Here is a 51,023-nt window from a genome sequence, read left to right as displayed (position 1 = left end):
CACTGCTTGCGCAATGACGGCAACAGAATATTTTCGGCGCTATGGCGTCGGACTGCGAATGGATTTCTACTGCGTCGATGGCCGATTGAATATTTGCCCAGCCTCTTCCGCTTTGCCCACCCTACAGGTTTTCGGGTAGGCTGCTGCCAAACAAAACAAGGCTTGGGAGGAGACCGCCGATGAACCGCCGCGAATTGTTGAAGGCTGCCGCCGCACTGCCGCTGGTGCCTGCCGCGCTCTCCAATAGCGCGGTGGCACAAAGCGCGCCCTATCCCTCCCGCAACATCACCATGATCGTGCCGTTTCCGGCCGGCGGGCAGGCCGATCTCGCGGCGCGGCCGGTGGCGGCTGCGCTGGAGAAGACCCTCGGCAAATCCGTGATCGTCGACAACCGCGCGGGCGGTGGCGGCGGATCGGTCGGCAATGCCGCCGCCGCCCGTGCCGAGCCGGACGGCTATACGCTGTTGATGACGCTGTCTTCGCTCGCCGTGCTGCCGGAGGCCGACCGCCTGTTCAACCGGCCGGTGGCCTATGAGGTATCGCAGTTCGCACCGATCGCGCGCGTGCTCGCCGATCCGACGTTGCTCGCGGTGCCGGCGTCTGCGCCCTGGAAGACGCTGAAGGATTTCGTGGAAGACGCCAAGGCGCGGCCCGGGCTGATTCCCTACGGCTCCTCCGGTCCCTACGGTACGCTGCACATCGCGATGGAGATGTTTGCGGCGAGCGCCGGCATCAAGCTCCAGCACGTGCCGTTCCGCGGCGCTGCGCCTGCGCTGACCGCGCTGCTCGGCGGCACCGTGCAGGCGCTGGCCTCGGCCCCGGGCGTACTGAAGCAACAGGTCGACGACGGCAAGCTGCGCGTGCTCGCCAACTGGGGCGCCGAACGTATCGCGAGTTTTCCCAACCTGCCGACCTTCAGGGAGCTCGGCTACAAGGACGTCGAGTTCTACATCTGGGCCGGCCTGTTCGCGCAGAGCGCGCTGCCCGCGCCGATCATGGCGCAGCTGCGCAAGGCGATGGGGGAGGCGGTGAAGGCGCCGGAGGTGGTGAAGACCTTCGCGAACGCCGGCAGCCCGGTTGCGTATCTCGATGCGCCGGAGTTCGCGAAGTTCGTTGCCGACGACAGCGCGCGGCTGATTGCGGCGGTGAAGAAGATCGGCAAGGTCGAATGAGCACGATCCGGACCCGAAGGGCCGCGTTAGCGCAAAGTGGGTACCGGTTTTCCGACAAGATCATGCTCCGGCAAGAAGAGTTCCTTCACGTTTTGTTGTGAGCAAGAACCTTCGCGGGCCTCATTCATTGGACAGGCTTCACGCGGGCGTTGCGCATGAACACGCGTGCCGTCTCGAACCCGAAGCAACCCGAGAAGAAAGGGCTCCCGGCATGCGGATGCAACGGATCGTCCTTACCTGCGCCATTTCGATTCTCGCCACGAGCGCGGCGTGGTCGCAGGAATATCGCGGTACCTGGGAACAGCAGATGGCCTGCACGCCCGATGTGTGGCGGCTGTGCGGCGACCAGATACCCGACGTCAACCGCATCGTGTCGTGCCTGCGCGCCAACACGCCGCAGCTTTCCACCGGCTGCCGCGCGGTGTTCGAATCGAACGCCGCCGGCCCGCCGACCGACACCGCGCGCGTAGTCCCACAATCGCCGCCGCGTGCGCGTGCTGCGCCGCCGCCCGCGCGACCGCAAGCCGTGCCGCGGCAGCCGTCCAACCCCTGGTATGACGACTATGATTAGGCCTGCGCTTCCGCCGGCGCCTGGCAGACGTCCACCCACTCCGCGTCGGTGAGCTCCGCCATCCGCTGCGGCGTGATACGCACCGCCGAGTGAGTGGAGCCGGCCGCCGGCACGACGATGTCGTAGGCTTTCAGCGACACGTCGCAATAGACCGGCAGCGGCGCCTTCAGGCCGAACGGGCAGACGCCGCCGACCTCGTGGCCGGTGATATCGGCCACTTCCTCGAGCCCGAGCATTTTCGGCTTGCCGCCGAAGGCCGCCTTGACCTTCTTGTTGTCCATGCGGGCGGTGCCGCTGGCGACGATCAACACCACGCGATCGCCGACGCGCAGCGACAGCGTCTTCGCGATCCGCCCGGGCTCGACGCCGTAGGCTTCGGCAGCGAGCGTGACCGTCGCCGAGCTGGTCGCCGACTCGATCACAGTGATCTCCGGCGCCTTCTCCGCAAAGAAGGCGCGGACGGATTCGATGCTCATGGGGGATTACCTTCCGGAAACCAGTCTCGGCAATTCCGACAACGTGCGGATGCGATGGTCGGGCTCGAAACCGAGCTCATCCATCTGGGTGCGGATCGCCTTGAACATGGTGAGCGGCGGCAGCGTCTCGCTTTCCAGGCACGCCAGCGCCATCGCCTCCGGCGTCACCCGCTCGATCCAGGCGACGTTGAGCCCGAACGATTTGGCGGCGCAGGCATCCCAGGGATTGGAGGAGACGAACAGGACTTCGGCCGGGGGAATCTTCAGGGTGGATTCGATCAGCGCATAGACCTCCGGGCTCGGCTTGAAGATACGGATTGCATCGACACTGATCACGGCATCCAGAATGGGACGCAGGCCGCTGTTGCGCACCAGCGCGTTCAGCATGTCCGGGCTGCCGTTGGAGAGGATCGCGAGCTTCTTCTCGGCCATCGCCTCCAGCGCCAGCAGGGCGTCCGGATAGAGATCGAGATGCAGGTACTTTTCCATGATGCGCGCGAACGACGCATCGTCGTATTCGAGGCCGAGACATCTCAGCGTGTAGACGAGGGCGTCGCGGGTGACGACGGAAAAATCCCGGTACTGCCGCATCAGGGAGCGCAGCCAGGTGTATTCGAGCTGCTTGATGCGCCAGACCTGGGTGATGATCTCGCCGTAGCCGGGGAATGTCTCCTCGGTGATATCGGCGACCGACTGCACGTCATACAGCGTGCCATAGGCATCGAACACGACGGCTTTGATGGTCACGGCATCACCCCGGCTCAGAAGAAGGCTGCTAGATGTTTAGCAGCTTTCTCGCGTTGGCCTTCATCACTTTCGGGCGGATTTCCTCGCGGATCTCGAGCTTGGCGAAGTCGGACAGCCAGCGGTCCGGCGTGATCACCGGCCAGTCCGAGCCGAACAGCATCTTGTCCTGCAGGATCGAGTTGATGTAGCGCACCAGAATCGGCGGGAAGTATTTCGGCGACCAGCCGGAGAGGTCGATATAGACGTTCGGCTTGTGGGTCGCGACCGACAGCGCCTCCTCCTGCCAGGGGAAGGAGGGATGGGCGAGGATGATCTTCAGGTCGGGGAAATCGGCCGCGACGTCGTCCATGTACATCGGGTTGGAATATTTCAGCCGCATCCCCATGCCGCCGGGCATGCCCGAGCCGACGCCGGTCTGCCCGGTGTGGAACAGCGCGATCGCGCCGCCGTCGTTGATCGCTTCATAGAGCGGGTAGGCCATGCGGTCGTTGGCGTAGAAGCCCTGCATGGTCGGATGGAATTTGAAGCCGCGGACGCCGTATTCCTCGATCAGCCTCTTCGCCTCGCGCACCCCGAGCTTGCCCTTGTGCGGATCGATGCTGACGAAGGGGATGAGAACGTCGAGATGCTCGGAAGCGGCTTCCAGCATCTCGTAATTGTTGTAGCGGCGGAAACCGGTCTCGCGCTCGGCATCGACCGGGAAGATCACCGCCGCGATGTTTTTCGCGCGATAGTATGCCGCCGTTTCCGGCACCGTGGGCGGATGCTTGTTCGGCGAGCCGAAATATTCCGCCATCCGCGCCTGGAAATCGTCATAGCCGTCGTCGGCATGACAGCCGCAGGGTTCTTCCGCGTGGGTATGGATGTCGATGGCGACGACTTTCTCGATGTCGGGCAATTTCAGTTTGGGCATGGTTTCCTCTAGGCGCGCGCGGACGGCTTGATTTTGGGTTCCGGAAAATTGATTATACTATATAACAAATTTCGCAAGACGGCATTGGAGCGTTTTCAAGCGAGGCATCCTACTTTGCATGGGGTTGTTTTCGCGATTTTGGATGCAGAACCAGACCGCAAAAACGGGAGGACGGCATGGCGCAATCGCAGGCCTTCGAGACCGATTTCTGGAAGGACGCCAATTTGCGCAAGGTCTGGGACGAGATCGTCCCGGGCGTGCCGCGCAAGACCATTCCCTACACGCTGACCAGGGAGGCGATCGAGCTCTACTGCCGTGCGGTCGGCGAGACCCATCCGCTCTATTTCGACGAGGCTTACGCCAGGACCACCCGCTATGGCGGGCTGATCGCGCCGCCCTCGATCCACATCCTCCTGATGTTCTCCTGCACGCCGGCCGACGACTGGATGCGCTCGCCCGGCACCGTCAATGCCGGGCAATCCTGGAGCTACAACATCCCGGCGCGGCCGGGCGATGTCATCACCCTTCAGGCCCGCGCACTCGACAAGTTCATCAAGCGCGAAAGGTTGTTCGTCGTTCACGACAACGTCTTCTTCAACCAGAAGGGCGACGTAATCTGTTCCGGCCGCGGCTGGACGATTCGGCCCAATTGAACCGCGAAGTGTGAGGAGGGGAGCGCGATGACGACCACGTTCGACAGCCTTTCCGCCGGCGATATGATCGACGGGCCGAAATTCGCGGTGACGCGGGAATCCATCCGCCTGTTCTGCGACGCCTCGCTCGACTACAACCCGCTGCATCTCGACGACGAGTACATGAAGAGCAGTTTCGGCAAGACCAATTTCGGCGGGATCATCATGCACGGCATGAACAATTTCGGGCTGATCTCGCGCATGATCACCGACTGGGCCTATCCCGCCGGCGCCGTCCACCGCAGGCTCGAGACGCGATGGGTCAAGCCGGTGAAGCCGGGCGACCTGATCCAGCCTTCCGGGGTCATCAAGGCAAAGCAATCGACCGCAAAGTCCCGCTGGGTGCTGATCGATGTCGTGGTGAAGAACCAGCACGGCGAAAAGGTCGCCACCGGTGAGGCCATGGTCGAATTCCCGATGGACTTGTTCTGCCAGTGATTGGGTCCGTCATTCCGGGGCGGTCCGTAGGACCGAACCCGGAATCTCGAGGTTCCGGGTTCGATGCTTGCGCATCGCCCCGGAACGACGGCTAAGAGGCGGGATTCTCAAGCCAAAACCACTCCCAAAACGGCCCGTTTCGGTTGACATTTGGCTTGGATGGCTTAGAAACCGCCCCGTTCCCGGGCGGTTCGCCCGCCGGGCAAAATCCCAATTCGCCAGCTTGGCAGCTAATCAGGTTCGGGCGCGAGCCACGGCCTTTCAACTTTACTATCAGGATTGTCCCATGAAGGTCCGTAACTCGCTGAAATCGCTGCGCGGCCGCCATCGCGCCAACCGTCTGGTCCGCCGCAAGGGCCGGGTCTATGTGATCAACAAGGTCCAGCGCCGCTTCAAGGCCCGTCAGGGCTAAGCTCGGCCCTCTCAATTCACTCGGGTTTGAGGATCGCGCTGCTTTGCAGCGCGATTTTTCGCGTCTAGACTTGGTTCATGGGTTTTAGATTCCCACGGGTTCGACGTACCGGCGTGGCTATCCTCGCTGCCGCGATGCTGGCTGCCCTGCCGGGGTCGTCGTTTGCGCAGGTGGTTCCCCCAGATGCCAGGAAAAGGCCGCCGGAAGCCCCCAGCAAGCTGCCGAAGGTTGGCGCGGACCGCACCAAGGGGCTCGATTTCCTGTTCGGCGCGCTGAAGGCTGCGCCCGATGCGGCCAGCGCCCGCCATGTCGAGGCGAGGATCTGGGCGATGTGGATGCAGACGCCGAGCGATACCGCCGCGCTGCTCATGACCCGCGCCAAGACGGCGATGGAAGCTCAGAAGATGGACGTGGCGCTGAAGCTGCTCGATTCCCTGGTCAGGCTGCGCCCGGATTACACCGAAGCCTGGAACCGGCGCGCGACGCTCTATTACCTGAAGGATGACTATGTCCGCTCCATGCAGGATATCCAGCAGGTCCTGGCCCGTGAGCCCCGCCATTTCGGCGCGCTGGCGGGCCTTGGCATGATCATGCAGGAGGTCGGCGACGACAAGCGCGCGCTGGACGCCTTCCGCAAGGCGCTGGCCGTCAATCCGCACCTGGAGAAGGTGCCCGACCTCGTGAAGTCGCTGACCGAAAAGGTCGAAGGCCGCGAGATTTAGTCGGCCTGAATTAACCACTGCGTGCGATGGATGTTGCTCCGGACTGGAAGGTTCGCCCTTCCCGCGCGACCTATGTCGCAAGGCCCATTGCAATGGAGCAGACCATGAAATCCCTGCTGCTTGCCGGCATCATGTCGGCCGCATTCGCGACAGCGAGCTACGCTCAATACTGGGTGGCTGGCGACCGCAGCACCGGCAAGTGCAACATCGAAACCAGCCAGCCGGTGATCTTCGGGCTTCCCGCCTATGCCGGCGGCGGAAGCGAGTACAAGACCTCGTTCGCGTCGGGCCCGTACAAGTCACTCGACGACGCGAAGCTCGCGCGTTCCGGTATCAGTGCTTGCCCACCGGAACCGGAGCCGGCCGCGGGAGAGAAGAAGGACTGACTTCCCTCGATCAGTGCAGGGCAGGGTTGTTGCGCAGGGCAAGACCGCCCGGCGAGACGACGGCGTAAAGCTGCGCCAGCTCCGCTTCGAGTTGCTCGTTGACCAGCAAGAGTGCCCGTAGCGCCCCCCGCAGGTCGCCGTCACAGGCTGCCACGATCTTGTCGATGGCCGCTTCGTTCAGGGTACGCATTGAAATCCCTCCACTTATTCGCCTTCTACGCTTTGCCGTCGGTCCCGTTCCTGTGCATTGCGGGGACAGACCGGGCAGACGACATGTGTCTTTGGTGCAACCCACACGTGGCAAAAATGGCGCTTGCGAATAAGAGCACCGGGCAATTACGGGGATGTGAACCCGCTATCCACAGGATCGGGTAGTTGTGGACAACTCGGCCCTGCCGCAGCGAAACCGGGGTGTGTCATGCCCGTAGTTTTTCCGTGCCCCATCCCGTCCGGATCCTCTTCATGTTCTTGCTGATCGCGCTGGCCGCGCTTGCCACCCTGGCGCTGGTCACGTGGACCGGCGCCGTGCTTGCGGAACGCGCACATCCGGCGCAGGGGCGGATGGTCGAGGTCGAAGGCGCCAGGCTGCACGTCGTGGAGTTCGGGCCGCGCGGCGCGACGCCGATCGTGATGCTGCATGGCGCCAGCTCCAATCTCGAAGTGATGCGCCCGCTGGCCGATCGGCTGGCGCAAAGCCATCGCGTGATCCTGGTGGATCGGCCCGGCCATGGCTGGAGCTCGCGCGCGAGTGTTGCCGATTCCACGCCCGAGCCGCAGGCCCGCATGATCGCAGAGGCGCTGAAGAAGCTCGGCGTGCCGCCTTCGATCGTGGTCGCGCATTCCTGGAGCGGCGCGCTGGCCCTGCGCCTTGCGCTCGATCATCCCGAGCGCGTCGCCGGCTTGATGATGCTTGCGCCGGTCGCCTATCCCTGGCCCGGCGGCGTCAGCCAGTACAATTACGCCGTCACCGCCCCGGTAATCGGCCCGCTGCTGGCGCACACCATCACGCTGCCGCTTGGCCTGCTGCTCGCCGAGTCCGGTTCGCGCAGTGTGTTCGCGCCGCAGGCGATGCCGGAGGGATTTGTGAAGGACAGCGCCACGCGCCTGTTGCTGCGACCGCGCGAATTCGTCGCCAACGCCTGGGATCTCGTGACATTGCGCGCGGCCATGGCCGAGCAGGCGCCGCGCTATGCAAATATCACCGTGCCGATCACCATCATTGCCGGCGACGTCGACAAGACCGTCTCGACCCATATCCACTCGCAGCCGCTGGCGAAGACGGCAAAGAATACCAAGCTGATCGTGCTCAACGGCGTCGGCCACATGATCCAGTACGCCGCGCCCGAACTCGTGGTCGCCGAGATCGAGGCGATGGCGGGCCGTCTCGTCCAGGGCACGGAAACCGCGGCGGCGAAATAGAGCGTTTTCAAGCGAAGTGGACACCGGTTCGCGTGAAGAAAACGCGTTAAAGCAAGAATCCAGCGCCGTTCACCGCTCGACGAAGGCGCGCTGCAACTGGTCGGTGATCGGCTTGAACAGATAGCTCAGCATGGTGCGGCTGCCGGTCTGCATGAAGACTTCCGCCGGCATGCCGGACACCAGATGCAGGCCGGCGAGGCGCCGCCGCTCTTCCTCGGGCAACGTCACGCGCACGGTGAAATAGCCGCCATTGCCGCTCTGCTCGCGGCTGATATCGGCCGAGATGAAGCTGACGACACCCGCGACCTCGGGGGTCGTGCGCTGGTTGAAGGCCGGAAAGCGCGTGAACGCCTTCTGTCCGATCCGCACCTGATCGATGTCGGCCGGCTGCAAGCGCGCCTCGATCTGCAGATCGTCGGCGTCGGGCACCACCTCCATGACGGTGTCGCCGCCGCGGATCACGCCGCCGATGGTATGCACGTTGAGCTGATGGACGAGGCCGGAAGCGGGCGCGCGCATTTCGATGCGGTCGAGCAGGTCGCGCGCAGCGACGCCGCGTTCCACCAGCTCGGCTTCCTTGCCTCTGACCTCGCCGAGCTCCCTGACGATGTCGGTGCGGAACTCCTGGTCGATGCGCACGCTCTGCAGCTGGGCCTCGCTGATCTTGGCCTTGGTCTCGGCGATGGCCGAGATCAGCTGTCCGCGTTCGCCCTCGATGCGCGCGCTCTCGCGCTGCAGCGCCGTCAGCCGCGGCAGCGGCACGAGGCGCTTGTCGTAGAGGTCCTGCACGCCGGTCAATTCGCCCGCGATCAACTCGAGCTGCTTGGCTTTCGAGCCGACCTGGGCCTCCAGCCCCGCGATTTCCTCGTTGAGCTGCGCGATGCGGTTGCGCAACAGTCCCTTCTGGCTCTCGCGTGCGGTGGCGCGGGCCTGGAACAGGGTCGATTCCGCGGCGAGCAGGTTCTTCACCGCGCTCTCGCCGATCCGCGGCGCGAGCTCCTCGTGCAGATCGGGCCGGGCGAGGCCGTCGCGCTCGGCGGCCAGCCGCGCGTCGCGGGCGCGGAATTCGTCGAGCTGCCTGCTGATCACCTGCAGGCTCGCCTGTGCCTGTGTCGCATCGAGCCGCAGCAGGAGATCGCCGGCCTTGACGCGCATGCCGTTGCGCACGGGGATTTCCGCAACCACCCCGCCGGTCGGGTGCTGGATCGCCTTGACGTTGGACTGCACCACGAGATTGCCGGGCACCACGACGGCGCCGGCGAGCGGCACCAGCGCGGCCCAGCCGCCGGCGACTACGGTTGTTGCGACCAGCACCCGCAGCCCGACCTTCAGTTCGCGCGCATAGGTGCGCCCCGTCGCGGACGCCAGATTGTCGCCCTCCTTTGCCGGTTCTTCCGGCGAGAGCAGGTCGGCGACGCCGCTGCGGCATTGCACGACGAGCTGCCCGAGGCGGGTGTCCGCCTTGCGCGGGGTCGCGAGGTGCGGTGGCGCCGCCGCGGCAGCCTCGGTGCGCACCGGCGGGATCGCGGCGGAAATTTCCGGCACCGGTCTTGCCAGGTCCATCTTTGCCAAGTCCATCGCGACGGGGGCGACCGGCGTGACCGGCTTCTTCTGGCGCGGCTTGGGCGCGGCTTGCGGCGGCAAGGGTGGAGGCGGGGACGGCGGAGCGGACGAACGTGTCGGTGGTTGCGTGCGCCGGGCAGGCGGTGCGCTCGCGCCCAGCCCCAGCTGCTCGAGGCACATCTCGATCACGCGGACCATCCCGCGCTTGCGCGGCTTCCTTGGCGCGCGGCGTTGACCGGCGGCGGGCCGCGATTCCCTTGGCGGCGGGCGGCGCGGCGCCGCCTGCGTCTCGTTCCATTGGTCGCGCTCGAAGGCCCGGCGCAGCCGCTGCAATTCCAGGATCAGGGCCTCGCCTTGCGGCCCGACGTCGCGCGGCACCTCGCGGCGCGGATGCTCCAGTACGTCGTCACCGAAATTACGATGACCGCTCACGATGCGGCTCCTTCGAGCGAAGCCGCGCGGCGCGCAACCTTGGGCGCGGCAGCGGAGCGTTGGGCCACAACCTGTTGCCCTGCGGCGCTGACGCGCGCAAATACCTCGTCGCGACGGCCGAAGGCGATCGCCTTGCCGTCATAGAGCACCAGTGCCATGTCGAGCGCGGCCAGCGCGCTCGGTCGATGCGAGATCACGATGACGATGCTGCCGGCGGCGCGCATCGCCTGGATCGCACGGGTCAACGCCTGCTCGCCTTCCGTGTCGAGATTGGCGTTGGGCTCGTCGAGCACGATCAGAAAGGGGTCGCCGAACACGGCCCGCGCGAGCCCGATGCGCTGGCGCTGGCCCGCCGAGAGCGACATGCCGCCGGCGCCGACCCTTGTGGCATAGCCGTCCGGCAGGCGCAGGATGATGTCGTGCACGCCGGCGATCCGCGCCGCCTTCAGGATCGCCTCCGACGCGGCGCTCTCGTCGAAGCGGCAGATATTCTCCGCCACCGTGCCGTCGAACAGCGCGACGTCCTGCGGCAGGTAGCCGACATAGCGGCCGAGATCGCCGCTCCGCCATTGGTCGAGCGCGCCGCCGTCGAGCCGCACCACGCCCGACAGCGCCGGCCATATGCCGACCAGCGCCTTGGAGAGCGAGGTCTTGCCGGAGGCGCTGGCCCCGAGCAGCGCGAGCCCCATGCCGGCGGACAGCGCGAACGACACGTTGGTGACGATCGGCCGGTCCATGCCGGGAGCGGTGACCGAGAGATTCTGCACCGACAATTCGCGGCTCGGTCGCGGCAGCTCGACCGGAGGCGCCGCGGGCAGTGCGGTCGCCTTGCAGATATCGCGCAGCCGCCTGACGCCCTGCTGCGCGGCGATGAGCTGCTTCCATGTGCTCAGCGCCACCTCGACCGGCGCCAGCGCGCGGCCCATCATGATGGAAGAGGCGATCATGACGCCGCCGGAAGCCTTGTCGACCACGACGAGCCAGGCCCCGAGCCCGAGCATGCCGGATTGCAGCACATAGCGCAGCACCCTCGCGCCCGATCCGAGATTGGCCGAGACGTCGCTGGCGCGGATGTTCTCCTGCAGATAACGCTCATTGGCGCGCGACCAGCGCGCCGTGAAGCGGTCGAGCATGCCGAGCGCGCGGATCACCTCGGCATTGCGCTGCGTCGCATCGGCCAGCACCTGGCGCTGCGCGCTCAAGTCCATCGCCGCCTTGGCCGCGCCGCGCGACAGCCGTTCGGACAGCAGCGTCATGGCGACGATCGCGATGGTGCCGGCAAGCGCGGTGAAGCCGATCAGCGGGTGAAACAGGAACAGCGCGATCAGGAAGATCGGAATCCAGGGCATGTCGAGGAAGGCGGTCGGGCCCATGCCGGACATGAAGACGCGGATCTGGTCGAGATCGCGCAGCGGCTGCTGCATCAGCACCGGCTTGGCGCCGCGCAGCGGCAGCGTGGCGAGCGCGTTGTGGATATGCTCCTGCAGGCCGGCGTCGAACAGCGTCGCCACCCGGCACAGCATGCGCGAGCGCAGCGCATCGAAATAGCCCTGCATCAGATAGGCCGACAGCACCATCAGCGACAGTCCGATCAGGGTTGCGACGCTGCGGCTCGGGATCACGCGGTCGTAGACCTGCAGCATGTAAAGCGAGCCCGACAGCATCAGGAGGTTGACGACGCCGCTGAACACGGCGATCCCCACCATGCGCCGCGCGCTTTCATGCAGCCGCGCGGCGACGGGATCGTCGGACGGAGGCTGCGAAAGCAGGCCCGACAGCCCGGCGGCTGTCGCCAGCCGGGCGTGGTTGTACGCGGTACTCATACCCATGCGCCTTCTGCGCTTCCCCTGGAGTCGACGATAGCTTGCTAGAAATCGAAGCCGACCATTTTCCGGCGGCAATGCGACGCCGGCCACCTCGATGCTTGGAGAAACGGCGGCGTAGTGATGGCGCGGCGCGCCCGTCACCGATTGGTCGGGCTATTACCTTGCTTGGGCACGCAATGACCTGCGTGTCGTCCGAAAGGTGCCACGATGCGAAACAACCCTCGGGTTCAAGCGCTGCCCGCACGTTTCGGGGGAAGACCGGCGCTGTCGGCGGCTCGATGCGGATTTGAGTCCCGCTGCATCGAGCCGCCGGCGTCGGCGCGCTTCGTCCGACGAGCATCGCATTTTCCGCTCCCGCGGGAGCGCGACGTGAAATGGGGGTGAGCCAATTGCGGTGCGAACGTCGCGGTCGCCTGCCGGAGGTGACGCGGTCCGGGAATGGAGTGCGTCCATGAAGGATCGCAGGACCGACTTTGGAACGGTGATGCTGCACTGGCTGTTTGCCGCCGGGCTCGGCGTTGCCTTCGTCACGGGCTTGCGGATGGCGACGGAAGCGCCGAACCGGCAATGGCTCAATTTCCTCGACGCCGTGCTGCCGCGTGCAAATGTCTGGGTGCCGCACATGCAGGCGGCGCTGCTGCTGGCCGCGTTGTCGCTGGCTTACGCGGTCTATCTCGTCCGCTCCGGACTCACCGTGCGGGTGCGGCTCGATCGGGTGCGCTTGCGCGGGCTGTTCGGCAACGCGCAGGTGAGGCTGCGCGCGCTCAACACCGTGCTCACCTGGGCGCTCTTCGCCACCGTCCTTGCGCTGCTGACGAGTGGCGGCATGCTCTATTTCGGCCTTTTCGCCGGCCATCCCGTGGCGATGCTGCACTGGTACGCGACCTGGTCGCTGACGGCGCTCGTTGCCCTGCATGTGCTGGCGCATGCAAGACTTGGCGGACTGGCGCAACTGCTCCGCATCTTCCGTCCCTCGCGTCTGTCGCCACCGCCGCCGCCGCTCGATGCGGCCACTCTGCTGGCCATGCTCGCCGAGCGGTCGGCGCCGCCGCAGGCGGAAGCCGCGCGCGAGGAAACGCACGCGCCGGAGGCGCGTCTGCAGCCGGATCATCCGTCCGAAGCGCCGTGGCCCGTCCATCCGCTCAGGCGAGGACAACGCCGCGCCACGCTCGAGGCCAACCCGCTGGTCGTGGCCGCGGCGGTCGCGATGACGGGCGCCTCGCTGCTCGTCGCCAGCGACCGTCTCGGCGTCGATCGCCTGCGGGTGCACCGCATCGCGAGCTCCGATACGCCGTTGCTCGACGGCGACACGTCCGATCGGGTCTGGCGCAATATCCGCCCCGTCACGCTGACCACCCATCATGGCGACAATTTCGATGGCAAGGGTGAAGCGCGTATCGACATCCGCGCCGCGCACGACGGCACCTGGGCCTACTTCCTGTTCACCTGGGACGACCCGACGCGCTCGCTGAAGCACCTGCCGCTGCTCAAGGAGGCCGACGGCTGGCATCTGCTGCACAACGGCTTGGAGAACGGCGACGAGCGCGACTTCAACGAGGACAAGTTCTCCGTGCTGTTCACCCGCGCCGACGTGACCATCGGCGGCGACCGCACCTTTCACGCCAGCCCCCGGCCGCTGGCCGACAGGCCCGCCACCATGACCGGCCGCGGGTTGCACTACACGGCAGACGGCATCGGCGCGGTCGACGTCTGGCTGTGGAAGGCGACCAGCGGCGGTGCGGCCGGCTGGATCGACGACGGCCATTTCGGCCCGCCATTGCCGCCGACGCCACAGCAGGAGAGGGGCCTTGCGCCCTACAAGGGCGGCTATGCGCCCGATCCGGGCAGCGCCAGCCATTCGGACAATTTCGTCGCCGGCGCCGCTGCCGACCGCACCCTCGTGCCGCGCCGCCTGCCGCGCGATCCCGCAGCGATGAAGGAGGCAATGGGCGACATCCATCTCGATCCGGATCATGGCGAGAGCGCCGGCTCGCGCTGGTACATGAGCGAAGTGGAGTCGCTGCCTTTCGCGCCCGAGCTCGATGCGCGCGTGCCGGTCGGGTCGGTCATTCCCGGCGTAATTGTCTCCGGCGAGTATTCCGGCGACCGCGCCGACGTCAGATGCGCAAGCCGCTGGGCCGCCGGCCGCTGGTCGCTGGAGGTGGCGCGCCGGGTCGACACCGCAAGCTCCTACGACGTTGCCATCGGAAGCGGCGTCTTCATGCGCGTTGCCGCCTTCGACCATAGCCAGATCCGCCATACCCGCCACGTCCGCCCGATCCGGCTGGAGGTGGAATGATGCGGCGGATCTGCGAGGTCAGGTTCAACGGCGAGCGCTATCTCGCCAATGCTGGCGATCTCCTGCTGGACTGGGCGCTGATGAACGGCGTCGAGCTGCCGCACGATTGCCGCGCCGGGATGTGCGGCGCCTGCCGCGTGCGCCTGGTGGAAGGAAGGGTGTTCGGCGGCCATGAGCCGGGCGACGACATGATCCATGCCTGCCAGGCGCGCATCGTCTCCGACATCAGGATTTTCACCGAGGACGTGCCCGATCCGCTGACGATTTCAGGGCAGGTTGCCGACATCGTGCGGCTGGCACCCGAGATCGCCGGCGTCACCATCGAGGTGGATAAGCCGCTCGGCTTCCTGCCCGGCCAGTTCTGCAAGCTTTCCTTCCGCGGCTTTCCGGCGCGCTCCTATAGCCCGACCTATCCGCTGGAAGTCCGCGCCGATGAGTACGTCATGCACTTCCACATCCGCAGGCTTGCGGAAGGCAAGGTGTCCGCTGCGCTCGGCCGCGACATCCGCCCCGGCCACCGCGTCAAATTGACCGGGCCGTTCGGCAGCGCCTTCCTGCGCCGCAATCATCGCGGGCCCATTGTGCTGGTGGCGGGCGGCACCGGATTTGCGCCGCTGTGGTCGATCGCGGTGGCCGCGATCACGGAGCGGCCGGAGCGTGAGCTGACGTTCATCGTCGCGGCGCGCGAGCTGCGCTCGCTCTACAGCCATGCCGCGCTGTGTCGCCTCGCGCGGTTTCCCAATGTCACGATCATCCCGGTCGTCGCCGAGCCGCAGCGCGATTTCCCGGCGATCCGCGCCGGCCGGCCGACCGACCATCTGCCGCCGCTGTCGCCGGACACCGTGGTCTACACCTCGGGTGCGCCGGCGATGACCGAGAGCGTCGGCCGCATCGCGCGCGCCGCCGGCGCGCGTTGCTATGCCGATCCCTTCGTGCCGACCACCACGCCGGAAGAGCAGGCGCGGGCGCGCTGGGCGAGGCGGTGAGGCGCGGCTACTTCGTCTTGCCGTCCTTGTCGAACTTCGCCAGGTAGGCCCAGAGGTTGTTCGCCTCGTCCTCCTTCTTGATGCCGGCGAACACCATCTTGGTGCCGGGGATCTTCGCCTTGGGGTCCTTGATGTATTCGAGGAAGGTGTCCTTGCTCCAGGTGATGCCGGAGTTCTTGTTCGCCTCGGAATAGGAATAGCCCTCGACCGTGCCGGACTTGCGGCCCTCGAGGCCGTTCAGCACCGGGCCGACCTTGTTCTTGGCGCCCTCGCCGACGGCGTGGCAGGCCAGGCACTTGTTGAACGAGGTCTTGCCGGCGTCGGCATCCTGCGCCAGCGCGCTGGAGGCGGCAGTGGACGCCGCAATGAAAATCAGCGTGCTCAGGGTCAGTTTCTTCATGGGGTGCTCTTCATCTCTTGCGGGTTGGTGACCGCCGGTCTTGCCATGGCCGGCGCGCCGTTAACAAGTCTGCCGCGGGCGGCCGGTTTCATGACGGCGGGAGGGTTTTTCCAGCAATTTTCCCGCATGTCCATCCGTCCTTCGGCCGCCTACCCAAACCCCGCCAGACGTGCTTGATATGTCATCACAAATCGGCGAGCGGAGGAGCGACATGGCGATCATGATGCCGGCAGCGGACGAGGCGGTGCTCGCCCGGCGCGACGCCATCGTGGCGGCCCTTCGCGCCATCGTGCCGGGCGAGGGCGTGATCGACAGCGCCGCCGAGATGATTCCTTATGAGTCCGACGGGCTCACCGCCTACCGCCAGCCGCCGATGGTCGTCGTGCTGCCCGATACCACCGAGCAGGTCTCCAGGGTTCTGAAATACTGCCAGGAGCAGGGCATCAAGGTGGTGCCGCGCGGCTCCGGCACCTCGCTGTCCGGCGGCGCGCTGCCGCTCAAGGACGCCGTGCTGCTGGGGCTGGGCAAATTCAAGCGCATCCGCGAGATCGATTTCGACAACCGCGTGGTCGTCACCGAGCCCGGCGTTACCAACCTCGCCATCAGCCAGGCGGTGGCGCATGCCGGCTTCTACTACGCGCCCGATCCGTCGTCGCAGATCGCCTGCTCGATCGGCGGCAACGTCGCGGAGAATTCCGGCGGCGTGCATTGCCTGAAATACGGCATGACCACCAACAACGTGCTTGGCTGCGAGATCGTGCTGATCTCGGGCGAAATCCTCCGGATCGGCGGCAAGTCGGCGGAGAATTCCGGCTACGACCTGATGGGCATCATCACCGGCTCCGAAGGCTTGCTCGGCGTCATCACCGAGATCACCGTGCGCATCCTGCAGAAGCCGGAGACGGCGCGCGCGCTGATGGTCGGCTTCGCACAAGTGGAGGCGGCCGGCGAATGCGTCGCGCGCATCATCGGCGCCGGCATCATCCCCGGCGGCATGGAGATGATGGACAAGCCCGCGATCCACGCCGCGGAAGCATTCGTCCATGCCGGCTACCCGCTCGACGTCGAGGCGCTGCTGATCATCGAGCTCGACGGTCCCGGCGTCGAGGTCGACGAGCTGATCGGGCGTGTCGAGGCGATTGCGAAAGCCTGCGGCTCCGTCACATTGCAGATCTCCACCAACGAGGCCGAGCGCAACCTGTTCTGGGCCGGCCGCAAGGCGGCCTTCCCCGCGGTCGGGCGCATCTCGCCGGACTATCTCTGCATGGACGGCACCATCCCGCGCGGCGCGCTGCCGAAGGCGCTGACCCGTATCCGCGAGCTTTCGGAAAAATACGGCCTCGGCGTCGCCAACGTGTTCCATGCCGGCGACGGCAATCTGCATCCGCTGATTCTCTACGATGCCAACAAGCCCGGCGAGATGGAGCGGGCCGAGGCCTTCGGCGCCGACATCCTGCGCTGCTGCGTCGAGCTCGGCGGCGTGCTCACCGGCGAGCACGGCGTCGGCATCGAGAAGCGCGACCTGATGCCGGAGATGTTCAGCGAGATCGACCTCAACCAGCAGCAGCGCCTGAAATGCGCCTTCGACGCGGATGGCCTGCTCAATCCGGGAAAGGTGTTTCCGACCCTGCACCGCTGCGCCGAGCTCGGCCGCATGCATGTGCACGGCGGGAAACTGGCGTTTCCGGATATCCCGCGGTTTTAACGATGAGCTTTCCCGTTTTTCAGGTCGTCATACCCCGCGAAGGCGGGGTATCCAGTACGCCGCGCCGAAGAGGCTCTCTCGCAGTGCCGGTGATTACTGGATCGTCCGCCTTCGCGGACGATGACAAGCAGAACAAGTGGATTCCGTGGATACGCTGAAAGTACGTGACGCCCAGGACGTCGAGCAGGTGGTGCGCGCAGCGATTGCCAATGTGCAGCCGCTGGAAATCGTCGGCCATGGCTCCAAACGCCAGATCGGCCAGCCGATGGCGACCAATGCGGTGCTCGATCTTTCCGCGCTCAACGCCGTCTCTTCCTATGAGCCGAGCGAGTTGATCATCACGGTTCAGGCCGGCGCGCCGCTGGCCGACGTCAAATCGCTGATCGACGCCAAGAATCAGCAATTCGCCTTCGACCCGATGGACACGGCCGCGCTGCTCGGCACCGCGGGGGTCGGCACCATCGGCGGCATGATCGGCGCCGGCCTCGCCGGCCCCCGCCGCGTCAAGGCCGGTGGGGCGCGGGATCATCTGCTCGGCGCCCATGCGGTGAGCGGGTTCGGCGACAGCTTCAAGACCGGCGGCAAGGTGGTGAAGAACGTCACCGGCTACGATCTCTGCAAATTGCTCACCGGCTCCTGGGGCACGCTCGCGGTCATGACCGAGGTGACGCTGAAGGTGATGCCGCGCCCCGAGGCCGAGCGCACGCTTATGCTGCGCGGGCTCGACGATATCGCCGCGGGCCGCGCCATGACGGCTGCGCTCGGCTCGCCCTTCGATGTGTCGAGTGCCGCCCACCTGCCAGGCTCGGTATTCCGCCCCGCCAATGGGACGCTGGCCGCGCTGGCATCGCAGGGGCAGGCGGTGACGCTGCTGCGGCTGGAGGGAATCGAGGCCTCGGCTGCCAGTCGCGCCGCGTCGCTGACGAGACTTGTGGCGGAGTTTGGCGCTGCCGAGCTCATCGAGGACAACGCCTCGACCGAGGTCTGGAACGCCATCCGCGACGTGCTGCCCTTTGCCGCCGATGGCGCGCTCGGCGCCTGGCCGGTGTGGCGGATCGTGTGCCCGCCGGCGTCCGGCGGCGCGCTCGGCCAGCGGCTTGCCCGGGAGAGCGGCGGAGATGTGATCTACGATTGGGGCGGCGGGCTGATTTGGGCGGCCGTGCCGCCGAAGCCGGACGCGCAGGCCGGAATTGTGCGCAGCCGCGTCGAGGCTGCCGGCGGCCATGCCACGCTGATCCGAGCGTCCGAAGAAGTGCGCCGCCAGCTCGACGTATTCCAGCCGCAGGCCGCCGGGCTTGCCGCGCTCGGTGAGCGGGTGCGGCAGAGTTTCGATCCGAGGAACATTCTCAACCGCGGCCGGATGGCGCGGGGAACCCAAGCATGAAGACCGAATTTTCGCTGGCCCAGCTCGCCGATCCCGACATCAAGGAAGCCGACCGGATCCTGCGCGCCTGCGTGCATTGCGGCTTCTGTACCGCGACCTGTCCGACCTATGTGCTGCTCGGCGACGAGCTCGACAGCCCCCGAGGCCGCATCTACCTGATCAAGCAGATGCTCGAGAAGGACGAGAAGCCGACCGCCGAGGTGGTCAAGCATATCGACCGCTGCCTCTCCTGCCTCGCCTGCATGACCACCTGTCCGTCCGGCGTGCACTACATGCATCTGGTCGATCAGGCGCGGGTGCGGATCGCGCGCGACTATAAGCGGCCGCTCGTCGAGCGGGGACTGCGCAAGGTGCTCGCCTGGGTGCTGCCGCGGCCCGATCTGTTCCGCTACAGCATGTGGCTGGCGCGGCTCGGCCGGCCCTTTGCGGCGCTGCTGCCGGCTTCAAAGCCGGGGTCGGTCACCCCGACTTTGTTCAGCCGAATCAAGGCGATGCTGGCGCTGGCGCCGGGACGCCTGCCGCCACCGGGGCCGGTTCCGGGCAGCGTATTTCCTGCACAAGGCGAGCTGCGCGGACGCGTCGCGCTGCTGCAGGGCTGTGCCCAGCAAGTGCTGGCGCCGCGCATCAACCAGGCCGCGATCAACCTGCTGACCCGTCACGGCATCGAGGTGGTGCTGGCGAAAGACGAGCAATGCTGCGGCGCGCTCACGCATCACATGGGCGACGATCATGATGCCCTTTCCCGCGCGCGCGCCAACGTCACGGCCTGGCGGCGGGAAGCGGAACAGGGCGGGCTCGACGCCATCCTGGTGACGACGTCGGGCTGCGGCACGGTCGTCAAGGACTACGGCTACATGCTGCGCGAGGATCGCGACTACGCTGCGCCCGCCGCGCAGATCTCGGCGATGACGAAGGACATCAGCGAGTATCTCGCCGGCATCGAACTGAAGCCGTCGAACCAGAACGGCGAGGTGAAGGTCGCCTATCACGCCGCCTGTTCGCTGCAGCACGGGCAGAAAATAACGGCCGCGCCGAAAGAATTGCTTTCCAAGAATGGATTCGTGGTGAAAGATGTGCCCGAGAGCCATTTGTGTTGCGGTTCGGCGGGGACATACAACATTCTCCAGCCCGAGCTTGCGGGCAGGTTGCGCGATCGCAAGGTCGCCAACATCGCAAGTGTCGAGCCGGATGTGATCGCTGCGGGCAATATCGGCTGCATGGTGCAGATTGCCGGTGGTACGTCAGTTCCTGTGGTGCATACGATTGAGCTTCTCGATTGGGCGACGGGAGGTCCACGGCCAGCGCTGAACTGACGGCGAAGCAAAGAAGCGGCGATCCGGCTCGTCCGATAGTCATTGATCGGCGGCAACAGGAGGATGATCAAAATGGCGAAGAAGGCGAAGAAAGCTAAGAAGGCCAAGAAGGCGAAGAAAGCCAAGAAGGCCGTAGCGGCGAAAAAGAAGAAGGGCGCAAAGAAGTCAGCCAAGAAGGCTGCGAAGAAGTCAGCGAAGAAATCGGCAAAGAAGGCCGCGAAGAAGTCCGCCAAGAAAGCCGCGCCGAAGAAAGCCGCGCCGAAGAAGGCCGCCAGGAAGAAGAGCGCGCCGAAGAGGAAGGCTGCGCCCAAGCCCGCTCCGGCACCGGCCCCCGCCGCGCAAGCCGAGCCTGCACCCGCGCCGAGCTGGGCGAGCCCCAGTCCCGCTCCCGGCTGGAGCTCCGGCGGTTCGGACAGCGGCGGCGACAGCCACTAGCCCCGCCCGCGTCAGGGCATGGATGGTTGCAAGCCGCAGCGGAAACGCTGCGGCTTTTGCATTTCCGCGTCGTTCTACGGGCGCCTTGATTCGGCGCGGCGGTCGTCTCGGGCGGGCCAAGCGTGGCCGCCGTGCATCGCTGCGCCGGGCCCGAACCGGTCAAAATTGTGGTGGGAATGCAACACCTGCCAACAACATTCTGCGAAAAGCCGCAAACGCCTAAAAAGGCGGCAGTTGCTTGCATTTTTTTCTTCACGGCATGTGTGCCCCGGACCAGATTGGCCACGAGATTTGGTCGCAGCCGGTCTTCGATCTCAAGGGGCAACGAGGCCCGGCTGTTCAAGAAGAGATGGGGATCGTCATGAAGAAACTTGTTCTGGCCGCCGCCGTGCTGGCGGTAACTGCGAGCACCGCGCTGGCCGCCGATATGCCGGTGAAGGCCAAGGTGCCGCCGCCGGCTCCGTTCGATCCCTGGGATTTCGCCTTCGGCGCCGCCATCACCAACGACTACGTCTTCCGCGGCATCACCCAGTCCAACCACAAGCCCTCGGTCAGCGTCTATTTCGAGCCGCGCTACAACGTCACCAAGGACTTCCAGCTCTATGTCGGCCTCGGCGGGGCCAGCATCTCCTTCCCGAACCGGGCAGCAGCCGAAATCGACGCTTACGGCGGCGCCCGCCTGACGGTCGGGCAATTCGCCTTCGACGTCGGCGCCTGGGGCTACCTGTATCCGGGCGGCACCTGCCACTACGGCTTCGGCGCGACCACCGATTTCGCCGGCGTCCCACTCAGCACCGAGTGCCAAATCAACGCTCTGACCAACGCCAACGTCATCAAGAAGGACCTCAGCTTCTTCGAGGTCTACGGCAAGGCGAACTACACCTTCAACGACAATTTCTCGATGGGCGGCAACGTCTATTACACGCCGAGCTTCCTGAACAGCGGCGCGGCGGGCACCTACGCCTCGGTCGTCGGCAAGGCGATCGCGCCGAGCAGCTGGTTCGGCGCCACCGGCATCGGCATGTATGTGTCGGGTGAATTCGGTCGCCAGTGGCTGGGCACCTCGGACTCCTTCTACGGGGTCGCTGCGTTCCCGAACGGCATCGACTATGCCGACTACAACACCTGGAACATCGGCGTCGGCTTCACCTACAAGGTGTTCACGCTCGACTTCCGCTACTCCGACACCAACCTGTCGAAGGGCGACTGCAACGCCTTCACCAGCGACTTCGCGGCTCGCGGCGATATCAACGGAACCACGCTTGGTACCTTCGTCACCCCGATCAATCCGTCGGGTGTCGGTTCGAACTGGTGCGGCGCGGCCGGCATCGTCAGGTTCTCGGCCGACCTGACCGCGATGACCAACCTGAAGTAAGCGGACCGAGCTTCAACGGACCGAAGGGGCGGCAGAGCGATCTGCCGCCCCTTTGCTTTGCAGGACACGTTGGTGCAGGCGGATAGGCCACCCGGCGGCTACGCCACCGGCACCTTCTCGCGCAGCGCAAAGTGCTCGCCATCGCGGACCAGCGCGAGCCGGCGCGTATGGAAGGCCTCGAGGGTCGAGCGGTGGCCGATCGAGACCACGGTGGTGGCCGGCAGCCTTTCGCCGAGCAGGCGGTAGAGCGCGGCTTCCGACGGCTCATCCAGCGAGGCGGTCGCCTCGTCGAGGAACAGGAATGTCGGCTTGTGCAGCAGTGCACGCGCGACGCCGAGCCGCTGCTGCTCGCCGAGCGACAGCATCCGGTTCCAGTGCGCCTCCTCATGCAGCCGGGCTGCGAGTTGGGGAAGCCCGACATCCGTCAGCACCTGCTTGACCTTCTCGACGTCGAACGCGCCGGCCTCGGCCGGATAGACCACCGCCGCATGCAGCGAGCCGATCGGGAAGTAGGGCCGCTGCGGCAGCATCATCAGCGTGGCGCCTGCCGGAATCGTTACCCGCCCGTCGCCGAACGGCCAGATGCCGGCAATGGCACGGAACAGCGTCGACTTGCCCGAGCCCGATGGTCCCGTGATCAGCGCGCGTTCGCCGTTCTTCAGGCTGAGCGCGTCTGCCGCCACCACCGGCGCGCCGTGCGGCAGCCGCACCAGCAATTGCTTGAGCTCGATCGCCTCGCCAGCGCCGGCCGCATGGCGCACCGAGGACGGGCTTGCCGCCAAGTGCCGCGAGCTTTCGATCGACATCTCGAAACCGTCGAGGCGGGCCACCACCGCGCGCCATTCGGCGAGGCTGCGGTAGATCGAGACGAAGAACGACAGCGACCTGTAGACGCTGTCGAAGGCGGACGCCGTCTGCATCATGCCGCCGAGCTGGACCTTCCCGGCGAAATAGGCCGGCGCCACCAGCGCGTAGGGGAATACGACGGCCGCCTGTGCGTAACTCTGGGTGAAGAAAGTGAGCCGCTTGGTGCGGCTCATGATGGCGTACCAGTTGGCGATGACACGGCCGAAGCGGTGCATCAGCCGCTCACGCTCGGCGCCTTCGCCTTGCATCAGCGCGATCTGCTCGGAATTTTCGCGCACGCGCACCAGGTTGAAGCGGAAATCCGCTTCGCGCCGCTGCTGTTCGAAGTCGAGATTGACCAAAGGCGAACCGATCCATTGCGTCAGCGCCGTGCCGAAGATGGCGTAGATCAGCGCGCCCCAGACCAGATAGCCGGGAATCGAAAACTCGGTGCCGAACAGATGCAGCGGTGCCGCCGCCGACAGGCCCCACAGGATCACCACGAAGGAAGCCAGCGAAACGACCGCGCTGAGGAGCCCGATGCCGATATCCATGGTGCGCTCGACGAACAGCTTGACGTCGTCGGTCATGCGCTGGTCGGGGTTGTCGGCCGCATCGCCCTGCAGCTGCATGCGATAGTGATTGGGCCCGGCCAGCCATTCGCCGAGGTAGTGGCGGGTCAGCCAGCTGCGCCAGCGGATCTGCAGCCATTGATTGAGATAGAGCTTGTAGACCGACAGCACCACGGCGAGGCTGGCGAGCACGCAGAACACCCCGAACTCCCGGACGAAGGTGTCCCAGTTCTTGTCCTGCAGCGCGTTGTAGAAGCGGTTGTTCCACTGGTTGATCAGCACGTCGATCGCGACCAGCGACAGCTCGATGGCGATCACCGCCGCGAGCAGGCCGCGGCCGGCCCATTTGTCCTCGGAGCGGAAATAGGGGGACGCGATCCGCCATACGGTCGCGAGCGTCGCGCGGATGTTCTTCACCGATGGTATCTCCGGAAAATCGGGCGAAAGGCCCTGAGAAGGCGGGCGAAAAGCTACGGAAACTAGGGCTGCCGGCCGGTAGTCGGAAGAGCGTTGGCGCTTCGCAGGCGGCAAGTCAACCCGGCGGGGCCGTGCTTGCGCGGTCGTTGCCTGTGCCCCGCCATCACTTTTCCGCGCCGGCCGGACTGGCCAAGGTCGCATTCGTTCCATACAAGGGCGCGACCGCCGCACCCCATTTCGAGAGGATGCATGGACTTCGTCACGCCTCGTTTGAAGTTCGCCGCCGCCGTTTCACTGGCCGCGCTCGTGGCCGGTCTCCTGGCCGGTAACGCGCCGGTCAATGCCCAGGAATTCCCGTTCGGCCTCGAGATGACGCTGGAGGCGGCGCGCATGCCGGGCTCCAAGCGCATTCCCTCGCTCGAGATCGGCGACCATGGCGAGGTCGTGATCGAGCTCTGGTGCAAGGGCGGCAAGGGTCAGTTCTCGGTCGCCGGCAACACCATCGTCTTCGTCCCCGGCGCGATGGAGAACCGCAGCTGTCCGCCGGAGCGCGCGCAGGCCGACGACGAGCTGCTCGCCGCTTTGAGCGATGCCGCGACCTGGCGGCGGCAGGGCGATTTCGTCACGCTGGTCGGCCCGAAGCAGCTGCGTTTCCGGATCAATACGAACTGAGTGCGCGCCTCTTCGCCGCTCACCGCGCTTGTCGCGCCGAAGCCTTGGCGAAGGCGGATGCGGGGATAGCGAGTAGCTACTTCCATACCGACTTGTCGGCGTCCCAGCGCTGACCCTTCAGGACCTTGGTGAGCGCCTCGATCGAGCCGCCATCGTCCTCCGGCTCGGCGCCTTCGTCGTCGATGCCTGAATCTTCCGACAGATTGAGCTTTGGACCTGCGCCTTCATCCGCCGTCGTGGTGACCGGGCTCGACACCCACAGCATCAGTCTGTCCGACGTGCCGGGCTTGTCCGACGAGACCTGGGCCGACACCTCCACCGTCTCGGTCAGGCCGAGCGCGGGAACTATCTGGCTCGGCCGCTTGAACGTCAGCGTCAGCTTGCCGGTATTGGCGTTCCAGGCCGATCCGGCCGGCGTTGCGACGAGCGTCTTGCTCAGCACGCCCGATATCGCCTGCGCGAGCTTGTCGCGATTGATCTTGTCGGCCTCGCGCCAGTCGGCCGCCGCAAAGCGGATGGCGCGATCCATTTCGACGATGCCGCTGGTCCAGCCCGCGAACGTCACGCCGGGCGTTGCCTTCGCCTTGGCAAGGAGGGCGCCCGCGCGCTCGGGATCGACGGTCATGATGATGGTCTGTTCGCCGCCGCGCAGTTCGTCGCAGGAGACCGACAGGCTGCCGACCGATACTTCGAGCGCCTCGCCCTTCAGGCTCTTGAGGAAGTCGAGGACCTGCTCCAGCTTCACCCGCACCCCGACCGATTCCGGCGACACGTCGGTGAAGTCCTTTGGCGCCGGCGTGATGCCGTCGTCGCGGGTCTGGCTCTCCAGAAATTCCTTTTCGCTGAGGTCGGAATTGTCCGGCGACATCACCTCGTTGACCTTCTGGCCGATCGCGACCTGGCCGCGGAACTCGAAGGTGTCGCCGGTCAGCTTGCGCGTCAGCTTCACCGTCACGGGCTGCTTGTCGCCGATGCTTTGCGTGGTGCCGGTCAGGCTGGTGCCGGCCACCGCGAGATTGGCGACGAAACGGTCCTTGCGCTCGGCGCCCTTCTCGACGGGATAGCAGACATCGAGCGTCGCCGCGGTGACGGTCTTGCCGATCCGCGTCTCCTTCAGGATCACGTCGGCCGCGCCGTCCATCAGCCCGTCGATCGCGGTGAAGTAGCGGATCTCGGCACCGCTCGCTGCGGCCTTGGCCGCCGGCTGCTTGGCCTGCGCCAAAGCGGGGTCGGGCGAGAGGACCGCAAGTGCGAACAGGCCGAGCAGAAGCGGGCGCATCTGAAAAATTCCTTTGGCGCAGAATCGGGAGCGGGAACCTACCAGACCCCGTCCTCATCGGCCAAAAAGAAGGCCGCCCGGAGGCGGCCTTCGATCGGTCCATTCGGAAAGCGCCAGGGCCTAGAAGCCCATGCCGCCCATTCCGCCCATGCCGCCGCCGCCCGGCATCGCGGGGGCAGCCGCTTCCTTCGGCACCTCCGCGACCATGGCTTCGGTGGTCACCAGCAGGCCCGCAACCGAGGAGGCGTCCTGCAGCGCGGTGCGCACCACCTTGGCGGGGTCGATGATGCCCTTCTCGACCATGTCGACATATTCCTCGGTCTGGGCGTCGAAGCCGAAGGTCTCCGACTTGCTTTCGAGGATCTTGCCGACCACGATCGAGCCTTCCAGCCCGGCATTCTCCGAGATCTGCCGCAGCGGGGCTTCCAGCGCCTTCAGCACGATGTTGATGCCGGCCTGGACGTCGGCATTGTCGTTGGACAGGCGCCCGACCGCTTTCTTGGCGCGCAGCAGCGCCACGCCGCCGCCGGGCACGATGCCTTCCTGCACCGCGGCGCGGGTCGCGTTCAGCGCGTCCTCGACACGGTCCTTCTTCTCCTTGACCTCGATCTCGGTGGCGCCGCCGACCTTGATCACGGCAACGCCGCCGGCGAGCTTGGCCAGCCGCTCCTGGAGTTTTTCGCGATCATAGTCGGACGTGGTCTCCTCGATCTGCGCCTTGATCTGGCCGACGCGTGCCTCGATGTCCTTCTTCTTGCCCGCGCCCTTGACGATGGTGGTGTTCTCCTTGTCGATCACCACCTTGCCGGCGCGGCCGAGCATGTTGATCGTAACGCTCTCCAGCTTCATGCCGAGCTCGTCCGAGATCAGCTGGCCGCCGGTGAGGATCGCGATGTCCTCCAGCATGGCCTTGCGGCGGTCGCCGAAGCCCGGCGCCTTGACGGCGGCGACCTTGAGGCCGCCGCGGAGACGATTCACCACCAGCGTCGCCAGCGCCTCGCCCTCGACGTCCTCGGCGATGATCAGCAGCGGACGGCCCGACTGCACCACGGCTTCCAGCACCGGCAGCATCGCCTGCAGGCCGGACAGCTTCTTCTCGTGCAGCAGCACGAAGACGTCGTCGAGCTCGGCGGTCATCTTCTCGGCATTGGTGATGAAGTAGGGCGACAGATAGCCGCGATCGAACTTCATGCCCTCGACGATGTCGACCTCGGTCTCCAGCGACTTGTTCTCCTCGACCGTGATGACGCCCTCGTTGCCGACCTTCTGCATGGCCTGCGAGATCATCTTGCCGATCGCGGTGTCGCCGTTGGCCGAGATGGTGCCGACCTGCGCTACTTCCGAGGAAGCCGCCACCGGCTTGGCGCGCTTTTCGAGGTCCTTGACCACGGCGTTCACCGCAAGGTCGATGCCGCGCTTGAGGTCCATCGGGTTCATGCCGGCGGCCACCGACTTGGCGCCCTCGCGCACGATCGCCTGCGCCAGCACGGTCGCGGTGGTGGTGCCGTCGCCCGCGGTGTCGTTGGTCTTGGAGGCAACCTCGCGCAGCATCTGCGCGCCCATGTTCTCGAACTTGTCCTCGAGCTCGATCTCCTTGGCGACGGTGACGCCGTCCTTGGTGATGCGGGGCGCGCCGAACGACTTGTCGATGACGACGTTGCGGCCCTTGGGGCCGAGGGTCACCTTCACCGCATTGGCGAGAACATCGACGCCGCGCAGCATCCGCTCGCGCGCTTCGCCGTGAAATTTTACGTCCTTGGCAGCCATTGGAACTTACTCCTGGAAATGATTGATTTTCATTTCGTCATCGCCGGGCTTGACCCGGCGATCCATCGCCTGTGCAAGACTCTTCCGAAGAAGATGGATGCCCGGGTCAAGCCCGGGCATGACGAGTTGGGGTCGTCTTACGCCAGCACGCCCATGATGTCTGACTCCTTCATGATCAGGAGTTCCTCATTTTCGAGCTTGACCTCGGTGCCCGACCATTTGCCGAACAGCACGCGGTCGCCGACCTTGAGGTCGATCGGGATCAGCTTGCCGGCCTCGTCGCGGCCGCCGGGCCCGACGGCGACCACCTCGCCCTGCGAGGGCTTTTCCTTGGCGGTGTCCGGAATGATGATGCCGCCCTTGGTCTTCTCTTCGGCGTCGATGCGCTTCACCACGACGCGGTCGTGCAGCGGGCGGAATTTGGATTTGGCCATGGCGTTCCCTTGCGGCTTTGGGGTTTCAGGTCCGGTTCATGGAAACCGGCGTGTAATGCAGACCGTAGGACACACCCGGGAGGCGGAACGGCCGGCACTTAGCAATCACAGCGTTTGAGTGCTAATGTGGGCGGGGAGATATGGCTTGGTGAAGGCCGTGTCAAGCAAAGTGGTTAAGGCCTTGGTGAGACCATTATAGGATGGTGGTTCGGAAACCGGGTCGGGGTCCCGGGCGTAGATTGTCCGAGATCATTGCCCCGGTTGGTGTTTTGCGCTTGGCTGCGGGACGGGAGCGGCCGTGAGAATTAGTTCGGGGGATGCCCATGATAAGGTCTGGTAATGCGCGTACCGTGGCGAGCCTTGCCGTGGTTTCGGCGCTGGCGGTCGTTTTGGCCGGCTGCGAGACCACCAACCTCGGCGGCATGTTCGGCTCGTCGACGCCGGCCGCGGCGCCCGAGCCCGGGGTGGCGCCGGAAATGCCGGCGACCATCCGCTCCGACGAGATCGTCGGCCGCTGGGGGCTCGCCTCCTACCAGGACCCGAAGGACCGCGCCCGCACCGAGGCGATGGCCCGTTCGCAGTGCAAGCAGCCCTACACGATCACCGCCGGCTCTTCCGGCGGCGTCATCATGCATCTGGCCGACCAGGCCACCCCGCAGGAATTGCGGTTGAAGGGCTCGCCGAGCGGCAAGAACTATATCGGCCCCGCCGGTCCCACCCCCGGCGACCAGGACCGCGAGATCGTCTCCTTCGACGGCCGCGTCATGGTCACGCGCTTCGTCGAGAAGGACGCCGGCACCCGCTACGGCAACATGGTCTACGTCCGCTGCGCGCCAAGGGCGTGAGCCCTCGCCGTCATTGCGAGGAGCGCAAGCGACGAAGCAATCCATGGCGCCACAGGCGGAGAGGTGGATTGCGTCGCTTCGCTCGCAATGACGAAGAAAAAACGCCGGCCCCGGGGCCGGCGTTCTGCTATCGGTATGTGCCCGCGCTCAGTTGAACATCGCGTCGATGTCGTCCTGCGAGGCGTGGCCGGCGTCGCCGTCGAGCTTGGGGCCGTTGAGCAGCTTGGCGTCGCCCTCGCGGGTGTCGACGATCGGCGGCGCATGCGCCTTGATGGCGTCGACGCCGCCCCAGATGTTCATCATCTCGTTGATGTGCTGCTCGATGAACTTCATCGTCGTCATCACCTTGGAGATGCGCTGGCCGGTGAGGTCCTGGAAGTTGCAGGCCTCGAAAATCGAGACGACGCGCTCCTGGATTTCCTCCGACAGCAGCTTCTGCTGTTCGGGCGAGATGTTCTTCGACAGCGCGGTGGCGGCCTGGTCGATCGCCTCGGTCGCTTCCAGGATCTGCTGCGTGGCCTGCTCGGTGCCGCCGACAACGGCGCCGAGCTCGCCATTGACCTTGGCCATTTCATCGCCCTGGAAGCTCTTGCCGTGCAGCACCGCGATCTCGCGCTTGGTGCGGTTGATGGCGTCGTGGATCAGGTCGAGCTCGATCTTGAGCTTCTCGCACTGTTCGATCTGGGCGCGATAGGTGTCGAGCAGCACCTGGGTCTCCGCCATCTCGCGGCTTGCGGCTTCCTCGACCGTCTCGGTGGAGCGGCGGGCGGGCGCCGCCATCTGGGCGCGGATCGCGCGCAGCTCGTTCATGATCTCGCGGTGCATCGGGCCGACATCGACCTCGGGACCTGCGGGCATCACCATCGGCGTATCGCCGAGAATGGCCTGTTCGACACGAAAGCGTTTGCGATTGACCGACATGGTTGTTCTTCCCACCCCTTTACTCCGCACCCTTTGTAGAAGATGCGATTTAACGCGAGGTTCACGCGCGGAACTGCGGTCACGGCGTAAACTACGCAGCTGCAAGCAGGCGATTAACCATAGGCCTGGTGCGTTCACCGAAAAATAAGGTTAACCGCCAAATCCGCGAGGCTCCGGCGCGATGGTGAATCGAAACGCCGATTCCGTTTACCAAACCGATCAGGTTTTCATTTGTAGTGAATCGCGTGTGAACGGCGCGCGTCCCGTGCGCCCGGTGACGAATAGTACAGAGTACGTCGATGTTCAGAAAATTCGCAGCCGCGCTCCTTGCGAGCGCCTCCATCCTTTGCGCCACCATCGATCCCGCCGCCGCGCAGTCCGCTCCGCCGGTGCGCATGGCCTCCAACATGGGCGGCGGCTTCATCGAATTCCTGTTCGGCGAGGCGCCGCAGGGCGGCCGCTACCAGCAGCCGATGTACCAGCAGCAGCCGGACGTCGGCTTCGACGGCCGCCGCCTGCCGCCGATGGGGCCGCAAGGCATGTATGGCCACGAGGCGGTCGAGCCGGCGCAGCGCAGCGTCGATCCCAGATACAACAAGCAAGTGGTCGAATATCACGGCAAGGAAGGCGCCGGCACCATCGTGATCGATACGCCGAACAAATTCCTCTATCTGGTGCAGGGCGACGGCAAGGCGCTGCGCTATGGCGTCGGCGTCGGCCGTCCCGGCTTCACCTGGGCCGGTGTGAAGACGATCTCGGCCAAGAAGGAATGGCCGGCCTGGACGCCGCCGCCGGAAATGCTGGCGCGCCGTCCCGACCTGCCGCGCCACATGGAAGGCGGCCCGGACAATCCGTTAGGGGCGCGCGCGATGTATCTCGGCACCTCGCTGTACCGCATCCACGGCTCCAACGAGCCATGGACCATCGGCACCAACGTCTCCTCCGGCTGCATCCGCATGCGCAACGAGGACGTCATCGACCTCTACGGCCGCGTCGGCGTCGGGACGAAGGTGGTGGTGATCTGAGCCTTCGCGAGTTGTCGAACAGAACGGCCGCCCCATCGGGCGGCCGTTTTGCTTTTGCGCTACGACCAGTTGCCGAAATACGAGATTGATCTCGCCCTTGTTCACCTCCGTGCGATACGTCAATCACGCGGACATAACCGGGCTGCCCTGATCACCCGGACAAGATCGGACGCTGACTACCTGTCGCGCGGTCGTCAGCTCGCTCTCCTAGGTCTGTCCGCGCAAACGCGCTCGCGGCTGGTTCCAATTGACAGGGAGCGAGGTCGGGGCGCACCCTCGTCTCGGGGAAGTCCCGGGGTCATCGGTCAAAACAAAACACAATTCCGATACGAAGGGAGGACACCATGCGCAAGCTACTCGTCGCTGCGACTGCTACGGTTGCGCTTCATGCCGGCCCGGCACTCGCGGCCAATGCCGCCAAGCTCGGCAAAGTCCATCTCGAGACATCGTGCAAGCCCGCCGCGCAGAAGCTGCTCGATCAGGGCATGCTCTATCAGCATTCTTTCTGGTATCGCGCCTCGAAGCAGAAGTTCGAGGAGGTTCTCAAGGCAGACCCGAACTGCGCGATGGCGTATTGGGGCATTGCATTGAGTCTGCTTTATAACCCCCATGCACCACCGCCTCCGGCAAATCTTCCGCTCGGTCTCGAGGCCGTACAGAAAGCAAAGGCTCTCAATGCCAAAACGCAGAGAGAGCGGGACTACATCGACGCGCTTGCCCAGATGTATGTCGATTACGACAAGATCGATCATCGCAGCCGCGTTCAGAGCTACCTCAAGGCGCAGGAGCAGGTAGCGCTACGTTATCCCAAGGATGTCGAAGCCCAGATCGGATACGCCATCACGCTGAACGTGGCCGCATCTCCGACCGACAAAACCTACGCCAATCAGCTCAAGGGCGCGGCGCTGCTCGAACCGATCTTCAAGAGACTGCCGGACCATCCCGGCGTCGCGCACTATTTGATACATCTTTATGACTATCCGGCGATCGCCGGAAAGGGCCTCACTGCGGCGCGGCGCTACGCCAAGATAGCGCCGGCTGCACCGCATGCGCAGCACATGCCTTCGCATATCTTCACGCGGGTCGGATACTGGAAGGACTCCATCGCCGCAAATGCGGAGTCGGCGCGGGTCGCCAAGCTCGATGGCGAGCAACACGACCAGGCACACGGCATGGATTACCTCGTCTATGCGCATCTCCAGCTGGCGCAGGACAAGAAAGCGAAAGCCGTTATCGATGAAATGAATGCGATCGAGTTCAAGATCGACCGGTTCGTGGGACCTTACGGCATCGCGGCCAGCAACGCACGCTATGTCGTCGAACGCGGTGACTGGAAGGCCGCAGCCGAGCTTCAGCCTCGACAAACCAAGTACCCTTACGCGGACGCCGTGACGTATTTTGCGCGCGTCCTCGGCAAGGCACGATCCGGCGATCCCGCAGGAGCGAAGCCTGACGTCGAGAAGCTGAGCGAGCTGACCGCAAGGCTGAAGGAGGCGAAGGATGCCTATTGGTCCGAAATCGTCGGCATCCAGCAACAGGTCGCGAGCGCCTGGGTGCTCTATGCCGAGGGCAAGCACGACGAAGCGCTCAAGGCGCTGAGTGCGGCGTCCGATGCCGAGGACAGGACGGAGAAGCATCCGGTAACCCCCGGCCCACTTGCGCCCGCGCGCGAGCTCTATGCTGCGATGCTGCTCGATCGCGGCATGGCCACGGAGGCGCTGGCCGCGTATGAAGCCGTGCTCGTCAAGGAGCCCAATCGGCTCGCGGCCTATGTGGGAGCCGCGAAGGCCGCCGGCAAAGCCGGTATTGGCGACAAGGCAAAGCAATACAGCGCCAAGGTGATGGCGCTCACGAAGGACGCCGACTCGCAACGGCCGGAGGTCATGGAGCTACACGGCAAATCCGCCGCCATGGCGCCCGCGCGATAGGTTCTCGGTCGAGCCAGGGGAATGGCCGGAATCATCCAGCCATTCCCTACTTCACCCAGAGCCGCAAGGGCACATCGCGGCGATCTCGGCAACTCATCATGCGCTCGTGCTGACCCTGAAAGCGGACGTCGATGCCGCCGCATCGGATGTCGGCTCTGGGCTAGCAGGCCGGCCGGTGCGCCAGATCGCGTGCCGATAAGAACCGGTTTGGCTCGCGATTTCGTGACATGATCGGCGGATTGCTGCGCTACGCCGATGCTTGCCGAGCTTTGCGCCATTGCAGACAATGCGGGCCGCGCGTGCGGGCAGAGGTGGACGACTGCTTCGTGGCTCGGCAGCATTTCATGTGCGCCGGTTCACATCGGTCGGCCGTCCTGAAGGTGAGGCGAAGCAAGATGGCGTCTTCTCTGGTCACCCGGCGCTCGGTCCTCGGCGGTGTCACGGCCCTCGCTGCAACGCTGGGGCTGGACGGAAAGGCGCTGGGGCGCGCCACGAAAACGCTGACGCTGGTGGCGGCGCCGGGGCGCAGTCTGGTGGCCGGTGCGCCCCATCCCGACACGGCGGTGTGGTGTTTCGGCGGACAAGTGCCCGGCCCGGAAATTCGCGTCCGGCAGGGCGAGCGCATCCATGTTCGCGTGGAAAACCGGCTGCCGGAAGAAACCACGGTTCACTGGCATGGTATCCGCGTTCCCAACGCAATGGACGGCGTGCCGCATCTGACGCAGCAGCCGATCGCGCCGGGCGAGACGTTCGACTACGAGTTCACTTGCCCGGACGCCGGCACCTTCTGGTACCACCCGCACCAGCGCAGCCATGAGCAGGTCGAGCGTGGACTTTCCGGCGCTTTCATCGTCGAGGAAGCGGTGCCCATGGACGTGGACCGCGACCTCACCTGGTTGCTCGACGACTGGCGGCTGATGCACGACGCGTCGATCAGCAGCGATTTCGGCAACATGCACGATGTCAGCCACAGCGGCCGCCTCGGAAACACCGTGACCATCAACGGGCAGGTCCGCGATACGCTTCCGGTGCGCGCCGGTGAGCGCATCCGCCTGCGGCTCATCAATGCCGCGAACGCCCGCATCTTCGGGCTCGAGTTCAAGGATCATGCGCCGTGGATCGTCGCGCGCGACGGCCAGCCCGTCGAGCCCCATGCGCCAGAGGACGGGCGGATCGTGCTCGGACCGGCGATGCGCGCGGACATCGTGCTCGATATGGACGGGCGCCCGGGCGAGCGGTTTCAGGTGCTCGACACGTTCTACCAGGGTTTCGAATACCGCTTGGTGGACCTCGCCTACGGTGATGAGCCGCCAACGCGGCCGTCAAAGATCTCCCGGTCCGTGCCGCGTCTTCCCGCAAACCCGCTGTCCGAGCCCGACATTGCCCATGCAAGGCGCCATGAGATCGTGCTGGGGGGCGGCATGATGGGGATGATGCGCTCGGCCATCATGGACGGCCGGACGGTCGACATGCGGACCCTCATGCACAACGGGCTTGTCTGGGCCATCAATGGCGTGGCCGCCAAGGGACACGTGCACGAGCCGTTGCTCACGCTTGAGCGTAACCGTTCGTACGTGCTGGAACTCATCAACGATACGGCATGGCCGCATCCGATGCATCTGCACGGACATTCGTTCCGCGTTGTTTCGCACAACGGTTCGCCAACCCGGCATCGCGAATGGGTCGACACCGTGCTGCTGCATCGCCGCGAACGGGCGGAGATCGCTTTCGTCGCCGACAACCCCGGCGACTGGATGTTCCACTGCCACATCCTGGAACACCAGGCGGCCGGGATGATGGGAACAATCCGCGTCACTTAGAGCAGGGTGATTGGATCGTACGACGAGCGCGACGTAGTCCCCGAACAAACTGCAACGGCCGCCCGATCGGGCGGTCGTTTTGCATTTCTATCACGGTCGAGCGAGACTCGCGGCCGGCGGCCTGTTCCTTGTGCCGAAGGGGATTACTGGCAGGGACGCATCCGGCCGTCCGAACCCTTGAACATGGTGCCGGGTGTGCAGGCAAGGTTGTTGTGCGCGGCGTAGGTCTTCCAGTCGCGGCCGCCGTAGCCGTAGCCATAGTAGTTGTAGCTGTTGTCGAAAGCTCGGAAGGGCGCAGTTGCGATCGCCCCCGCGGTCGCGACCGTGCCGCCCACGACATTGCCCGCCACCTCGGCCGGGCCGGCAGGCCTGCGAGACGCTTTCCTGCCCGGCAAGGCGGCGTTGGCGTCACGGATCCGCTGGCTGCGGTAGGTTGCCTGACGCTGAACGCGCTGGCCTTCGATCATTTTGGATTGCTTGGTCTGGGGCTGAGTGTACTTTGCACCCTTGGCCATTTTGCCTTCCGCCATCGCAGGGCTCGCGAGCACGGAGATGGCTATGGCCGCAGTGCCGAGGATGGCAAGACGTGAAATCTTCAGTCCCGTCATTGGACGCTCCCTATTTTGTGATTTGAGACCGGTGCAAGCGCGAAGTGCCGATGGACGTTCCGCGCGCGGGTCTCACACCCGTGTGATCCGGCATCGAGGTTCCGGGAACCGGGAATAGTCCGCAGGGGCGGACGGAAAGCCGACAAGCCCGTCGCGGGATGGCGCTCAATGGCGATCGGCGCGCGCGACGGATTTGGTGGTGCGCCCATGCTCCCGTCGATACAATCGAGCAGCAAGCGGAGCGAACAACCTGATGCCGATCGATCCTATCGAACTCTCGCGCGAACTCATTGCATTCAACACGATCAACCCGCCCGGGAATGAGCTGGGTTGCATCCGGCACCTGGAAAAACTTCTCGCCGGCGCCGGGCTCGAGACGTCGCTGCAGGAATTCGCTCCGGATCGTGCCAATTTGATTGCAAGAATAGGAGGTCGCGGCCGCAAGCCTCCTCTATGCTTCACCGGCCACGTCGATACGGTCCCGCTTGTAAACGCGCCCTGGAGCGTCGATCCGTTTGCGGGAGAGATCGTCGACGGCAAGATGTATGGCCGCGGCTCGACCGACATGAAATGCGGCGTCGCGGCTTTCGTCGCGGCCATTGCCAACATGGCCGGGCAGCTGGAAGGAACAAGCGGAGCGGTTCTCGCCATTACTGCAGGTGAAGAGATTGGCTGCGAGGGAGCGTTTCATCTCGCGCGCTCCGGCATTCTCGGACGCGCCGGCGCGATCGTCGTGGCGGAGCCTACTTCGAATGTGGCTCTGGTCGGCCACAAGGGCGCCCTCTGGCTCCGTCTGACGCTCAAAGGCGTCACCGCGCATGGATCGATGCCTCATCTCGGGGTCAACGCCGCCTTCAAGGCCGCCCGGGCAATAACGGCGCTGGAGAGTTTCCAGTTCAACGTGGCGCCGCACCCTTATTTGGGATCTCCGACGCTCAACGTCGGCACCGTGCGCGCCGGCCTCAACGTAAACTCCGTGCCCGATCTCGCCGAGATCGGCATCGATATCCGCAGCATCCCGGGGCTGGATCACTCACGCATTCAAGAGCATCTGAAGGCAGAGTTGGGTGACGAGGTTTCGATGGAGCCGATTGTCGATGTCGGCGCTGTCTGGACCGATCCCTCCGCTCCGTGGATCAAGGACGTGTATGGCGTCGTCGGCGAAGTCACCGGGCAAGACGCCGGCGCCGAACCCCAGACAGCACCCTATTTCACCGATGCATCCGCCTTGACCCCCGCGCTAGGCGGCCCTCCAACAATTATCCTGGGCCCGGGCGAAGCTGCGAAGGCCCATCAGACGGATGAGTATTGCTCTGTTCAGCGCATCCGCGAAGCCACGGAAATCTACACGAGGATCGCTGAAAGATGGGTGGGGCAGGGCTGAATAGCACCATGGTGAATTTCCGAGGCGCGGCGCGCCAAAACGGCCGCCCGATCGGGCGGCCGTTCTGTTTACGCCACGCTACCTTCGCAGCACGCCACGCTTACGCGTAATCGCTGTCGCCGTCGAAGCCGTCGGAATCGTGGTCCATGTCGTCGTCGCCGTCGTCGTCATGGCCTTCGTTCGAGGCCTGCTCGTCGTACATGCCCTGGCGCGAGGCGTAGTCGCCGCCGCCGCGGCCGGACGAGCCGATGTCGTTGATGCCGGCATCCTTGGCGAGGTTGCCGCCGCCCTGGTCGCCCCACGGCCTGCGGTCCTCGATGCCACCATGGCCGGCGGTGTCGCCAAAGCTCTGGTGGCTGCCGCCGCCCATCATGCCGCGGATGCTGGAGAGCAGCAGCGAGCCGCCGACCACGCCGGCCGCGGCTGCGGCTGCCGTGCCGAGGAACGATCCGCCTCCGCCGCCGGCGGGCACCGGCGGGGGCTGCGGCGCGCCATAGGGCTGGCCGTAGCCGGGAGCCTGTCCATAGCCTGACGGCAGCGCCTGTCCGGTGTTCCAGGCCGGGCGGTTGCCGACCTCGGGTGCGCGAACATTCGGCACCGAGCCGCGCTGGCCCTGTCCGAAAATGGTCTCGCGCATGGAATCGAGGAAGCCGCCGGATTGCTGCTGCTCGGGCCCTTGGCCTTCCAGCTCCTGGATGCGGGCATTGGCGCGCTTCAGCGCCTCGTCCTGCACCAGCACCGTCTGCACCATCGCATATGTCGCGTTCGGCGCGCGCCGCAGGCCGTCCCTGATCGCAGCTTCGGCGTCGGCATCACGCGGCGATCCCTCCAGCCTCGAAAGCCGGTCGAACAGTTCGTCAATCAGTTGGCGTTCCTGCGGTGTCATGGCGAGTTCTCCTCCGCTTCGGGAGCCGAAGCGCACGAAATGTAGGGGGCCTTTTCGCCGCCAGAAGGGGGAACCGGTGAATTAATTTTCGGTAAGCGACAAGATGACCGGTGGCATTCCGGAACTATGTCACCCGAGCGTCACCTTGTTCGCTGCGAGCAGCGGCGGGAAGCGTTCGCCGGCGAGGAAATCGTATTCGTGCTCGCGCTGGGTGGTCAGCGGATCGAGGCTCTCGAGCGTCTCGTCGACGAAGCCGGGATGGCACATCACGAGCCCGTCGTCCGGCAGCCCCTGCAGGAACTGTTGCATCAGGACCGCGAAATCCGGCTTGCGCAGGAAATCATAGGCACCGGCAAAGGCCGAATTGAAGGAGAGATTGGCCCGCGCGGCGCGCTTGCGGAATTGGCGGCTCAGCGCGTCCAGCAGCAGCGCCTTGGGCGAATTGAGCCGCTTCAGCAGCGGGCGATTGCGTCCGCCCTGGCGGACCCAGGCGTCGGGCGCGTGCGTTGCGGTCGCGCCGAGAAAGGCGTCGCGCACGACAGGAAAGAGCTGCGCGTGCTGATGGCCGTCGGCGAAGTGCGGCGCGTGGCCGAACAGGTCGCGGAACGCCGCGAACTGCGCCGCAATTTCCGACTGGATGATCTCGCGGTCGAGCCGGCGCACGAAGCCCCGTTGCAACATGGTCGGCAGGGCCAGAAACATGCCGCCGTCGGCGGGCCTGAAATGCATGGTCAGCGGCCGGAACGGCGCGGTCAGCGTCACATGCAACCCGATGGCGCAGCGATGGCCGAGCGCGTTGCGTTCGGTCACGACGTCCTGGAGGGCGGCCACCTCGTCGCGGCCGAGCGCGGGCGCCACCACCATGGCGGAGGTCGCGTTGAGACGGCCTCTTGCGATGAGATCGCGGATGGCGCGGTTGACGCCGGGGCTGATCCCGTAGTCGTCGGCGCACAGCCAGATACGGCGTGGCGCGCTGTCGCTCATCCGGCGGGGGTCCGCTCGCGCACGGCCTCGGGGGCCTTCTCGACGACCGCGTCGGCGGTCTTGTCAGCCGTCTTGTCAGCCGTCTTGGCCTCCAGGCGCTTCTCGCTGTGCTCGGCCACGAAGTAGATCGGCCGCGCCTTCAACTCGGAAAGGATCTTGCCGATATATTCGCCGAGCACGCCGATCATGATCAGCTGCACGCCGCCGATCGTCATCAGGCCGACCACGAGCGAGGGATAGCCGGGCACCTGCTTGCCGGTGGTCCAGACCTCCCAGAGGATCGACAGCCCGAACAGGAACGCGCCGCCGGCGAGGATCACGCCGAGCAGGCTCGCAAAGCGCAGCGGCGCCACCGAGAACGAGGTCAGGCCCTCGATCGACAGGCCGATCAGCCGTCCCGCGCTGAACGTGGTCACGCCATGGGCGCGCGGCGCCGGCTCGTAGTCGACGCGGATCTGGCGGAAACCGATCCAGCTGGCGAGGCCCTTGAAGAAGCGGTTGCGCTCCGGCAGTTGCCGCAGCGCCGCTGCCGCGCGCGGCGACAGCAGGCGGAAGTCGCCGGCATCCTCCGGAATCTTCTGCCGCGCGCCCCAGTTGATCAGCGCATAGAAGCCGTGCACCGCCTGGCGGCGCAGGAACGACTCGTTGTCGCGGTGGGCTTTCGCGGTATAGACGACGTCATAGCCGCCATCGATCCAGTGCCCGACCAGCTGCTCGACCAGCGCCGGGGGATGCTGGCCGTCGCCGTCCATGAACAGCACCGCGCCGCGCCGGGCATGATCGAGGCCGGCGACGAGCGCGGCCTCCTTGCCGAAATTGCGCGACAGCGACACCACCTGCACGTCGAGCGCCTCGGGCGGCAGGCCGTGCGCGATCTTGAGCGTGTCGTCCTTGCTGCCGTCGTCGACGTAGATCACCTCGCAGCCAAGCTGCCAGCGCTTGCCCAGCGTGCGCGCAAGGCCCGTGAGCCGCTCGTGCAGGGCGGCAAGTCCCGCCGCCTCGTTGTAGACGGGGACGACGATCGACAGCCCCTGCGCCGCGGCATTTGTCGCGGTCGTGGACAGTTTCGAGACGTCGCTACCCAGCTTCATCGATCGGGTTCCAGTGGTGGCCGAACAGCATATGCTACCTTCGCCAAGCTGTCGCCACGATGAACGGGGTTAAATTCCGTTCATCGCTTCAGGAATGCCTCCAGCCGGGCATACAGCGGATTCTGCTTGTCCAGCACGTAATCCAGCGAGGCGATCGAGACCGTATCGGCCCCGTGGTCGCGCAGGAAGCTGCCCAGCGCATAGAGCTGCGCCGGCGGGCAGTGCAGCGTCAGCATGCCCGACGAGGTCGGCCCGCCGAACGGGGCGACCACACCGAAGCGATCATGCGCCTCGCTCAGCATCTTGTCGTTGCAGCCGGCAAAGCGCGTGCGCACCTCGCGGTACTTGCTGGCGCGGGCGCGCGCGGCGATGTGGTCGAGGATGACGCGCGCGGTCTCGCGCGTGGCATCGTTCCAGTCGGCCTCGCGCGAGGCGACGAGATTGGCCTGGCTCTTCAGGATCACGCCGTCATCGAGCACCTTCAGCCCGTTGGCCGCGAGCGTGGCGCCGGTCGTGGTGATATCGACGATCAGCTCGGCGGCGCCGGTCGCGGGCGCGCCTTCGGTGGCGCCGGCGCTTTCGACGATGCGGTAGTCGACGATGCCGTGGGATGCGAAGAAGTTGCGCGTCAGGTTGATGTACTTGGTGGCAACGCGCATGCGGCGGTTGTGCTGGGCGCGGAAGCCGGTGGTGACGTCGTCGAGGTCGGCCATGGTGCGCACGTCGATCCAGGCCTGCGGCACGGCGACGACGACATTGGCGGCGCCGAAGCCGAGGCTGTCGATCAGCAGCACGCGCTTGTCGGCGTCGGGAATGCTCTCGCGCACCAGATCCTCGCCGGTGACGCCGAGATGCACCGCGCCGCGCGCCAGGTTGGCCGCGATCTCGCTCGCCGACAGATACGCGATCTCGACATTGTCGAGGCCGCTGATGGTGCCGCGATAGTCGCGCGCGCCGCCGGGCTTGGCCAGCGTCAACCCGGCGCGGGTGAAGAAGGCTTCGGCGTTTTCCTGCAGGCGGCCCTTGGAGGGCACCGCGAGTACGAACGGGACGCTCATGCCTTGCCCCCGTTCTTGCCGGCCTTGACCAGTGCATCGACCCAGATCGAGAAGCCGACCGCTGGAATCGGCGCAGCCGAGCCAAGCTGCGTCATCAGGGAGTCGTAGCGTCCGCCCGCCACCAGCGGCTCGGCGCCGTTGCCCCTGTGGTGCAGCTCGAATTCGAAGCCGGTGTAATAGTCGAGCCCGCGGCCGAACGAGGTCGAGAAGCGCGTCTTCTTCGTATCGATGCCGCGCCCCGCCATGTAGCCGACGCGGCTTTCGAACTGGTCGATCGCGGCCGATATGTCGAGCTTGGCCTCCGCCGCCAGCGCGCGCAATTGCGCCACCGCGCCCTCCGGCTCGCCGGCAATCGCAAGGAAGCGTTTGATGATGCCGATGGCATCGCGCGGCAGCGCGCCGGCCTTGAGCGTCGCCTGCTCGAGGAAGCGGTCGGCGATTTCGGCGACCGTCCGGCCGCCGACATTGGTGGTGCCTGCGATGGACATCAGGTCGGTGACGAGGGCGAGCGCCGCCTTGCGGTCGGAGCCGGCGAGTGCCGCCAGCACGCCCTCATATTCATGGTGACCCGGCGCGGTCTTCAGCGTCAGGCGCTCGATGTCGTCGGTCAGGCTGATCTTGCGGTTGAAATCCTTGATAAGCCGGCGCCGCCATACCGGATAGAGATCGAGCGCGTCGATCAGCGCGTTGAACAGCGCGACGTCGCCGGTGCGGATTTCGACCTCGCCAATGCCGAAGGCATTCGCCGCCTGCAGCGCCAGCGCCAGCATCTCGGCGTCCGCCGCCGGACGGTCCTGGCGCCCGAACGATTCGATGCCCGCCTGCAGGAATTGGCTTTTCCTGCCGCTGCGATAACGGAACACCGGCCCGAGATAGGAAAAGCCGGCGGGCTGGCCCGCGCCGGGCGAAGCCAGGTAATCCCGCGCCACCGGGATCGTCAGGTCCGGCCGCAGGCACAGCTCCTCGCCGGTCGCATCGCTCGTCAGGTACAGGCTCTTGCGGATGTCCTCGCCCGAGAGATCGAGGAAGGGATCGGCCGGCTGCAGGATATCGGGCTCGGCATGGACGTAGCCGGCCTGCGCAAAGGATTGCAGCAGGGTATCCGCCCAGGCGGCGGAGGGGGGCGCGGTTACGTTCATCGGACTGGTCCAGATCGCCGGAAATGCCGGTTCCAGCGGGGGTTAATCGGTTCCAAAATGGGGTTGGGCGAGCCCTTAGCACGGCCTGCCGGCGGATACGACAGGGATCGGGCAAAGGGCTTAATGGGCGGTGCCTTGGCCCGGCCGTTAACCTGGCCCGGCCCAGTCCCCGAGGGCGGCCTGTACCAGCGCCAGTGCCGCAACGCCAGCGGTGTCGGCCCGCAGGATCCGCGGCCCGAGGCAGAGGCGCAGCGTGCGCGGCTGGCGCAGCAGGGCCTCGCGCTCCTCGGGGGCAAAGCCGCCCTCCGGGCCGATCAGCACGTCGATCCCACCGCCATCGGTCCGGGCCGCCTTCAGCGCGGCGAGGGGGTCGGCGATCTCGGCGGCCTCGTCGCAGAACACCAAGAGCCGCCTGGCGTCGCGCTCGCTCAAGTAGCGCTCCAGCGGCAGCGCCGCTGCGACCGCGGCCAGACTGAGGATGCCGCATTGCTCGGCGGCCTCGATCACGTTGGCGCTCATGCGCTCCAGATTGACGCGCGACACCTGGGTGAAGCGCGTGGTCACCGGCTGCAGCTTCGAGGCGCCCATCTCGACCGCCTTCTGCACGACGTAGTCGAGCCGCGCATGCTTGAGCAGCGCGAACACGTAAGCCACGTCGCCGAGGCTGTCCTGCGCGCGCGTCCGCTGCAGGATGCTCAGGCTCTCCGGCCGCTTGCGCCCGGCGATGGCGGCCTGCCATTCGCCGTCGCGGCCGTTGAAGACGAGTATCTCCGCGCCGCTCGAAAGCCGCAGCACATTGCCGAGGTAATTGGCCTGGTCGCGGTCCAGCGCGACGCTGGCCCCTTGCGAAAGCGGGGCTTCGACGAACAGGCGAGGGGATCGGAAATCGAGCCGGGGCATTCGTTAATGTTTCTGAACGGCGATTTTAGCTGAAATGACGAGGTTTCAGGGTAATAATTGCGGCTCCGTGCCGCGCTGTTGCCCCAATCCACGGGTTGTTAACAGGCGGCGAGGATCGTAAAAAAGCCTCAAGTCGGAATCGCCTGGTCGGAAGACGTTGGGGCCCTTGCCGGAGATATACCCTTGATCATCCGTCGCCTGATTGCGCCGTTCGTCGTCGTCGCCGTCGCCGCCATCCACGCTGGGCAGGCCGGCGCGCAGGGCGCGTTCCCGGCACCGCTGCCGAACCAGTCGGCACAGCCGGCCAAGTCGTCGCCGTTTCCGCCGGTCAATGGCGCGCCGGCACAGGCCTCGCCATTCCCGCCGGTGGGCGGCGCGCAAGCGGCAGCGTCGAGTCCGTTCCCGTCACAGGGCGCTGCCCCGTTCGCCGGCGTTCCCCAAGGGCCGACCGCCGGCGCCTCGGACGCCTGCATGAAGGGCTTCGTCCCGCTGCGCCAGGAAGCCGAAAAGCGCGGCAAGCTGATCAAGGCCGCATCCGACCGCAAGGCGTCGCCGGACGAAGCCTGCAAGCTGATCGGTAATTTCAGCGCCGCCGAAGTCAAGATGATCAAATACGTCGAGGCCAACGCGCAGAAGTGCGGCATCCCGCAGCAGATCACCGATCAGATCAGGGCCGGCCACAAGAACACCGAAGCGCTGCAGCAGAAGGTCTGCGGCGTGGCCCAGCAGATGGTGCAGCAGAAGGCGGCCGCCGCGCCCAGCCTGTCCGAGGCGCTCGGCTCGATCTCGGCTCCCGAGGCGCAGACCACCCGCAAGGGCGGCTCCACCTTCGACACGCTGAACGGCAACGTGCTGACGCGATGATCGACCTCACCGCCCGCGTTGCCGATTCCACCGGCAACTGGGTGGATACCCACGCGCCGTCCTGGTCGCGGCCTTACCTGCGGCTCTCCCGTTTCGACCGCCCGATCGGCTCCTGGCTGCTGTTGATGCCGTGCTGGTGGTCTGCCGCGCTCGCCGCCGGCATCTCCGGCAACGTCAGGTCCTTAGCCCTCACCGTCGTGCTGTTCTTCATCGGCGCCTTCGTGATGCGCGGGGCGGGCTGCACCTGGAACGACATCACCGACCGCGACCTCGATGCGAAAGTCGAGCGCACCCGATCGCGGCCGATTCCCGCCGGGCAGGTCAGCGTCGCGCAGGCGTTCGCCTTCCTGGTGCTGCAGGCGCTGATCGGGCTCGCGGTGCTCGTGCAATTCAACCGCTTTGCGATCCTCGCCGGCATCGCCTCGCTCGCGATCGTTGCGATCTATCCCTTCATGAAGCGCATCACCTGGTGGCCGCAGGTCGTGCTGGGGCTGGCCTTCTCCTGGGGCGCGCTGATGGGATTTGCCGCCGAGTTCGAGCGCATCGGCCTGATCGCGCTGGTGCTCTACGCCGGCTCGATCTCATGGGTGATCGGCTACGACACGATCTACGCGCATCAGGACGCCGAGGACGATGCGCTGATCGGCATCAAGTCCACCGCGCTTCTGTTCGGCGAGAAGACCAAACCGGCGCTGATGATCTTCTACGGGCTCGCCGTGGTGCTGATCGGTGTGGCGCTGTATCTTGCCGCCGTGCGCTGGCCGGCGTGGATCGGGCTTGCCGCCTTTGCCGCGCATCTCGCATGGCAGATCAAGCGGCTCGAGCTCGGCAATTCCGAGCTGTGCAAGCGGGTGTTCTACTCGAACCGCGACGCCGGGCTGCTGCTGTTCGCGGGACTCTTGGTCGACGCGGTGTTGCGCGCCAACATGTAGGGTGGGCAAAGGCGCTCTTGCGCCGTGCCCACCTTCACCTGCGTGCTCTCGAAGGTGGACAAGCTTCCGCCTTCGCTCTTCGAGCTACGGCGGACAAGTCGCTTTGCCCACCCTACGTAGTTTCGTCGTCGTCAATTCCGCGCGATGATCTCGCGCTCGCCGCGGTGGACGGAAAGCTCGCGAGCCGTATCGCCGGCACGGCGGCGCACCAGGAATCGCGGGCGGCGCTTGGAGATGACGTTGCGGCGGCGGCGCCGTGCGGCGGGCTCGCGGCGCTTTTCTTCCGGCAGCTGCGGAAGACCGAAGATCTCGCTCCACATTGCGGAAGCGGCATCGAGCTCCTCTCGGTCGGCGCTGATGCCGAGCGGAATGGTCAGCGACGGATCGCGATGGATCAGCGCCAGCATCTGCGCTTCGCCGTCGATGCCGCGAAGCCCGATGCCGATGAAGTCGGATACCCGAACGTTGACGGCCATCCGCATGCCGGCAATCCGCCGGCGCAGCACGACGCGCTCGCGATGAATTTCGACCTGCCGCACGCCGCCGTCGGCGCGGACGTCCCGCGCTGAGAAGCAAAGCGGAAGGGAAAGAGGGTCGAGCCGCAAGCGGCTCGACCCCGCGGGATTGATCCCGCTTGGTTGTGTTTGACGCCTCACGGCTTTCTAGCTCCCCGCCGGAATTATGTTCCCGGTCGATGCGTGAGAGCTTGCCACAGGCCGCGCCGTTTCAGCTTAAAAAGGCTGGTTAATCGCGTCTCAATGGGCCTGCTTCTGAGCGCATGATTGACAACAGCTTGGCGCGCATGATTGACGAGACGTTGCGGGATTGTCTGAAATTGATGGCTTTTGCCGGCGCAAAATGCTTGAAGTCCCTGTGAATCAGGCACATCTCAGCAGTCTGCGCCGGCGCCCGCGCGTTGCCTCGAATGTCAGGAATTTCGTTCGTGATCTCTTCACCATCGGTTGTATCAAAGCTTTCGCCTGAGGCCGCAGCATCCGGCCTGTTCGATCAATCGGCGCTGTCGGCGCTCGCCCAACGCCTGGTCGAGGCCGCCAGGCGCGCCGGCGCGGATGCGGCGGACGCGGTGGCGGTGCGCGGCGTCTCGCAGGGTGTCGAGGTGCGCGACGGCCATGTCGAGGAATCCGAGCGTTCCGAGGGCGACGACGTCGGCCTGCGCGTGCTGGTTGGCCGCCGCCAGGCCGTGGTCTCCACCAACGACACCAGGGGCGACGGCATCGCCAGGCTTGCCGAGCGCGCGGTGGCGATGGCGCGCGTCGCGCCGGAAGACAAATATGTGGGGCTCGCCGATCCCGCGCTGCTGGCACGCGATTTCCCCGAGCTCGATCTGCTCGATCCCGATATTCCGACGACGGCCGAGCTCGAACGTCGCGCGCAGGAGGCGGAGGCGGCAGGCCTTGCGGTGACGGGCGTCAGCAAGTCCGGCGGCGCCTCGGCTTCGTCCGGCATCGGCGGTATGGTGCTGGTGACCTCGACCGGCTTCCACGGCTCTTACTTGCGTTCCAGCCACGGCATCTCGATGACCGCGATCTCCGGCGAGGGCACCGCCATGGAGCGCGACTACGACTACACTTCGGCGCTGCATGCCTCCGATCTCGCCTCGCCCGCAAGCGTCGGCGCCAAGGCCGGCGAGCGCGCGGTCGCCCGCACCAACCCGCGCAAGGTCGAGACCTGCAAGGTGCCCGTCGTGTTCGAACCGCGGGTCGCGGGTTCGCTGGTCGGCCATCTCGTCGGCGCGATCAACGGCGCGTCCATCGCGCGCAAGACCTCCTTCCTGAAGGACAAGCTCGGCCAGAAGCTGTTCGCAGACGGTATCCGCATTGTCGACGATCCCCTGCGTGCGAGGGGGCTTCGTTCGCAGGCCTTCGACGCCGAGGGCGTCAAGGTGAAGCGGCTCGCCGTCATCGACGAGGGCGTGCTGACCACGTGGCTGCTCGATTGCGCCACCGCCCGCGAGCTCGGCATGACCACGACCGGACACGCCCATCGCGGCGTGTCGTCGGCGCCTTCCCCCGGCGCCTATAACCTGCATCTGGAAGCCGGCACCGCGACGCCGAAGGAGCTGATCTCCGACATCGGCCAAGGCTTTTTCGTCACCGACCTGATCGGCTCCGGCGTCAACGGCGTCACCGGCGATTACAGCCGCGGGGCCTCCGGCTTCTGGATCGAGAACGGCGAGCTCGCTTATCCCGTCAGCGAGGTCACCATCGCCGGCCACCTGCTCGACATGTTCAGGTCGCTGACGCCGGCCAATGACCTGGAGTTCCGCTACGGCGTCAACGCGCCGACGCTGCGCATCGAAGGGCTGACCCTTGGCGGACGTTGAGCTGCAGGGCACGACGCTTGCGCGCGATGCCGCGCTTCTTGCGGATACCGTGCGGGAAGCCGGCCTGCTCGCCAAATCGATGTTCCGCACCGAGCTGAAGAGCTGGATCAAGGGAAAGTCCTCGCCGGTTTCCGAAGCCGATATCGCGGTCAACGATCTTCTGGAGCGGCGGCTGCGCCAATCCTCGCCCGGCTACGGCTGGCTGTCGGAAGAGAGCGCCGACGACGAATCGCGCCTGGGAAGAAAATACACCTGGATCGTCGATCCCATCGACGGCACGCGTTCCTACCTCGCCGGCCGCGACGACTGGTGCGTTTGCGCAGCGCTGGTGGAGGATGGCGCTCCGATACTGGCCGCCGTCTATGCGCCTGCCAGCGACGAGTTCTTCTTCGCCGCGCGCGGGCAGGGCGCCTCGCTGAACGACGCCCGCGTGCAGGCGAGCGGCGGCGATGACCTCGATTTTTCGCGCATGGCGGGTCCCAAGCCGCTGGTGCAGCGCCTCAACGATTCGATCGACGAGATCGCGCTGCATCCGCGCATCGGCTCGCTGGCGCTGCGGCTCTGCCGTGTCGCGCACGGCGCGCTGGATGCCGCCTTTGCCGGCGGGCAGAGCCGCGACTGGGATCTTGCCGCGGCGAATTTGATCGTGCAGGAGGCCGATGGTAAAATGACGGCGCTCTCGGGGGATGCGCTGCTTTACAATCGCCGGGACGTGGTGCACGGAGTGCTCGTGGCAGCGGGACGCGATCGTCATGCGCGCATCGTCGGGCATTTCAGGAACCGTCCGTTGCCCTGAGCCTCCCGCTCGCAACACCAACATCAGCCTTGCCGGGCATCTCGCAGCATGATCCCGAAAAGTGGGGACCGGTTTTCGGACAAGATCATGCTCACAAAGGACCAGGAAGAACTTCGACATGTCTGACAGTGCCCAGCCGCAGCTGCTCCATCTCGTTCTCGGCGGCGAGCTCACCGATCTGCAAAATGTCACCTTCAAGGACCTCGACAAGGTCGATATCGTCGGCGTCTATCCCAATTACGCCACCGCCTATGCGGCCTGGAAATCCAAGGCGCAGATGACCGTCGACAATGCGCAGATGCGCTACTTCATCGTCCACCTGCACCGGCTGCTCGATCCGGACCAGGACACGAAGTCCAAGCGTTGAGTCCGGGGCGTTGAAACGTTTCTTCCGCGACCTCCTGCGCAGCCACTCGGTTCAGCGTGCGCTCGGCGTGCTGGCGGCGGAGTATCTGCGGCTGGTCTGGTGGACCAACCGCTTCGGCTACGATCCCGCCAATGTCTACGAGCTGGTCGAGCCGGAGATGCCCGCCATCTTCGTGTTCTGGCACGGCCAGCATTTCATCACGCCGTTCATCAAGACCAAGGAGAGCCACCGCGCCAAGGTTCTGATATCGCGGCATCGCGACGGCGAGTTCAACGCCATCGCTGCCGAGCGGCTCGGCATCGGCACCATCCGGGGGTCCGGCGATCATTCCGGCGCGTTCCATCGCAAGGGCGGCGTCGGTGCATTCCGCGAGATGGTGCAGGCGCTCGGGGAGGGCTGGAATGTCGCGACCACCGCCGACGTGCCGAAGCGCTCGCGCGCGGCGGGGATGGGCGTCATCATGCTGGCCCGGGAATCCGGCCGGCCGATTCTGCCTTTCGCCATGGTCACCAGCCGCTTCATCCGATTGAAAAACTGGGACTCCACTACCATCAATCTGCCCTTTGGGCGCGGCGCTGTGGTAGGTATTGACGCCGTTTTCGTGCCCCCGGACGCCGACGCCGAGACCATGGAAAGACTGCGCCAGCAAGTCGAGACCTACCTCAACGAAGCGACCCGCCGCGCCTATGCGCAGGTCGGCCGCCCGGAGGCGGGCCTTGGCTGATTCGCTGCCGATGACGCTGCGGGTGTACCGGAAGCTGTCGTTCGCGATGGTTCCGCTGGCGCCCGCGCTGATCAAGAGCCGCCTCAAGCAGGGCAAGGAAGACCCCGAGCGCGTCGGCGAGCGGCGCGGGCTGTCGCTCGGCCTGCGGCCGCACGGCCCCCTGGTGTGGATCCATGGCGCCAGCGTCGGCGAGGTGCTGGCGGCGGCGGCGCTGATCGAGCGGCTGCGCGCGCTCAACCTGCGCATCCTGCTGACGTCGGGCACGGTCACGTCGGCCGCGATCGTGGCCAAGCGCTTTCCGCCCGACATCATCCATCAATATGTGCCGTACGATTCCCCGCGCTATGTCGCGCGCTTCCTCGACCACTGGCGTCCCTCGCTGGCGCTGTTCATCGAGTCCGATCTCTGGCCCAACCTGATCCTGTCGGCGGCGGCGCGCCGGCTGCCGATGGTGCTGATCAACGGCCGGATGTCGCCGCGCTCCTTCCCGCGCTGGCGCCGGGCGCTCAACACCATTTCGGCGCTGCTCGAGAAGTTCGAGGTGTGCCTCGCGCAATCCGATGCCGATGCAGATCGCTTCGCCACGCTCGGCGCGCGCAACGTGCGCGTCACCGGCAACCTGAAGCTCGACGTGGCGGCGCCGCCGGCCGATCCGGCCAGGCTCGAAAAGCTGATGGCGATGACGCGCGGCCGTCCCGTCATTACCGCCGCCTCGACCCATCCGGGCGAGGAGGAGATCCTGATCGAGACCCACCGCCGGCTCGCCGGCTTCTTCCCGGGGCTATTGACGGTGATCGTGCCGCGGCATCCCGACCGCGGCAATGCCGTGGCGGGCCTCGTCGCCGCAACGGGCCTGCGCTTCGCGCAGCGCTCGCGCGAGGAATTGCCGGCGGCAAGCACCGACATCTACATCGCCGACACGCTCGGCGAGCTCGGCCTGTTTTATCGTCTGGCGACCGCCGTGTTCATGGGCGGCTCGCTGGTCGAGCATGGCGGCCAGAATCCGATAGAGGCGGTCAAGCTGGGCGCGGCCATCGTGCATGGCCCGCACGTGTTCAATTTCAGTGACGTCTACGAGGCCCTCGACGAGGCCGGCGGCGCCCGCCAGGCCGACAGCGAGGAGAGGTTGATCAAGCAGCTCGGGCAGTTGCTCGCCGATCCCAGGGCCTGCGAGACGCAGGGCGCAGCGGGCGCTCGCGTCGTCGAGCAGCTCGGCGGCGCGCTGGATCGCACGCTCGCCGCGCTCGAGCCCTATTTGCTGCAGCTGCGGCTCGAGATGGGAGCCGCCAATGCGTGAGCCGGGTTTCTGGTACCGGCCCGCGTCCTTCAGATCGCATATGCTACGGCCGCTCGCGGCGCTCTACGGCGCCGTTGCCGCCCGTCGCCTGAAGCGCAAAGGGCTGGACGCCGGCATCCCCGTGCTCTGCGTCGGCAATTATCACGGCGGCGGTGCCGGCAAGACGCCGGCCGTGCTGGCGCTGGCGAAGCTGTTGCGCGAGCTCGACGAGACGCCAGTGGTGCTGACCCGCGGCTACCGCGGCCGGCTGCGCGGCCCGGTGCGGGTCGATGGCGCAAGGCACGGCGCGGCCGATGTCGGCGACGAGCCCCTGATGCTCTCGCAAAGCGTTCCCGTCGTGGTGTCGCGCGACCGCGCCGACGGCGTGGCGCTCGCCAAATCGCTGGCTGCGACCGTGATCCTGATGGACGACGGTTTCCAGAACCCGGCAGTCGCCAAGGATGCTTCCCTGATCGTGATCGACGCGCGCCGGGGCGTCGGCAACGGCCAGGTGATGCCCGCCGGTCCCTTGCGCGCCCCGCTGGCCGCGCAGATGGCGCGTACCGACGCGCTGATCGTGATCGGGGAGGGACATGCGGCAGACGGCGTGTCGTCCACCATCGCTGGCCAGGGCAAGCCGGTGCTGCGCGCACGCTTTGAGCCGGACGACGCATCACTGTCGGCGCTGCGCGGCAAACGCGTCCTCGCCTTCGCCGGCATCGGCGATCCCGCGCGGTTCTTCGACACGCTGCGCGAGGCCGGCATCGACGTCGCCGGCGCGCGGAGCTTTGCCGATCACCACCCGCTCACGGCGGACGAGGCCGCCAGCCTGGTCGCGGAAGCGAGCGGCAACGGCCTGACGCTGGTGACCACGGAAAAGGATCTCGCTCGCTTGCGCACGTCGGAAGGCCTGCCGGACTGGGCCCGCGCCGTCGTGCCGTTCAGGGTGACGCTGAAGTTCGACGATGCAGCCGCGCTGCGGCAGTTCGTGACCGCAGTGCTGTTCAAGGCGCGCGAGGTCCGTAGGGTGGATTAGCCGATTCACGCGCGCCGAAGCTTCAGCAGGCGAGATGCAAGGCGTAACCCACCGTCCATCGGCACCGCGGCGGATCACGCGGAGCCTGTCATCGGGCCGCGCTTCGCGCGGACCCGGTGGCTGATCCGCCCTACGGGCTGCGGCAAGGTTTAGCGGCGAATCAACGCTTGCCCGAGGCGGCGGCACGGCAGAGTGTTGCCATTTGATCACGATGGGCAAATCAGTTCGATTTTACAGAAGTGTGTCAAGCCCTTTGCGCAAAAAAAATTTCTCTTTACCGGAATTCCGATTTACGTTATACACCTCCCCAGCCCGTGCCACCGTGAGGGACGTTTCGCGATCGTCACGAAACGTGGTGCGGGTTGCGATGGGCCGCTTGCTGCGTCAGGTGACAGCATGATCCCGGAAAAGTGGGTGACCGGTTTTCCGATCAGGATCATGC

The 51,023-nt window shown here is 66.0% G+C and carries 50 protein-coding genes; 30 read left to right on the top strand and 20 right to left on the bottom strand.

Annotated elements, in window-relative coordinates; translation table 11 throughout:
• The first annotated feature begins 179 nt into the window (after positions 1–179).
• Complete coding sequence (locus tag ACT4OC_RS05305) at positions 180–1,172, top strand: tripartite tricarboxylate transporter substrate binding protein (protein WP_444837920.1); 993 nt, start codon at positions 180–182, stop codon at positions 1,170–1,172.
• Positions 1,173–1,383: 211 nt separating this feature from the next.
• Positions 1,384–1,743, top strand: coding sequence for a hypothetical protein (locus tag ACT4OC_RS05300; RefSeq protein ID WP_444837919.1), 360 nt, complete (start codon positions 1,384–1,386; stop codon positions 1,741–1,743).
• On the opposite strand, the gene ACT4OC_RS05295 is transcribed toward ACT4OC_RS05300, so the two are convergent.
• From ACT4OC_RS05295 to ACT4OC_RS05285, 3 genes are read right to left on the bottom strand one after another with little or no spacing between them, the layout of a single operon-like run.
• Complete coding sequence (locus tag ACT4OC_RS05295) at positions 1,740–2,219, bottom strand: YbaK/EbsC family protein (protein ID WP_444837918.1); 480 nt, start codon at positions 2,217–2,219, stop codon at positions 1,740–1,742. The two genes, ACT4OC_RS05300 and ACT4OC_RS05295, sit on opposite strands and share 4 nt — an antisense overlap.
• A gap of 6 nt (positions 2,220–2,225) precedes the next feature.
• Complete coding sequence (locus ACT4OC_RS05290) at positions 2,226–2,966, bottom strand: haloacid dehalogenase type II (RefSeq protein ID WP_444837917.1); 741 nt, start codon at positions 2,964–2,966, stop codon at positions 2,226–2,228.
• Positions 2,967–2,994: 28 nt separating this feature from the next.
• The gene (locus tag ACT4OC_RS05285; RefSeq protein WP_444837916.1) at positions 2,995–3,879 is read right to left on the bottom strand and encodes an amidohydrolase family protein; all 885 of its coding nucleotides are present in this window, start codon (positions 3,877–3,879) and stop codon (positions 2,995–2,997) included.
• A gap of 176 nt (positions 3,880–4,055) precedes the next feature.
• Between ACT4OC_RS05285 and ACT4OC_RS05280 the strand changes: the two genes are divergently transcribed.
• The 5 genes from ACT4OC_RS05280 (at position 4,056) to ACT4OC_RS05260 (ending at position 6,529) form a co-directional block, all read left to right on the top strand.
• Positions 4,056–4,532, top strand: a complete 477-nt coding sequence (locus ACT4OC_RS05280; RefSeq protein ID WP_444837915.1) for a MaoC family dehydratase — start codon at positions 4,056–4,058, stop codon at positions 4,530–4,532.
• A gap of 27 nt (positions 4,533–4,559) precedes the next feature.
• Positions 4,560–5,009: a MaoC family dehydratase gene (locus ACT4OC_RS05275; protein WP_444837914.1), complete on the top strand. Its 450-nt coding sequence runs from the start codon at positions 4,560–4,562 to the stop codon at positions 5,007–5,009.
• Positions 5,010–5,295: 286 nt separating this feature from the next.
• Entirely contained in the window at positions 5,296–5,421 is a 126-nt protein-coding gene (gene ykgO / locus ACT4OC_RS05270; protein WP_006611362.1) for a type B 50S ribosomal protein L36, read from the top strand.
• A gap of 77 nt (positions 5,422–5,498) precedes the next feature.
• On the top strand, positions 5,499–6,143 hold the full coding sequence (locus ACT4OC_RS05265) for a tetratricopeptide repeat protein (protein WP_444837913.1): 645 nt from the start codon (positions 5,499–5,501) through the stop codon (positions 6,141–6,143).
• 104 nt (positions 6,144–6,247) lie between these two features.
• Positions 6,248–6,529 (top strand): hypothetical protein, encoded by a 282-nt coding sequence (locus ACT4OC_RS05260; RefSeq protein WP_444837912.1) that lies wholly within the window; start codon positions 6,248–6,250, stop codon positions 6,527–6,529.
• Between the two features lie 10 nt (positions 6,530–6,539).
• Here ACT4OC_RS05260 and ACT4OC_RS05255 read toward each other — a convergent pair whose 3' ends face one another.
• Positions 6,540–6,725, bottom strand: coding sequence for a hypothetical protein (locus ACT4OC_RS05255; RefSeq protein WP_444837924.1), 186 nt, complete (start codon positions 6,723–6,725; stop codon positions 6,540–6,542).
• A 266-nt stretch (positions 6,726–6,991) separates the two neighbouring features.
• On the opposite strand from ACT4OC_RS05255, the gene ACT4OC_RS05250 reads away from it, so the two are divergent.
• Positions 6,992–7,948 (top strand): alpha/beta fold hydrolase, encoded by a 957-nt coding sequence (locus ACT4OC_RS05250; RefSeq protein WP_444837911.1) that lies wholly within the window; start codon positions 6,992–6,994, stop codon positions 7,946–7,948.
• A gap of 69 nt (positions 7,949–8,017) precedes the next feature.
• Here ACT4OC_RS05250 and ACT4OC_RS05245 read toward each other — a convergent pair whose 3' ends face one another.
• Together ACT4OC_RS05245 and ACT4OC_RS05240 are read right to left on the bottom strand one after the other, a co-directional pair.
• The gene (locus ACT4OC_RS05245; RefSeq protein WP_444837910.1) at positions 8,018–9,943 is read right to left on the bottom strand and encodes an HlyD family type I secretion periplasmic adaptor subunit; all 1,926 of its coding nucleotides are present in this window, start codon (positions 9,941–9,943) and stop codon (positions 8,018–8,020) included.
• Positions 9,940–11,649, bottom strand: coding sequence for a type I secretion system permease/ATPase (locus ACT4OC_RS05240; protein ID WP_444837923.1), 1,710 nt, complete (start codon positions 11,647–11,649; stop codon positions 9,940–9,942). The genes ACT4OC_RS05245 and ACT4OC_RS05240 overlap by 4 nt, the downstream gene beginning before the upstream one ends.
• A gap of 571 nt (positions 11,650–12,220) precedes the next feature.
• Here ACT4OC_RS05240 and ACT4OC_RS05235 point away from each other — a divergent pair.
• The gene (locus tag ACT4OC_RS05235; protein ID WP_444837909.1) at positions 12,221–14,068 is read left to right on the top strand and encodes an ethylbenzene dehydrogenase-related protein; all 1,848 of its coding nucleotides are present in this window, start codon (positions 12,221–12,223) and stop codon (positions 14,066–14,068) included.
• Entirely contained in the window at positions 14,065–15,054 is a 990-nt protein-coding gene (locus ACT4OC_RS05230) for a 2Fe-2S iron-sulfur cluster-binding protein (protein ID WP_444837908.1), read from the top strand. Before ACT4OC_RS05235 ends, ACT4OC_RS05230 begins: the two co-directional genes overlap by 4 nt.
• Positions 15,055–15,061: 7 nt before the next feature.
• On the opposite strand, the gene cycA is transcribed toward ACT4OC_RS05230, so the two are convergent.
• On the bottom strand, positions 15,062–15,454 hold the full coding sequence (gene cycA / locus ACT4OC_RS05225) for a cytochrome c-550 CycA (protein WP_444837907.1): 393 nt from the start codon (positions 15,452–15,454) through the stop codon (positions 15,062–15,064).
• A 211-nt stretch (positions 15,455–15,665) separates the two neighbouring features.
• On the opposite strand from cycA, the gene ACT4OC_RS05220 reads away from it, so the two are divergent.
• The 5 genes from ACT4OC_RS05220 (at position 15,666) to ACT4OC_RS05200 (ending at position 21,666) form a co-directional block, all read left to right on the top strand.
• Positions 15,666–17,159 (top strand): FAD-linked oxidase C-terminal domain-containing protein, encoded by a 1,494-nt coding sequence (locus ACT4OC_RS05220; RefSeq protein ID WP_444837906.1) that lies wholly within the window; start codon positions 15,666–15,668, stop codon positions 17,157–17,159.
• A 145-nt stretch (positions 17,160–17,304) separates the two neighbouring features.
• The gene (locus tag ACT4OC_RS05215) at positions 17,305–18,543 is read left to right on the top strand and encodes an FAD-binding protein (RefSeq protein WP_444837905.1); all 1,239 of its coding nucleotides are present in this window, start codon (positions 17,305–17,307) and stop codon (positions 18,541–18,543) included.
• Positions 18,540–19,856 (top strand): glycolate oxidase subunit GlcF, encoded by a 1,317-nt coding sequence (gene glcF / locus ACT4OC_RS05210; protein WP_444837904.1) that lies wholly within the window; start codon positions 18,540–18,542, stop codon positions 19,854–19,856. Before ACT4OC_RS05215 ends, glcF begins: the two co-directional genes overlap by 4 nt.
• 72 nt (positions 19,857–19,928) lie before the next feature.
• Complete coding sequence (locus tag ACT4OC_RS05205; RefSeq protein ID WP_444837903.1) at positions 19,929–20,291, top strand: hypothetical protein; 363 nt, start codon at positions 19,929–19,931, stop codon at positions 20,289–20,291.
• Between the two features lie 361 nt (positions 20,292–20,652).
• Positions 20,653–21,666, top strand: a complete 1,014-nt coding sequence (locus ACT4OC_RS05200) for a TorF family putative porin (RefSeq protein ID WP_444837902.1) — start codon at positions 20,653–20,655, stop codon at positions 21,664–21,666.
• A gap of 98 nt (positions 21,667–21,764) precedes the next feature.
• Here the strand turns inward: ACT4OC_RS05200 and ACT4OC_RS05195 are convergent, their stop codons facing one another.
• Complete coding sequence (locus ACT4OC_RS05195; protein ID WP_444837901.1) at positions 21,765–23,501, bottom strand: ABC transporter ATP-binding protein/permease; 1,737 nt, start codon at positions 23,499–23,501, stop codon at positions 21,765–21,767.
• Between the two features lie 249 nt (positions 23,502–23,750).
• Here ACT4OC_RS05195 and ACT4OC_RS05190 point away from each other — a divergent pair, with 249 nt between their 5' ends.
• On the top strand, positions 23,751–24,173 hold the full coding sequence (locus tag ACT4OC_RS05190) for an META domain-containing protein (RefSeq protein ID WP_444837900.1): 423 nt from the start codon (positions 23,751–23,753) through the stop codon (positions 24,171–24,173).
• Positions 24,174–24,249: 76 nt separating this feature from the next.
• Here ACT4OC_RS05190 and ACT4OC_RS05185 read toward each other — a convergent pair whose 3' ends face one another.
• The 3 genes from ACT4OC_RS05185 to ACT4OC_RS05175 form a co-directional block, all read right to left on the bottom strand.
• Positions 24,250–25,452: a hypothetical protein gene (locus ACT4OC_RS05185; RefSeq protein ID WP_444837899.1), complete on the bottom strand. Its 1,203-nt coding sequence runs from the start codon at positions 25,450–25,452 to the stop codon at positions 24,250–24,252.
• Between the two features lie 120 nt (positions 25,453–25,572).
• The gene (gene groL, locus ACT4OC_RS05180) at positions 25,573–27,219 is read right to left on the bottom strand and encodes a chaperonin GroEL (protein WP_444837898.1); all 1,647 of its coding nucleotides are present in this window, start codon (positions 27,217–27,219) and stop codon (positions 25,573–25,575) included.
• 137 nt (positions 27,220–27,356) lie between these two features.
• The gene (locus ACT4OC_RS05175; protein ID WP_444837897.1) at positions 27,357–27,653 is read right to left on the bottom strand and encodes a co-chaperone GroES; all 297 of its coding nucleotides are present in this window, start codon (positions 27,651–27,653) and stop codon (positions 27,357–27,359) included.
• Positions 27,654–27,976: 323 nt separating this feature from the next.
• Between ACT4OC_RS05175 and ACT4OC_RS05170 the strand changes: the two genes are divergently transcribed.
• The gene (locus ACT4OC_RS05170) at positions 27,977–28,498 is read left to right on the top strand and encodes a hypothetical protein (protein WP_444837896.1); all 522 of its coding nucleotides are present in this window, start codon (positions 27,977–27,979) and stop codon (positions 28,496–28,498) included.
• A 147-nt stretch (positions 28,499–28,645) separates the two neighbouring features.
• Here the strand turns inward: ACT4OC_RS05170 and ACT4OC_RS05165 are convergent, their stop codons facing one another.
• Positions 28,646–29,419 carry a protein phosphatase CheZ gene (locus tag ACT4OC_RS05165; protein WP_444837895.1) on the bottom strand — a complete coding sequence of 258 codons (774 nt, stop codon included), beginning with the start codon at positions 29,417–29,419 and terminating at the stop codon, positions 28,646–28,648.
• Between the two features lie 299 nt (positions 29,420–29,718).
• Here ACT4OC_RS05165 and ACT4OC_RS05160 point away from each other — a divergent pair, with 299 nt between their 5' ends.
• The 3 genes from ACT4OC_RS05160 (at position 29,719) to ACT4OC_RS05150 (ending at position 34,192) form a co-directional block, all read left to right on the top strand.
• Positions 29,719–30,444, top strand: a complete 726-nt coding sequence (locus ACT4OC_RS05160) for a L,D-transpeptidase (protein ID WP_444837894.1) — start codon at positions 29,719–29,721, stop codon at positions 30,442–30,444.
• A gap of 344 nt (positions 30,445–30,788) precedes the next feature.
• Positions 30,789–32,372 carry a hypothetical protein gene (locus ACT4OC_RS05155; RefSeq protein WP_444837893.1) on the top strand — a complete coding sequence of 528 codons (1,584 nt, stop codon included), beginning with the start codon at positions 30,789–30,791 and terminating at the stop codon, positions 32,370–32,372.
• A 395-nt stretch (positions 32,373–32,767) separates the two neighbouring features.
• On the top strand, positions 32,768–34,192 hold the full coding sequence (locus ACT4OC_RS05150; protein ID WP_444837922.1) for a multicopper oxidase family protein: 1,425 nt from the start codon (positions 32,768–32,770) through the stop codon (positions 34,190–34,192).
• Positions 34,193–34,335: 143 nt separating this feature from the next.
• Here ACT4OC_RS05150 and ACT4OC_RS05145 read toward each other — a convergent pair whose 3' ends face one another.
• Positions 34,336–34,800 (bottom strand): hypothetical protein, encoded by a 465-nt coding sequence (locus ACT4OC_RS05145; RefSeq protein ID WP_444837892.1) that lies wholly within the window; start codon positions 34,798–34,800, stop codon positions 34,336–34,338.
• Between the two features lie 253 nt (positions 34,801–35,053).
• Between ACT4OC_RS05145 and ACT4OC_RS05140 the strand changes: the two genes are divergently transcribed.
• Positions 35,054–36,184, top strand: coding sequence for a M20 family metallopeptidase (locus tag ACT4OC_RS05140; protein WP_444837891.1), 1,131 nt, complete (start codon positions 35,054–35,056; stop codon positions 36,182–36,184).
• 100 nt (positions 36,185–36,284) lie between these two features.
• Here the strand turns inward: ACT4OC_RS05140 and ACT4OC_RS05135 are convergent, their stop codons facing one another.
• The 6 genes from ACT4OC_RS05135 to ACT4OC_RS05110 all read right to left on the bottom strand — a co-directional run bounded on the left by ACT4OC_RS05135 (position 36,285) and on the right by ACT4OC_RS05110 (position 42,242).
• Complete coding sequence (locus ACT4OC_RS05135) at positions 36,285–37,070, bottom strand: DUF2076 domain-containing protein (protein WP_444837890.1); 786 nt, start codon at positions 37,068–37,070, stop codon at positions 36,285–36,287.
• Between the two features lie 129 nt (positions 37,071–37,199).
• Entirely contained in the window at positions 37,200–38,054 is an 855-nt protein-coding gene (locus tag ACT4OC_RS05130; protein WP_444837889.1) for a ChbG/HpnK family deacetylase, read from the bottom strand.
• Complete coding sequence (locus ACT4OC_RS05125) at positions 38,051–39,145, bottom strand: glycosyltransferase family 2 protein (RefSeq protein WP_444837888.1); 1,095 nt, start codon at positions 39,143–39,145, stop codon at positions 38,051–38,053. The genes ACT4OC_RS05130 and ACT4OC_RS05125 overlap by 4 nt, the downstream gene beginning before the upstream one ends.
• A gap of 80 nt (positions 39,146–39,225) precedes the next feature.
• Positions 39,226–40,203, bottom strand: coding sequence for an ATP phosphoribosyltransferase (gene hisG / locus ACT4OC_RS05120; RefSeq protein ID WP_444837887.1), 978 nt, complete (start codon positions 40,201–40,203; stop codon positions 39,226–39,228).
• On the bottom strand, positions 40,200–41,342 hold the full coding sequence (locus tag ACT4OC_RS05115) for an ATP phosphoribosyltransferase regulatory subunit (protein ID WP_444837886.1): 1,143 nt from the start codon (positions 41,340–41,342) through the stop codon (positions 40,200–40,202). Before ACT4OC_RS05115 ends, hisG begins: the two co-directional genes overlap by 4 nt.
• A 147-nt stretch (positions 41,343–41,489) precedes the next feature.
• Positions 41,490–42,242 carry a 16S rRNA (uracil(1498)-N(3))-methyltransferase gene (locus ACT4OC_RS05110; protein ID WP_444837885.1) on the bottom strand — a complete coding sequence of 251 codons (753 nt, stop codon included), beginning with the start codon at positions 42,240–42,242 and terminating at the stop codon, positions 41,490–41,492.
• A gap of 186 nt (positions 42,243–42,428) precedes the next feature.
• Between ACT4OC_RS05110 and ACT4OC_RS05105 the strand changes: the two genes are divergently transcribed.
• Together ACT4OC_RS05105 and ubiA are read left to right on the top strand one after the other, a co-directional pair.
• On the top strand, positions 42,429–43,106 hold the full coding sequence (locus tag ACT4OC_RS05105) for a hypothetical protein (RefSeq protein WP_444837921.1): 678 nt from the start codon (positions 42,429–42,431) through the stop codon (positions 43,104–43,106).
• Positions 43,103–44,038: a 4-hydroxybenzoate octaprenyltransferase gene (gene ubiA / locus ACT4OC_RS05100; protein ID WP_444837884.1), complete on the top strand. Its 936-nt coding sequence runs from the start codon at positions 43,103–43,105 to the stop codon at positions 44,036–44,038. The genes ACT4OC_RS05105 and ubiA overlap by 4 nt, the downstream gene beginning before the upstream one ends.
• Positions 44,039–44,169: 131 nt before the next feature.
• On the opposite strand, the gene ACT4OC_RS05095 is transcribed toward ubiA, so the two are convergent.
• Positions 44,170–44,694, bottom strand: a complete 525-nt coding sequence (locus tag ACT4OC_RS05095; RefSeq protein WP_444837883.1) for a DUF6101 family protein — start codon at positions 44,692–44,694, stop codon at positions 44,170–44,172.
• Positions 44,695–44,963: 269 nt separating this feature from the next.
• On the opposite strand from ACT4OC_RS05095, the gene ACT4OC_RS05090 reads away from it, so the two are divergent.
• The 7 genes from ACT4OC_RS05090 to ACT4OC_RS05060 form a co-directional block, all read left to right on the top strand.
• On the top strand, positions 44,964–46,382 hold the full coding sequence (locus ACT4OC_RS05090) for a TldD/PmbA family protein (protein ID WP_444837882.1): 1,419 nt from the start codon (positions 44,964–44,966) through the stop codon (positions 46,380–46,382).
• Complete coding sequence (locus tag ACT4OC_RS05085; protein WP_444837881.1) at positions 46,369–47,178, top strand: inositol monophosphatase family protein; 810 nt, start codon at positions 46,369–46,371, stop codon at positions 47,176–47,178. Before ACT4OC_RS05090 ends, ACT4OC_RS05085 begins: the two co-directional genes overlap by 14 nt.
• Before the next feature lie 118 nt (positions 47,179–47,296).
• Complete coding sequence (locus tag ACT4OC_RS05080; protein WP_444837880.1) at positions 47,297–47,545, top strand: DUF4170 domain-containing protein; 249 nt, start codon at positions 47,297–47,299, stop codon at positions 47,543–47,545.
• 10 nt (positions 47,546–47,555) lie between these two features.
• Positions 47,556–48,269, top strand: a complete 714-nt coding sequence (locus ACT4OC_RS05075) for a lysophospholipid acyltransferase family protein (RefSeq protein ID WP_444837879.1) — start codon at positions 47,556–47,558, stop codon at positions 48,267–48,269.
• Positions 48,232–49,566 (top strand): 3-deoxy-D-manno-octulosonic acid transferase, encoded by a 1,335-nt coding sequence (locus tag ACT4OC_RS05070; RefSeq protein ID WP_444837878.1) that lies wholly within the window; start codon positions 48,232–48,234, stop codon positions 49,564–49,566. The genes ACT4OC_RS05075 and ACT4OC_RS05070 overlap by 38 nt, the downstream gene beginning before the upstream one ends.
• Positions 49,559–50,581 carry a tetraacyldisaccharide 4'-kinase gene (lpxK, locus tag ACT4OC_RS05065; protein ID WP_444837877.1) on the top strand — a complete coding sequence of 341 codons (1,023 nt, stop codon included), beginning with the start codon at positions 49,559–49,561 and terminating at the stop codon, positions 50,579–50,581. The genes ACT4OC_RS05070 and lpxK overlap by 8 nt, the downstream gene beginning before the upstream one ends.
• Before the next feature lie 192 nt (positions 50,582–50,773).
• On the top strand, positions 50,774–51,023 hold a 250-nt coding region (locus ACT4OC_RS05060; RefSeq protein ID WP_444837876.1), incomplete at its 3' end, for a hypothetical protein.

This window comes from Bradyrhizobium sp. (genome assembly GCF_052389815.1).
In the GTDB taxonomy this organism is placed as follows: Bacteria; Pseudomonadota; Alphaproteobacteria; order Rhizobiales; family Xanthobacteraceae; genus Bradyrhizobium.
Note: the sequence above shows the minus strand (reverse complement) of the source record. Positions and strands in the feature narration are given on the sequence as shown.

What these genes read in the sequence shown, in the direction of transcription:
- ACT4OC_RS05185 (WP_444837899.1), bottom strand. Translation starts at nt 25,452, where the DNA reads ATGCGCCCGCTTCTGCTCGGCCTGTTCGCACTTGCGGTCCTCTCGCCC.
- hisG (WP_444837887.1), bottom strand. Translation starts at nt 40,203, where the DNA reads ATGAGCGTCCCGTTCGTACTCGCGGTGCCCTCCAAGGGCCGCCTGCAG.
- ACT4OC_RS05305 (WP_444837920.1), top strand. Translation starts at nt 180, where the DNA reads ATGAACCGCCGCGAATTGTTGAAGGCTGCCGCCGCACTGCCGCTGGTG.
- ACT4OC_RS05260 (WP_444837912.1), top strand. Translation starts at nt 6,248, where the DNA reads ATGAAATCCCTGCTGCTTGCCGGCATCATGTCGGCCGCATTCGCGACA.
- ACT4OC_RS05250 (WP_444837911.1), top strand. Translation starts at nt 6,992, where the DNA reads ATGTTCTTGCTGATCGCGCTGGCCGCGCTTGCCACCCTGGCGCTGGTC.
- ACT4OC_RS05265 (WP_444837913.1), top strand. Translation starts at nt 5,499, where the DNA reads ATGGGTTTTAGATTCCCACGGGTTCGACGTACCGGCGTGGCTATCCTC.
- ACT4OC_RS05130 (WP_444837889.1), bottom strand. Translation starts at nt 38,054, where the DNA reads ATGAGCGACAGCGCGCCACGCCGTATCTGGCTGTGCGCCGACGACTAC.
- ACT4OC_RS05145 (WP_444837892.1), bottom strand. Translation starts at nt 34,800, where the DNA reads ATGACGGGACTGAAGATTTCACGTCTTGCCATCCTCGGCACTGCGGCC.
- ACT4OC_RS05090 (WP_444837882.1), top strand. Translation starts at nt 44,964, where the DNA reads ATGTCAGGAATTTCGTTCGTGATCTCTTCACCATCGGTTGTATCAAAG.
- groL (WP_444837898.1), bottom strand. Translation starts at nt 27,219, where the DNA reads ATGGCTGCCAAGGACGTAAAATTTCACGGCGAAGCGCGCGAGCGGATG.
- ACT4OC_RS05115 (WP_444837886.1), bottom strand. Translation starts at nt 41,342, where the DNA reads ATGAACGTAACCGCGCCCCCCTCCGCCGCCTGGGCGGATACCCTGCTG.
- ACT4OC_RS05160 (WP_444837894.1), top strand. Translation starts at nt 29,719, where the DNA reads ATGTTCAGAAAATTCGCAGCCGCGCTCCTTGCGAGCGCCTCCATCCTT.
- cycA (WP_444837907.1), bottom strand. Translation starts at nt 15,454, where the DNA reads ATGAAGAAACTGACCCTGAGCACGCTGATTTTCATTGCGGCGTCCACT.
- ACT4OC_RS05300 (WP_444837919.1), top strand. Translation starts at nt 1,384, where the DNA reads ATGCGGATGCAACGGATCGTCCTTACCTGCGCCATTTCGATTCTCGCC.
- ACT4OC_RS05165 (WP_444837895.1), bottom strand. Translation starts at nt 29,419, where the DNA reads ATGTCGGTCAATCGCAAACGCTTTCGTGTCGAACAGGCCATTCTCGGC.
- ACT4OC_RS05200 (WP_444837902.1), top strand. Translation starts at nt 20,653, where the DNA reads ATGAAGAAACTTGTTCTGGCCGCCGCCGTGCTGGCGGTAACTGCGAGC.
- ACT4OC_RS05080 (WP_444837880.1), top strand. Translation starts at nt 47,297, where the DNA reads ATGTCTGACAGTGCCCAGCCGCAGCTGCTCCATCTCGTTCTCGGCGGC.
- ACT4OC_RS05295 (WP_444837918.1), bottom strand. Translation starts at nt 2,219, where the DNA reads ATGAGCATCGAATCCGTCCGCGCCTTCTTTGCGGAGAAGGCGCCGGAG.
- glcF (WP_444837904.1), top strand. Translation starts at nt 18,540, where the DNA reads ATGAAGACCGAATTTTCGCTGGCCCAGCTCGCCGATCCCGACATCAAG.
- ACT4OC_RS05220 (WP_444837906.1), top strand. Translation starts at nt 15,666, where the DNA reads ATGGCGATCATGATGCCGGCAGCGGACGAGGCGGTGCTCGCCCGGCGC.
- ACT4OC_RS05070 (WP_444837878.1), top strand. Translation starts at nt 48,232, where the DNA reads ATGCGCAGGTCGGCCGCCCGGAGGCGGGCCTTGGCTGATTCGCTGCCG.
- ACT4OC_RS05240 (WP_444837923.1), bottom strand. Translation starts at nt 11,649, where the DNA reads ATGGTGGGGATCGCCGTGTTCAGCGGCGTCGTCAACCTCCTGATGCTG.
- ACT4OC_RS05235 (WP_444837909.1), top strand. Translation starts at nt 12,221, where the DNA reads ATGAAGGATCGCAGGACCGACTTTGGAACGGTGATGCTGCACTGGCTG.
- ACT4OC_RS05175 (WP_444837897.1), bottom strand. Translation starts at nt 27,653, where the DNA reads ATGGCCAAATCCAAATTCCGCCCGCTGCACGACCGCGTCGTGGTGAAG.
- ACT4OC_RS05135 (WP_444837890.1), bottom strand. Translation starts at nt 37,070, where the DNA reads ATGACACCGCAGGAACGCCAACTGATTGACGAACTGTTCGACCGGCTT.
- ubiA (WP_444837884.1), top strand. Translation starts at nt 43,103, where the DNA reads ATGATCGACCTCACCGCCCGCGTTGCCGATTCCACCGGCAACTGGGTG.
- ACT4OC_RS05275 (WP_444837914.1), top strand. Translation starts at nt 4,560, where the DNA reads ATGACGACCACGTTCGACAGCCTTTCCGCCGGCGATATGATCGACGGG.
- ACT4OC_RS05170 (WP_444837896.1), top strand. Translation starts at nt 27,977, where the DNA reads ATGATAAGGTCTGGTAATGCGCGTACCGTGGCGAGCCTTGCCGTGGTT.
- ACT4OC_RS05140 (WP_444837891.1), top strand. Translation starts at nt 35,054, where the DNA reads ATGCCGATCGATCCTATCGAACTCTCGCGCGAACTCATTGCATTCAAC.
- ACT4OC_RS05155 (WP_444837893.1), top strand. Translation starts at nt 30,789, where the DNA reads ATGCGCAAGCTACTCGTCGCTGCGACTGCTACGGTTGCGCTTCATGCC.
- lpxK (WP_444837877.1), top strand. Translation starts at nt 49,559, where the DNA reads ATGCGTGAGCCGGGTTTCTGGTACCGGCCCGCGTCCTTCAGATCGCAT.
- ACT4OC_RS05150 (WP_444837922.1), top strand. Translation starts at nt 32,768, where the DNA reads ATGGCGTCTTCTCTGGTCACCCGGCGCTCGGTCCTCGGCGGTGTCACG.
- ykgO (WP_006611362.1), top strand. Translation starts at nt 5,296, where the DNA reads ATGAAGGTCCGTAACTCGCTGAAATCGCTGCGCGGCCGCCATCGCGCC.
- ACT4OC_RS05285 (WP_444837916.1), bottom strand. Translation starts at nt 3,879, where the DNA reads ATGCCCAAACTGAAATTGCCCGACATCGAGAAAGTCGTCGCCATCGAC.
- ACT4OC_RS05110 (WP_444837885.1), bottom strand. Translation starts at nt 42,242, where the DNA reads ATGCCCCGGCTCGATTTCCGATCCCCTCGCCTGTTCGTCGAAGCCCCG.
- ACT4OC_RS05125 (WP_444837888.1), bottom strand. Translation starts at nt 39,145, where the DNA reads ATGAAGCTGGGTAGCGACGTCTCGAAACTGTCCACGACCGCGACAAAT.
- ACT4OC_RS05230 (WP_444837908.1), top strand. Translation starts at nt 14,065, where the DNA reads ATGATGCGGCGGATCTGCGAGGTCAGGTTCAACGGCGAGCGCTATCTC.
- ACT4OC_RS05280 (WP_444837915.1), top strand. Translation starts at nt 4,056, where the DNA reads ATGGCGCAATCGCAGGCCTTCGAGACCGATTTCTGGAAGGACGCCAAT.
- ACT4OC_RS05190 (WP_444837900.1), top strand. Translation starts at nt 23,751, where the DNA reads ATGGACTTCGTCACGCCTCGTTTGAAGTTCGCCGCCGCCGTTTCACTG.
- ACT4OC_RS05205 (WP_444837903.1), top strand. Translation starts at nt 19,929, where the DNA reads ATGGCGAAGAAGGCGAAGAAAGCTAAGAAGGCCAAGAAGGCGAAGAAA.